Raw genomic sequence first — 47,250 nt, 5'->3', positions numbered from 1 at the left:
GTAGACGGCTACGCTGGCGATCCCGGCGTCCCGGCAGGCTCGGGCAACGCGGACAGCGATTTCGCCACGGTTGGCGATGAGCACCTTGCGCACGATGGCTCCCTCCTTGAAAACAAGCTGAGTTTAGGGAAGCCGTACACCGACTCACGACCCGTCCCCTGTGGTGAGCTTGCCCACACGGAGTGTGATCCGGGGCTCGCTCGTGTCACGAAATCCCTTGTCGCACCACGGTACGCCGGGTCCCTGTCCGGCACATTAGCGTTCCGGTGTGGTCAAGGTCTCTGTCCGCCCGGCCAGCGGGCGGCTCACATTCTTTGTGGAGTCCCTACGAATGGCCGAATGATTCTTTGCGAGTGAAAGGTCCCGTTCGAGGTCGCGTCGGGACCCTTGCCCATGGGTTTACCCGTTAGTAGCGTTCGCGATGTCAGACGTACTACCGGTAACAGGGGCACGTTGCAGGAAGCAGGGGGTGGTGCGCCCATGGCGCGCAGACCGGTGGCCGTGGTGGCCGCGATCGTTCTCTTGGGCGAAGCCCTCGGCATCGTGCTGATCAACTGGTTCCTCGGCCGGGTCGTCCATCAGCAGAACATGTCCCTCGGCGGCGTCTCCTCGGACACGATGAAGAACAGCACGTACGCCATGGGCGGCGTCTTCGGGTTCTATCTCGCCGCGTGCGGGGTGGTCATGCTGCTCATCGGCCTGCGCGACCGGGCGCCGGGGCGCTTCGGCCGGATCCTGCTGATCAGCTGCGCGGTGGTGCACGGCGTGCTCGGCGCGCTGACGGTCGGCCTGGTGGGCTGGACCGCGTTCGCCTTCATGATGGTCGTGCTGGCCCTGATCGTGCTCGTCCTGATGATGTACGCGGCGCCGGCGGAGCCGGAGGACGGGGAACCGGCGGAGATCCCGACGGAGAACGGCACCCCGCCCAGCCCTGCGACCGCGTAGCGCTCCGCGGGTGCGGTCGTTTCGGCTGCGGACCGTGCTGGGTTGCTCGCGCGGTTCCCCGCGCCCCTCAAGGCACGCGGTACCGCGCCGGACCGCCGCTACGCCCAGAGGTCCGTGATGCCGATTCCCAGTTCCGCGAGCAGCTTGCGCAGCAGGGGCAGGGAGAGGCCGATGACGTTGCCCGGGTCGCCGTCGATGCCGTCCACGAACGGGGCCGAGCGGCCGTCCAGGGTGAACGCGCCCGCCACGTGCAGGGGTTCGCCGCTCGCCACGTACGCGGCGATCTCCGCGTCGCTCGGTTCGCCGAAGCGGACCGTGGTGGAGGCGGTGGCCGAGGCGCGGGCCCCGGTCGCGGTGTCGATCACGCAGTGGCCGGTGCGCAGCACGCCCGCGCGGCCGCGCATGGACTTCCAGCGGGCCGTGGCCTCCTCGGCGTCGGCGGGCTTGCCCAGCGCCTCGCCGTCCAGCTCCAGGACCGAGTCGCAGCCGATCAGCAGGGCCCCGGCGGCCTCGGGGCGGGCGGCCACCGCGTCGGCCTTCGCCTCGGCCAGCACGAGGGCCAGCTCGCCGGGCGTGGGCGCGGTGAGGGCGTCCTCGTCGACCCCGCTGACGATCACCTCGGGCGCGAGCCCGGCCTGACGCAGCAGACCGAGCCGGGCGGGCGAGGCGGAGGCGAGGACGAGACGGCGTGCGGCGGAAGTCATACCGGCCATCGTAGACAGCCGTGGACAGCGCCCCGGCCCGGCCCCGAGGGGGTACGGCGTCCCCGCACGTCAGCCGTCAGTGCACGCTCAGCACCAGCATCGCGAACATCATCAGCAGCGCCAGCACCAGCCCCGCGCGGCGCATCTTCGCCTGTGCCTCGCGCAGTTCCTTCGGCGGCTCGTTCTTCGGGTCGGACCACAGCATGCCTTCGATACTGCGGCCGGAACCGGCCGGGGCGCCTGAGTACCCGTACTCAGGCGCCCCGCGACGAAGCGCCTAGGCGGGCCAGTACGTGCGGGCCCACGCGCGCGGACCCGGTCTCGGGACCGGGTGGCGGGCGATGCGGGCGGGGGTGGACCACTCCTCCGGGGGCAGCGGCGCGCCGGACGACACCGACGCCGTCGCCGCGGCGCGCGCCCGGACCACCGCCAGTGCGGCGGCCAGCTCCTCCGGGGTCGGATTGCCCCGTACGACCTTGATCATGAGGCTCCTCGGGGCCTAGAGGGGAATGTTGCCGTGCTTCTTCGGGGGAAGGCTTTCCCGCTTCGTACGCAGCTGACGCAGCCCCCGCACGATGTGCGCCCGGGTGTCGGACGGCATGATCACCGCGTCGACGTAGCCGCGCTCGGCCGCGATGTACGGGTTGAGGAGCGTGTCCTCGTAGTCCGCGATCAGCTCGGCGCGGGTCGCCTCTGCTTCTTCAGGGTCCGTGGCGGCCGCGATCGTGCGGCGGTGCAGGATGTTGACCGCGCCCTGCGCGCCCATCACCGCGATCTGCGCGGTCGGCCAGGCGAGGTTGAGGTCGGCGCCCAGGTGCTTGGAGCCCATGACGTCGTACGCCCCGCCGAACGCCTTGCGGGTGATGACCGTGATCAGCGGGACCGTGGCCTCGGCGTACGCGTAGATCAGCTTGGCGCCGCGCCGGATGATGCCGCCGTACTCCTGGTCGACGCCGGGCAGGAAGCCGGGCACGTCGACGAAGGTGAGGACGGGGACGTTGAACGCGTCGCAGGTGCGCACGAACCGCGCGGCCTTCTCGGACGCGTCGATGTCCAGGCAGCCCGCGAACTGCATCGGCTGGTTGGCGACGATGCCGACCGGGTAGCCCTCGACGCGCCCGAAGCCGGTGAGGATGTTCGGCGCGAACAGGGCCTGGGTCTCCAGGAACTCGCCGTCGTCCAGGACGTGCTCGATAGCCGTGTGCATGTCGTACGGCTGGTTCGCCGAGTCCGGGATGAGGGTGTCCAACTCCCGGTCGGTGTCCGACACTTCGAGGTCGGCCTCCTCGGGGAACGCCGGGGCCTCGCTCAGGTTGTTCGACGGCAGGTAGGACAGCAGCGACTTGACGTATTCGATGGCGTCCTTCTCGTCGCCCGCCATGTGGTGCGCCACGCCCGAGGTGGTGTTGTGGGTGCGGGCGCCGCCCAGCTCCTCGAAGCCGACGTCCTCGCCGGTGACCGTCTTGATGACGTCCGGGCCGGTGATGAACATGTGCGAGGTCTGGTCGACCATCACCGTGAAGTCGGTGATGGCCGGCGAGTACACCGCGCCGCCCGCGCACGGGCCGACGATCAGCGAGATCTGCGGCACCACGCCCGACGCGTGCACGTTGCGGCGGAAGATCTCGGCGAACAGGCCGAGCGCGACCACGCCTTCCTGGATCCGGGCGCCGCCGCCGTCGTTGATGCCGATGACCGGGCAGCCGGTCTTCAGCGCGAAGTCCATGACCTTGACGATCTTCTCGCCGTAGACCTCGCCGAGCGAGCCGCCGAAGATGGTGAAGTCCTGGGAGTAGACGCAGACGGGACGGCCGTCGACGGTTCCGTAACCGGTGACGACACCGTCGCCGTACGGGCGGTTCTTCTCGATCCCGAAGTTGGTCGAGCGGTGCCGGGCGAACTCGTCGAGCTCGACGAACGAGCCCTCGTCGAGGAGCAGGTCGACCCGCTCACGGGCGGTCAACTTGCCCTTCGCGTGCTGCTTTTCCACAGCGCGTTCGGAGCCGGCGTGCGTTGCCTCGCCGATCCGGCGCTGCAGATCCGCGAGCTTGCCCGCGGTGGTGTGGATGTCGGTCTTTTCCGGCTCGGACATCGGGATGCGGCTCCCTGCCTGGTCACGGGTTCGGCTGGCTACTGACTCGTAGGGTAGTGGCGCGGATACCGTTCGGCAGTGCGTCGTTGGCCACACCGGCGCGCGCTTGCGCAGGTGCGCCCGAACCGGTTCTTCTCCCGCCTAACCTGGCTTCATGACGCCCTCGGACGCACCCGACAGCCGCTGGACCGACCTCGACCGGCCGCCTCTCAACGCCGCCGCCCTGCGCCACGCGCTGGTGCGGCCCGGCGCCCTGTGGACCTCCTTGGAGGTGGTCCAGGAGACCGGCTCCACCAACTCCGACCTCGCGGCCAAGGCGGCCTCGCTTCCCGAGGGGGCGGTCCTGGTCGCCGAGGAGCAGACGGCGGGCCGGGGCCGCCTCGACCGCAGCTGGACCGCGCCCGCGCGCTCGGGTCTGTTCTTCTCCGTCCTGCTCAAGCCCGGCCCGGGCGTCCCGGTGGACCGCTGGGGCTGGCTGCCGCTGCTCACCGGGGTCGCGGCGGCCACCGGTCTGTCCCGCGCGGCGGGCGTCGACACCGCGCTGAAGTGGCCCAACGACCTGCTGGTCACGGTCGGCGGCGAGGAGCGCAAGGCGGGCGGGATCCTGGCCGAGCGCGCGGGCGACGACGCGGTGGTGGTCGGCATCGGCCTCAACGTGTCGCTGCGCGCCGACGAACTCCCGGTGCCCGCCGCCGGTTCCCTGGCGCTGGCCGGCGCGGTCTCCACCGACCGCGACACGCTGCTGCGGGCGGTGCTGCGCGGCCTGGAGCAGTGGTACGTGGACTGGCGCGAGGCGGGCGGCGACCCGGCGGCGTCCCGGTTGCAGGAAACGTATACGGCGGGTTGCGCGACGCTCGGCCGCAGCGTGCGCGCGGAGCTGCCGGGCGACCGCTCCCTGACCGGCGAGGCGGTCGCGGTCGACGGCGACGGGCGGCTGGTCCTGGCCACGCAGGACGGCGTACGGGAGCCTGTGGCGGCGGGCGACATCGTCCACCTGCGCCCCGCCGGGAGCTGACGCGCCGGGCCGACGGGTGGCGGGAGCACCACCCTGGCGGAGAGTCGACAGGGCGCGGGGACGTGAGCTACGGCACACCTGCCGTATCGTGGAGCCCGATCCAGCGACAGATCGGCAGGGAATGCGCAGGGAACGGGCAGGAGGCGGCTGGTGACCGTCGACGACAAGCAGTCCGGCGAGGGGGGCCGCCCTCCGTCGGAACCGGCACCCAGCTCCGCGTACCCGACCCCGCACCACGCCGTGGACCACACCGCCGAGCCGACCCACGACCCGCTCGCCATCCGGCTGGAGCAGCTGATCCTCGGCGCCGACCGCCGCTACACGCCGTTCCAGGCGGCCCGTACGGCCGGCGTCTCCATGGAGCTGGCCTCGCGGTTCTGGCGGGCCATGGGGTTCGCCGACATCGGGCAGGCCAAGGCGCTCACCGAGGCGGACGTGCTCGCGCTGCGGCGGCTCGCCGGTCTGGTCGAGGCGGGGCTGCTCAGCGAGCCGATGGCCGTCCAGGTGGCGCGCTCCACCGGGCAGACCACCGCCCGGCTGGCGGAGTGGCAGATCGATTCCTTCCTGGAGGGCCTGACCGAGCCGCCCGAGCCCGGTATGACCCGTACGGAAGTCACGTATCCGCTGGTCGAGCTGTTGCTGCCGGAGCTGGAGGAGTTCCTGGTCTATGTGTGGCGGCGCCAGCTCGCCGCCGCGACCGGGCGGGTGGTGCAGGCCGCCGACGACGAGGAGATGGTCGACCGGCGGCTCGCCGTCGGCTTCGCCGACCTCGTCGGGTTCACCCGGCTGACCCGGCGCCTTGAGGAGGAGGAGCTGGGCGAGCTGGTCGAGGCGTTCGAGACGACCGCGGCCGACCTGGTCGCGGCGCACGGCGGCCGGCTCATCAAGACGCTCGGCGACGAGGTCCTGTTCGCGGCCGACGACGCCGGGACCGCCGCCGAGATATCGCTCCGGCTGATCGAGACCATGAGCCATGACGAGACGATGCCGGCGCTGCGCGTCGGCATCGCGTTCGGCACGGTCACCACCCGGATGGGCGATGTCTTCGGCACGACCGTGAACCTCGCCAGCAGGCTCACCTCGATAGCGCCGAAGGACTCGGTGCTGGTCGACGGCGCCTTCGCGGAGGAGCTGACCCGGTCCGGGGACGCTCCGGCCTCGGAGGCGCAGGCGGCCGAGGAGGCCGCGGCGGCGGAGAAGGAGGGCGAGGAGCCCCCCAAGTACCGCTTCGCCCTCCAGCCGATGTGGCAGCGGCCGGTCCGTGGGCTCGGCGTGGTGGAGCCCTGGATGCTGCACAGGCGTGGAGCCTAGGATCTCCCGACGTAACGTTCGTTAACGTCGTCGGGAGGGTCTGATGGGTACGGATGAGCAGCGGTACGGGGAGTTCGTGGCCGTGCGGCGGCATGAGCATGTCGCCGAGCTGGTTCTGGACCGGCCCAAGGCGATGAACGCCGTCTCGTCCGAGATGGCCCGCTCGATCGCGGCCGCCTGCGACGCGCTCGCGGCCGACGCGCAGGTGCGCGCGACCGTGCTGACCTCGACGCACGAGCGGGCGTTCTGCGTGGGCGCGGACCTGAAGGAACGTAACTCCTTCACCGACGCCGAGCTCGTGCGCCAGCGCCCGACCGCGCGTGCCTGCTACACCGGCGTGCTCGATCTGCCGATGCCGACGATCGCGGCCGTGCACGGCTTCGCGCTCGGCGGCGGCTTCGAGCTGGCGCTGGCCTGCGATCTGATCGTGGCGGACGCGACGGCCGTCGTCGGGCTGCCCGAGGTGTCGGTCGGCGTCATTCCCGGCGGCGGCGGTACGCAGCTGCTGCCCCGGCGGGTGGGGGCGGCCCGGGCGGCCGAACTGGTCTTCACCGCGCGGCGGGTGGAGTCGGCCGAGGCGCGTGAGCTCGGCCTGGTCGACGTGCTCGTCGGCGCGGGCGAGGACCGCACCGAGGCGCTGGCGCTCGCCGCGCGGATCGCCGCGAACTCGCCGGTCGGGCTGCGGGCGGCCAAGCGGGCGATGCGGCTCGGCCACGGCCTCGACCTGCGGGCGGGCCTGGAGGTCGAGGATGCGGCCTGGCGGTCGGTGGCCTTCTCCGGGGACCGGGCGGAGGGCGTGGCGGCGTTCAACGAGAAGCGGAAGCCGCAGTGGCCCGGGGAGTAGCGGGCACGCGGGCCGACGGGGAGGAACGGCTGGCCCGGCCAGCGGGTCAAAACGGGGCAAACCTCCCTAAGCTGTAGGGATGCGCGGTGAGGGTGAGGGTGTGGGCGGGGCCGAGGACGTACGGCTGAAGGCCGTGGTGTCGCTGGCGCAGGCCATGGCGGCGGCCCACACCCCGCGCGAGTCCTGGCGGGCGGCGGCGCTCGGCGCGCGCGACGCGCTCGGCGGGAACTTCGCCGCGCTCTCCACCTGGGAGCGGGAGCTGGGGCGGCTGCGGGTGCTGGTGAACGCGGGCGAACGGGCCGAGGGGGAGGAGGAGTTCCCGGAGGACGAGACGTATCCGGTGCACCAGTTCCCCGAGATCACCGAGTTCCTGCACGAGCGGTGGGCTGGCGGGGGCGAGCCCAACGCGTGGGTGGAGACGGCGGCCGGGCCCGGGGACTCGGCGGGCTACTGCCACGAGCGGGTGACGGCCCTGCGCCGGCGCGGGCGCGGCTGCTGCGTGGTCGCGCCGATCGTGTTGCACGGGCGGGCGTGGGGCGAGTTGTATGTGGCCCGCCCGCTGGGCGAGCCCGTCTTCGACGCCAAGGACGCCGACTTCGCGACGGTCCTCGCCTCCGTGGCGGCGGCGGGGATCGCCCAGACGGAACGCCTGGAGGAGGTCCGCCGCCTCGCCTTCACCGACCCGCTGACGGGTCTGGCCAACCGCCGCGCGGTGGACGTACGTCTCGACGAGGCGATCGAGGCGCACCGGCGGGACGGGGTGGTGGTGAGCCTGGTCGTCTGCGACCTGAACGGCCTCAAGCGGGTGAACGACACACGGGGTCACGCGGTGGGCGACCGGCTGCTTGAGCGCTTCGGCTCGGTGCTCTCCCTGTGCGGTGCGATGCTCCCGGGCGCGCTCGCCGCGCGCCTGGGCGGCGACGAGTTCTGCCTCCTGACGCTGGGTCCGACGGCGCAGGAGGTGGTCCGGGTGGCGGACGAACTGTGTCTGCGGGCAGGCGAGTTGGAGCTGGGTGAGGGCGTGGCGTGCGGGGTGGCCTCCACGGGCGACCCGATCGGCCCGGTCCGCTCGGCCCGCCGGCTGTTCCGCCTGGCGGACGCGGCCCAGTACCGGGCGAAGGCGGCCCGGTCGCCGAAGCCGGTGGTGGCGGGCCGGGACGACGCGGTGGTCCCGCTGGCGGACGCGCCGGTTCCGGAGCGGGCGGAACGCAGGCGGTTCCGGGGCCGGGGATGAGCGGGGCGGCGCGTAGGGCGGTCGCGGACGGCCGACCGGGGTCGTAAGGGGTCCTGCCCCCGCCCACTAGTGACAGGCGTCGATTCAATCCGTACGCTGCTGAATATGGATATGCACACTGTCGTGGTGGGGACGTCCGGGACGACCCCCGAGGATGTCGTCGCCGTCGCTCGCCACAACGCCAGGGTCGAGCTCTCGGCCGACGCCCTCGACGCCCTCGCCAAGGCCCGCGAGATCGTCGACGCCCTCGCGGCGAAGCCGGAGCCGGTGTACGGCGTCTCCACCGGCTTCGGCGCCCTCGCCACCCGGCACATCAGCCCCGACCTGCGCGCCCAGCTCCAGCGCAACATCGTGCGCTCGCACGCCGCGGGCATGGGCCCGCGCGTGGAGCGCGAGGTCGTGCGCGCGCTGATGTTCCTGCGGCTGAAGACCGTCGCCTCGGGCCACACCGGCGTACGCCCGTCCGTCGCGCAGACCATGGCGGACATCCTGAACGCCGGGATCACCCCCGTCGTCCACGAGTACGGTTCGCTCGGCTGCTCCGGCGACCTCGCGCCGCTCTCGCACTGCGCGATGACGCTGATGGGCGAGGGCGACGCGGAGGGCCCCGACGGCACCGTCCGCCCGGCCGGCGAACTGCTCGCCGAGGCCGGCATCGAGCCCGTCGTGTTGCGCGAGAAGGAGGGCCTGGCCCTGCTCAACGGCACCGACGGCATGCTCGGCATGCTGGTCATGGCCATCGCGGACCTGAAGAAGCTCTACACCTCCGCCGACATCACCGCGGCCCTCTCCCTCGAAGCGCTCCTCGGCACCGCCAAGGTCCTCGCGCCCGAGCTGCACGCCATCCGCCCGCACCCGGGCCAGGGCGCCTCGGCCGCCAACATGCTGTCCGTGCTGAAGGGTTCGGGCCTGACCGGGCACTTCCAGCAGGACGAGGCCCCGCGCGTCCAGGACGCCTACTCGGTGCGCTGCGCGCCCCAGGTCGCGGGCGCAGGCCGCGACACCATCGCGTACGCCCTGACCGTCGCCGAGCGCGAGCTCGCCTCGGCCGTCGACAACCCGGTCGTCCTGCCGGACGGACGCGTGGAGTCCAACGGCAACTTCCACGGCGCCCCCGTCGCGTACGTCCTGGACTTCCTCGCCATCGCCGCCGCCGACCTCGGCTCGATCGCCGAGCGCCGCACCGACCGGCTGCTCGACAAGAACCGGTCGCACGGCCTGCCGCCGTTCCTCGCGGACGACGCCGGTGTCGACTCCGGCCTGATGATCGCCCAGTACACCCAGGCCGCCCTGGTCAGCGAGATGAAGCGGCTGGCCGTCCCGGCGTCCGCCGACTCGATCCCGTCCTCCGCCATGCAGGAGGACCACGTCTCCATGGGCTGGTCGGCCGCCCGCAAGCTGCGGACCGCGATCGACAACCTGACCCGGATCATCGCCGTCGAGCTGTACGCGGCGACCCGCGGCATCGAGCTGCGCCACGGTCTGACCCCCGCGCCCGCCTCGCAGGCCGCCATCACGGCCGCCCGCGCGGCCGGTGTCGGCGGCCCCGGCCCGGACCGCTTCCTGGCGCCCGACCTGGCCGCCGCCGACGCGTTCGTCCGCAGCGGTCAGCTGGTCGCCGCCGTGGAGCCGGTGACGGGCCCGCTGGCCTGATCCGTACGTACGGCAAAGGGCGCCCCGGATTCCGGGGCGCCCTTTGCCGTACGGTCTCCCGCGCGCTCAGTACTGCCGGCGCGCCCGCCGGACCGAGAACGCGACGAACCCGGCGCCCACGCCCAGGAACAGCGTGCCGCCGAAGAGGTACGGGGACGTGTCCACGCTGCCCGTGTCGGCGAGGGCGAGGTCCGACTCCGGACCGGACGCGGCCGCCGACGAGTGGGCCGGGGCCGACTGCGGCTTGCCGGGCGCGTCCGTGGCGTTGGCGGACGGCACGAACCACAGGGCGCAGAGCAGCGAGCCCGCCGCGGTGGCGGTGAGCAGCGGCCGACGAGCGATGGGCACCTGGTCGATCCCCCTTGTGGATACGGCGAATTGGTGGTGTGTGCCGATGCTAGTGAAAGCAGCGGGTCGCAGGAAAGTCGCGGCGGCCGCCGGCCCTACGCTCCGTCGCATGACCACTGAAGAGACACCACGTTATGTCCGCCTCCGGGTTGATTTGATCCTGGAGATCGACGACACGGAGGCGCTGACGGGCGCGGCCCTGGAGCGCATCACGGCGGACGAACTCCTTCCGGACCTGGAACGCGCGCATGCCGAGTCGGCGGTGCGGGAAGACGAGGCGGAGGCTCTGGCGTACCTGGTCGATCCGTTCGACCTGATCGCCGAGGTGCCGGGGGTGGAGCTCGCCCAGGCCTCGTGGAGCAGCGAGGAGATCGAGTACGACCCCGACGACGAGGACTGGGACCTCGACGAGGAAGATGAGAGTGACGAGGAGGACGGGGCGGACGGCGCGGACGGGGACGACAGCCCGAGGCCGTAGCGTCCGCGGAGCCGCAGGGCCGGGGTCACCCGGCCCGGGTGGCGCTGCCGGGTGGGCTTTCCCACATCTCCTCCGGAAAAGGAACCACAGCCTCAGTGGCTATGTTGTTCAGTCGATGGCTTGGGGGACCGGCAACGATGGAGAAGCGTGTGATAACGGAGAGCAAGCGGCGCAAGGGCCTTGTGGTCGTGTCCGCCGTCGTCGGCGGCGTACTGGTGCTGTCGGCCTGCAACGACAGTGCCAAGGACAAGGGCGGCGCCGACACCTCGAAGACGTCACAGTCCCAGGTCGACAAGGCGGCCGAGAAGGACACCTCCGACGCGAAGATCACCATCACGCCCAAGAACGGCGCCGACAACGTCGGCATCAACAACGGCACCAAGGTCACCGTCGCCGACGGCAAGCTGACCTCGGTGACCATGACCTCGGCCGACGGCACCGCGGTCACGGGCAAGATCTCGGCGGACGGCGCGAGCTGGGCGCCGGACAAGCAGCTGAAGCGCTCCGCCAAGTACAAGATCATGGCGACCGCCAAGGACGCGAAGGGCCGCGAGGCCCACGAGAACGCCTCCTTCTCGACGGTCTCGCCCAGCAACAGCTTCATCGGCAACTTCACGCCGGAGGACGGCTCGACGGTCGGCGTGGGCATGCCGGTCTCGGTCAACTTCGACAAGGCGATCACCAACAAGAAGGACGTCCAGTCCCACATCACGGTGACGTCCAGCAGCGGCCAGGAGGTCGTCGGCCACTGGTTCGGCGCGCAGCGCCTGGACTTCCGGCCGCAGGACTACTGGAAGTCCGGCTCGACCGTGACGATCAAGCTCAACCTGGACGGCGTCGAGGCGTCCAACGGCATCACCGGCGTCCAGGAGAAGACGGTCACCTTCAAGATCGGCCGCAACCAGGTCTCGACGGTCGACGCCAACACGCACCAGATGACCGTCACCCAGGACGGCAAGACGGTCAAGACCATCCCGATCTCGGCCGGCGCGCCCGACCACAAGACGTACAACGGCACGATGGTGATCTCCGAGAAGTTCAAGGAGACCCGGATGAACGGCGCCACGGTCGGCTTCACCGACGGTGACGGCAAGGGCGAGTACGACATCAAGGACGTCCCGCACGCCATGCGGCTCTCCGCCTCCGGCACGTTCATCCACGGCAACTACTGGGGCGACAAGTCCATCTTCGGCAGCGTCAACACCAGCCACGGCTGCGTCGGCCTGTCCGACACCAAGGGCGCCAACGACTCGGGCACCGCGGGTGCCTGGTTCTACGAGCACTCCATCGTCGGTGACGTGGTCGTCGTCAAGAACACCGGCGACAAGACCATCGCGCCCGACAACGGCTTCAGCGACTGGAACATGAGCTGGTCGGCCTGGCAGGCCGGCTCGGCCGCCTGAGCCCCTTCGGTCCGTACGACAGCGGCCGCGCCCGGTTTCCGGTGCGCGGCCGCTGCCGTACGTCCGTGCGCCGGGTCCCCACCGAGGGTTCTCATGGCGCTCTCATCGCGGCCTTAACTCCCCATCACTCCTCGCGCCTACCTTCGCGCCCATGTTCTTCACCTATCTCCGGCGCGAGCTGCGCCGCCGCAGAAAAGCGGCGCTCGTCGTCGCGTCGGGGCTCGCTCTGGGCATCGCGCTGGTGATCGTGGTCAGCTCGGTGTCGGCCGGGATGACCCGGGCGCAGGGAAAGGTCCTGCAGTCGCTCTACGGCCTCGGCACCGACATGACCGTCACCAAGGCCGCGCCCCCGCCCGGCTCTTCGGACGGCGGCCGTCCGCACTTCAGGTTCGACGCCAAGGGAAGCGGCGGCAGCGGCGACCAGAGCGGCGACCGGGTGATGGTGCAGGGCTTCCAGACCCTCGTGTCGTCGACGGTGGGTCAGGTGGACAGGCAGGACGGCGTCGCGGACGCGGTCGGCGGCCTCAACCTCACCGTCCTGAAGGTCAACGGCCAGTTCACGCCCGGCCAGTTCAAGCAGTACCGCCAGCAGCAGAAGGCCCGGCGCGGCTCGGGCGGCGGCGGCCCGCAGGGCGAGGTCCAGGGCGGCGGCGCCTCCTTCGACGTCAACTCCTTCACCGTGTACGGCACGGACGTCACCAAGCAGCAGCTCGGCCCGCTGACCTCCTCCAGGATCACCTCGGGCCGTACCTTCCGCGGCGACGAGGGCGCCGGCAAGGTCGCGGTCGTCGACAGCGCGTACGCCAAGGAGAAGCAGCTGGCCACCGGCGGCAGCGTCACCATCTCCGACACCAAGTACACGATCATCGGCCTGGCCACCGCCGACAGCGGGAACGCCGCCGCCAACGTCTATCTGCCGCTCGGCGAGGCGCAGACGCTCGCGGGCGCCAAGGACAAGATCACCACGGTGTACGTCAAGGCCGCCGACTCGCAGCGGATCGCCGGGGTGAAGTCGGCGATCCAGAAGAACGTCCCGGGCACGACGGTCACCACCTCCGCCGACCTCGCCGACACCGTCTCCGGCTCGCTGTCCACCGCCTCCAGCCTCGCCTCCAACGTCGGCAAGTGGCTCTCGGTCGCCGTGCTCGTCGCCGCCTTCCTGGTGGCCGGGCTGCTCACCTCGTCGGCGGTCAGCCGCCGGGTGCGGGAGTTCGGCACGCTCAAGGCGCTCGGCTGGAAGAGCGGCCGGGTCACCCGCCAGGTCGTCGGAGAAGCCCTGGTCAACGGGTTGCTGGGCGGTGCCCTCGGCATCGGTCTCGGCCTCGCGGGCGCGTACGCGGTCACCGCGATCAGCCCGACGCTCACCGCCCAGCTCGGTGGCGGGGGCGGTAACAGCGGAGGTGGCGCAGGCGGTGGCTTCGGTGGGGGCGGCTTCGGTGGTGGCGGCGGCTTCGCGCGCCGGGCCGCGGCCAGGACCGTCGACATCGCGCTGACCGCGCCGGTCTCCCTCACCACCATCGGCCTCGCCGTGGCCCTCGCGGTCGCGGGCGGTCTCGTCGCGGGCGGCTTCGGCGGCTGGCGCGCCTCCCGGCTGCGCCCGGCGGACGCCCTGCGCCGCGTCGAGTAGCCGTCCGCGCATCGCCCGACTCACGTACGTACGAAAGGAACCGACCCCGGGTCATGTATGAACTCAGCGGCGTCACCAAGCGGTACCGGCGGGGCAAGGACACCATCGACGCGCTCGACGGAGTCGATCTGACCATCGAGGACGGCGGGCGCCTGGTCATCCAGGGGCCCACCGGCGGCGGCAAGTCCACCCTGCTCCAGATGCTGGGCGGGCTCGACCGGCCTACCGAGGGCAGCGTCGTCCTCGACGGCGTCGACCTCGGCCGGCTGCCCGAGGCCCGGCTCACCAAGGTGCGGGCCGAGTCCATCGGCTTCGTCTTCCAGAGCTTCAACCTGATCCCGACGCTCACCGCCCAGGAGAACGTCGAGACCGCGCTCGTCCCGCTCGGCCTCAAGGCCGCCGACCGCCGTGAGCGCGCGGCCGAGGCGCTGGCCTCGGTGGGCCTGGGCGAGCGGCTCACGCATCTGCCCGGCGAGATGTCCGGCGGTCAGCAGCAGCGCGTCGCCATCGCCCGCGCGGTCGTCAAGCGCCCCAAGGTGCTGCTCGCCGACGAGCCCACCGGCAACCTCGACGAGGGCATGCGCGACGAGATCATGGAGGTGCTGGAAGGGCTCTGGAAGGAGCACCAGCTGACCTTCGTCATGGTCACCCACGACACGGCCCTGGCCCGCCGCGCCCCGCGCCTCGCGGTCATCCGCAAGGGCCGGGTGACGATCACGGAGAACGCGTCGGCGGCGTGACGGGTGTCGGGCGGTCCCCGGGCAGGGTCTCGGGGGCCGCCGCCCAGCTCGCGAGCAGCCGCAGCGAGTCGGCCGCGGCCGAACCGGGCTCCGCGTAGTACGTCACCAGCGACAGATCGTGCTCGTCGGGCATCTTCAGCGTCTCGTACGAGAGCGTCAGCTCACCCACCACCGGGTGGTGCAGCCGCTTGCTCCCGTGGCCCTTCTGGCGCACGGTGTGGGCGGCCCAGAGCGTACGGAACTCGTCGCTCTTGACCGACAGCTCGCCGACCAGCGCCGTGAGCAGCGGGTCGTCCGGGTAGCAGCCCGCGCACAGCCGCAGCACGCCGACCACCTCGGCTGCCTTGTCGTCCCACTCCAGGTACCGCTCGCGGGCGGTCGGGTCGAGGAAGATGTGCCGGGCGAGGTTGCGCTCCTCCGGCGGAAGCTCGACGAAATCGCCGATCAGGGCGGCCGCCATCCGGTTCCAGGCCAGCAGGTCGAGCCGGCGGCCCAGCAGGTACGCCGGAACCGACTCCATCGAGTCCAGCAGATGCTGGAGCTCCGGCCGCACCCGCTGCTGGCGGGCCATCGCCGCCCGCTTCTTCTTCGCCGTCGGCTTGGCGAGGTGGGTCAGATGCTGCTGCTCGGCGTCGGTCAGCCGCAGCGCCCGGGCGATCGCGTCCAGCACCTCGGCCGACACGTTCTGCCCGTTCCCCTGCTCAAGGCGGGTGTAGTACGCGACCGACACCCCGGCCAGCTGTGCCAGCTCCTCCCGGCGCAGCCCCGGCACCCGCCGGTGCCGCCCGAAGTCGGGCAGCCCCACGTCCCCGGGCTTGAGCCGGGCCCGGCGGGAGCGGAGGAATTCGCTGAGTTCGGAACGCTGGTCCATGACATCCCAGTATCCGCCGTCGTACGACCGGGAGCCTGACCCTGCCAGTAGTACGCACGCCGGTGGTACGCACGGCGTACGTACGCAGACCAGGGGGCTGGGTGACAGGCCCCGGACACGGCACCGTGGTGGACGTATCCGAGATCTTGAGGAGAAGGCAATGACCACCGTCGCCGCCTACGCCGCCCCCGCCGCCAAGGCACCGCTGGAGCGCACCACCATCGAGCGCCGCCCCGTCGGCGCGCACGACATCCTGATCGAGATCAAGTTCGCGGGCATCTGCCACTCCGACATCCACCAGGCCCGCGAGGGATGGGGCGAGGCCATCTTCCCGATGGTGCCCGGCCACGAGATCGCGGGCGTGGTCGCCGAGACCGGCTCGGCCGTGACCAAGTACGCGGTCGGCGACCGGGTCGGCGTCGGCTGCTTCGTCGACTCCTGCGGCGAGTGCGAGCAGTGCCGGGCCGGGCAGGAGCAGTTCTGCGCCCAGGGCGTCGGCACCTACAACGCCATCGGCCGCGACGGCGAGCCCACCTACGGCGGCTACTCCACCCACGTCGTCGTCGACGAGCGCTTCGCCCTGCGCATCCCCGACAGCCTCTCCCTGGACGTGGCGGCGCCGCTGCTGTGCGCCGGGATCACGCTGTACTCGCCGCTGCGCCGCTGGCAGGCGGGGCCCGGCAAGAAGGTCGCGATCCTCGGGCTCGGCGGCCTCGGCCACATGGGCGTCAAGATCGCGCACGCGCTCGGCGCCGAGGTGACCGTGCTCAGCCAGACGCTGCGCAAGCAGGAGGACGGCCTGAAGCTCGGCGCGGACCACTTCCACGCGACGAGCGACCCGGAGACCTTCGAGAAGCTCGCGGGCTCGCTCGACCTGATCGTCTCCACGGTCTCGGCCCCGCTGGACCTCGGCGCCTACCTCTCGCTGCTGAAGCCCGGCGGCGCGCTGGTGAACGTCGGCGCCCCCGAGGAGCCGAACGCGCTCAACATGTTCGGCCTCATCGGCGGCAACAAGATCCTCGCCGGTTCGATGATCGGCGGCATCGCGGAGACCCAGGAGATGCTGGACTTCTGCGCGGAGCACGGCCTGGGCGCGGAGATCGAGCTGATCCGCGCGGAGCAGGTCAACGAGGCGTACGAGCGGGTGCTGGCGAGCGACGTCCGGTACCGGTTCGTGATCGACGCGGCGACGATCTGACGGTCTGTCCTGCGTGCGGCGGTCTGCCTTACGCCAGAGGTAATCGACCGTGCGGCGGTGCCCCGGCAGGATCGGGGCATCGCCGCACCGGGCCGTCCGGGCGTCGACCGCCGAACGAGGAGACCACCGCCATGACCGCGTACGCCATCGCCAACCTGCGCCCGACCGCGACCGTGGCCGAGGACGTCTTCGTCTACATGGAGACCATCCAGTCCACCCTCGACCCCTTCGACGGCCGCTTCCTGGTCCACGGCGCGACCCTGGAAGTCCGCGAGGGCACCTGGCCGAACGCCCTGGTGATCGTCGCCTTCCCCGACATGACGGCGGCCCGGGCGTGGTATCACTCCCCGGCGTACCAGTCCCTGATCCCCCTGCGCACGGACCACATAGAGGGGGACCTGGTGCTGGTGGAGGGAGTGGGCGAGGGCTACGACCCGGCGAGCACGGCAGCGGCACTGCGGGCGCAGGCGGCGTAGCGGGGCGCCGGGCGCCCTACAGGGGCGCGAGGCTGTGACATGTGCGGCTGCGCCGCGATGGGGGTCCCCCTGTTCGAGCGGAGCCGAGAACTTGGGGGAGTGAGCAGGCGCCCACAACCCGCACCGGGAATCCGCCCCGCCGTGCGCCTAGCACTTCCCGCCCCGAGGCCACCGATAGGGCGAGTCGAGCCGATACTCCCCGGCCCGAGGCACGGTGAGCCGGACGAACTCCCCCTCGCGCGACACACACGCCCCCCCACTCGCCCGCAACCACGGCGAATAGGCGATCCGCACAGTCGCCGACCCGGCACGCGGCATCCGCACGACGAGCGTCGCGTCATCGCCCCCCACAGCCGCCCCCGGCGCGGAAACCAACGGCACGGCGTCCCGCACCCGGTACACCGTCCAGTGCGCGTCCCGCCACACATGCTCCAGCCACGGCGGCCGGTCCCGAACGAGCGCGGCCTCGGCAGTGGCGGGCCCGTCCGGCAGCCCGTCGTGCACGGCGACGTACCCGACGGCCCACCGATCGAGCCAGGCCCGGTACCGCGCCGACGTGAACGACCCGTCGTAGAACAGCCGCCCGCGCTCCACGTCCAGCTGCCGGTTCCAGCCGCGCGCGTCATTGACGTCCGCGGCGAGCACCGCGGCCTCGCGGTGGTTGCGCGCCGGGACGACCTCGACCCGCGTCCGGTCCGCGCCGAGCCGCCGCAACTCACCGACCAGCCCGTCCGTGTGCGCCGCCCACGCGGGCGTGACGGTGGAGACCCGTATGTCGTCGAGCGTCTTGTCGCGCAGCCAGTTGACGGAGACGACCAGCGTCACGGCCAGCACGATCCGCCGCGTCCTGGTGAGGCCGGGCGCGAGGAGCGCCGCGAGCAGAACGGGCGGCCCCGCGAGCCCGACGAGCCGTTCCACGTTCGACCCGACGGGCGAGGCGACGAGGAACGTGAGCACCACACCGACCGCGTACACGGCGGCCCCTATCCGTACCACCTTCCACGTACGGGCGGCGGGCGCGGCGAGCAGCAGCGCGGCGCAGACGGCCAGCGGCATCCACACCTTGCGCAGCGCCATGGGCTGTTCGCCCTCGAAGGGGAAGAGCAGCGTGGTGGCGGCGACGACCGCGCACGGCGCCGCGATCAGCGCGGCGGCCTTCGCCCACTGCCGGTCGAGCCCGTAGGCGGCGCCGACGACGAGCAGGAAGAGCCCGGCGACGGGGCTGGCCATGGTGGCGAGAGCAGTGCTCGCACACGCGAGCACCAGCCGCGCTCCGGGTCCGCCCCGCTGCACGAACAGACAGGCGACCAGGGCGAACGACACCCCCACCGCGAAGGTGGTCCGCCCCGAGACGACATTGCACCAGAGCGCGGCCGCCGCGAGCAGCGCGGGCCACAGCCCCCGCCAGGGCCCGTCGCCGCCCCGCTCGTCCCGCGCGCCCGCCGCCCGTACGAACAGCAGGGCCATCAGCCACGTACCCGAAAGCCCTGCCGCCACCGACACCGCCCGCACTCCGAAGGCGGCCATCAACCAGGGCGTGAGCAGGCTGTAGTTGGCGGTGTGCGCGCCGCCGTACCAGGAGAGGTTGTACGCGGAGACCGGATGCCGGGCCGCGAAACCCGCCCAGGCGAACTGGGCCGCGAGGTCGCCGCCGCCGCTCGCGAGGAGCAGCGCCCACACCACGTACAGCGGAACGGCCAGCGCGGTCACGACGGCGGGCACGCGCCATTCGGGCCGCGGCCGTCCGCCCCGCGACGGCGAGCCGGCCCCGCCCCCGACCGGATCGGTCCCGTCGGTCCTGTCAGTCCTCCCGGCCTTGTCGGCCCTGTCGATCCGCAGGACTTGGCTGATGCCCACCTCGCCAACCCTACGGTCCCGCACTGACACACCCAGTGATGGTTTTCCCGCGCCGCTCGACGGCCTCGTCCACCGCCTCGTCCACGGCCTCGCCTCGGAGGGCGATTGTCAGACCCGATCCCTACCCTCGAAGACATGATCAGCACGCTCGCCGTCGAGAACTACCGCTCACTGAGGCACCTGGTCGTACGCCTCGACCGCCTCAACGTGGTGACAGGCGCCAACGGGACCGGGAAGTCGTCCCTGTACCGTGCCCTGCGGCTGCTCGCCGACTCCGCGCGCGGGGGCGCGGTCGCGGCCCTCGCGCGCGAGGGCGGGCTGCCGTCGACGCTGTGGGCGGGCCCGGAGAAGACCGGCCGCTCGGTGCGCGAGGGCCGCAGCCCGCTCCAGGGCACGGTGCGCACCGAACCGGTCAGCCTCCGCCTCGGATTCGCGGGGGACGACTTCGGTTACGCGGTCGACTTCGGCCACCCCGGCGGCGCGGCGGGCCACCCCGGCTCGCTCTTCATGCTCGACCCGGAGATCAAACGCGAGTCGATCTGGAGCGGCCCGGTGCTGCGCCCGGCGACCGTGCTCTCCGAGCGGGCCGGTCAGGCGGTGAAGGTGCGCTCGGCCGACGGCACTTGGCAGCGTTCGGCGGGCGAGATCCGTCCGTACGACTCGATGCTGGGCGAACTCGCCGACCCGCAGCGGGCCCCCGACGTGCTGGCGGTGCGCGAACGCGTCCGCGCGTGGCGCTTCTACGACCACGTACGCACCGACGCGCACGCGCCCGCCCGTGGCACCCACGTCGGCACCCGTACGCCGGTCCTGAGCGGCGACGGCGCCGACCTCGCCGCCGCGCTCCAGACGATCCGGGAGACCGGCGACCGCGAGGGGCTGGACGAGGCGGTGGACGCGGCGTTCCCGGGCAGCCGCGTCGAGATCGACGTGGTCGGCGGCCGCTTCGAACTCCACCTGCGCCAGCACGGCCTGCTCCGCCCCCTGACCGCGGCGGAACTCTCCGACGGCACCCTGCGCTACCTGCTGTGGGTCGCGGCCCTGCTCACCCCGCGCCCACCGGCCCTGATGGTCCTGAACGAGCCGGAGACCAGCCTCCACCCCGACCTGCTCCCACCCCTGGCCGCCCTGATCCACAAGGCGACCACCCACACCCAACTACTGGTGGTCACCCACGCCCGCCCCCTGGCCGACCTGCTGTCGCGCCGGGCCAACGTCATAGAACTGGTCAAGGAGTTCGGCCAGACGGCGGTGCGGGGCCAAGGGGTACTGGACGAGCCGCTTTGGCATTGGCCCAAGCGGTGACGCTGTCACCGGTGCACGCGTGACATCGCCGTACGGCCTCCCGTCCCTCTAGCCCTCGCTGGGAGCGGGAGCGATACCCGTCGGGCACGACGCTCCCCAGTTGGTCTCGAAGGGCTCGCTCAGCTTGACTCCCGTCCCGCCTATCCCGCAGTACCCGTCCGGGTTCTTGTCGAGGTACTGCTGGTGGTACGGCTCCGCCGGGTAGAACGTGCGGCCCTCGGCCGGGAGGATTTCCGTGGTGATCTCGCGATGGCCCGCCGCCGTCAGGACCTGCTGGTACGCCTCGCGGGACGCCGCCGCCACCGTGGCCTGCTCCGGGGTGTGGGTGTAGATCGCGGAGCGGTACTGGGTGCCCACGTCGTTGCCCTGGCGGAAGCCCTGGGTCGGGTTGTGGGACTCCCAGAAGAGCTTCACCAGAGACGCGTACGAGACGATCTTCGGGTCGAAGACCACGCGGACCACCTCCGTGTGGCCCGTCAGGCCCGAGCAGACCTCTTCGTACGCGGGGTTCTGGGTGGCGCCGCCCTGGTAGCCGACCAGGGTCGTCCACACGCCCTCGGTCTGCCAGAACTTGCGCTCGGCGCCCCAGAAGCAGCCGAGGCCGAAGTCCGCTACCTCCAGGCCCTCGGGGTACGGGCCGAGCAGCGGGTTGCCGAGGACCGTGTGGCGGGACGGAACGGTGAATTCCGGCTCGGGGCGGCCCTTGAGGGCCTCCTCGGGGGTGGGGAGTACGGGCGTACGGTTCAGGAACATCGCGGGGGCTCCTCCGCCAGGCGGGTCGTGTCGGCTGCGGTCCGGCCGCGGTCGATTCGGTCGGCTGCAACCCGTTCAACGTTTCGGGGGTGCGGGGGATTCCGGACCCCGGCCGCGGGCCCGGCTGCGGCTCCCGGCCCCGGCTCCCGGCCGCGGGCCCGGCTACCTCGGCAGGGTCGCCGGGTTCCCCCCGTTCGCCTCGTACCCCGCCACCGCCAGCGCGCGGTATATCGCGTACTGCCCCGCCGGGTCCTCGGACAGCGTCCACGGGAGCGCGCCCACATAGCCGTCGAGGTGGACGAACTGGTCCATCGACTCGGACCAGCGCTGGGCGCCGACCAGGAAGAAGGCGAGCAGGTGGCGCACGTGCGCGAGGACCGGGTCGTCGGGGCGGGCCGCGTGGACCGCGTGCAGCGCGCCCTCCATCGCACGGCTCACCACCGCCGTGCGGTGGAAGTCGTTGACCAGGACGATGTCGCCCATGTGCTCGTACACCGCGAACAGCGGCAGCGCGGACAGCAGCGAGCCGCGCGGGGCCCGCGCCGCCGCCGACGTCGCGAACTCGTCCGCCAGCTCGCGCGAGCCGTGCCACTTCTCGCACCAGTAGTGCAGCGCCGACAGATGCGCCCCCATGTGCTGCGGCGCGCGGTCGATCACCTTGGCCCACAGCTGCTCGAACTCCGCGTGCGGATACGCCAGTCCGCGCGCCACCGCCAGCTCCGTGATGTACGGGACCGGGTCGCCCGGGGCCAGCAGCGCGGCCTCGGCGCAGACCGTGCGCGCCTCCTCCAGGATGATCCGGAAGTCGTCCTTGCCGGCCGACGACGAGCGCCATGCCTGCTGCACCAGGAACTCCGCGTGCACCTGCGCCGCGCCCGCGTCCTTGGGCGCCTCCGAGCGCCACTTGCGCAGCCACGCGCCGCCCACGCCGGGGCGCTGCGCCAGCTCCAGGGACGCCGCGCCCGCGAAGGCCTGCACGCGCTGCCAGCGCAGCTCGCCCTCCTTGGACGTGCCCGCGAGCAGCTGGGACGCGGCCCGCCACTCCTGGGTCTGCTGCACCACGTCCAGTACGTCCAGGAGGTCCTGGTCCGGGCCCGGCAGCCGCACGTCCAGCTCCTCCTGGCGCGCGAAGCCGTACGCCGCCGGGTCCGCCGCGTCGGGCGCGCCGGGCTCGGCCAGCTGGATGCCGGCCCCGCGGCCGCGGCGGCGCATCATCCATGAGCCGACCATGGCCAGCATGCACGCGGCGATCAGGATCCAGAGAATCTCCATGCCTCAAGCGAACCAGACCCCATGGACATCTGGCCAACCCGCGCCCCGCCCTGTGGATAACCCGGCACCGACCCGGGCGGCCGACCCGCGTCGGACCCGGCGCCGCCGACGCCCCGCTCCGGCCCAGGTCGGCCCCGCCCGCCGCCCGCCCCGTCTCATCCTGCGCCGCCCCGTGTCTCAGCTACCGGCGACCACCCCCAATGTCGCCATCGGGCCAACTAGGCTCTGGCCTCATGAGCCACGAGCACCTCGACAAGAGCTTCGAGACCATCGCGATCCATGCCGGAAACACCGCGGATCCGCTGACCGGTGCGGTCGTACCCCCGATCTACCAGGTCTCCACCTACAAGCAGGACGGTGTGGGCGGGCTGCGCGGCGGTTACGAGTACAGCCGCAGCGCCAACCCGACCCGTACGGCCCTGGAAGAGAACCTGGCCGCCCTTGAGGGCGGCGTCCGCGGGCTCGCCTTCGCGTCCGGCCTGGCGGCCGAGGACTGCCTGCTGCGTACGCTGCTGGCCCCCGGCGACCACGTCGTCATCCCCAATGACGCGTACGGCGGTACGTTCCGCCTCTTCGCCAAGGTCGTCTCGCGGTGGGGTGTGGAGTGGTCGGTCGCCGACACCTCCGACCCGGCGTCCGTACGGGCCGCCGTCACCGACCGTACGAAGGCCATCTGGGTCGAGACGCCCTCGAACCCGCTGCTCGGCATCACCGACATCGCGGCCGTGGCCGCGGTCGCCAAGGACGCCGGCGCGAAGCTGGTCGTCGACAACACCTTCGCGAGCCCCTACCTCCAGCAGCCGCTCGCGCTCGGCGCGGACGTCGTCGTGCACTCCCTGACGAAGTACATGGGCGGCCACTCGGACGTCGTCGGCGGCGCCCTGGTCACCAACTCGGCCGAGCTGGGCGAGGAGTTGGCGTACCACCAGAACGCGATGGGCGCGGTCGCCGGGCCGTTCGACTCCTGGCTGGTGCTGCGCGGCATCAAGACGCTGCCGGTGCGCATGGACCGGCACAGCGAGAACGCCGGGAAGATCGCGGAGATGCTGACCCGCCACCCCAAGGTGTCGCAGGTGCTCTACCCGGGGCTGCCCGAGCACCCCGGCCACGAGGTCGCGGCCAAGCAGATGCGCGCCTTCGGCGGCATGGTGTCGTTCCGGGTCACGGGCGGCGAGCAGGAGGCGGTCGACCTGTGCGCCCGCACCAAGATCTTCACCCTGGGCGAGTCCCTGGGCGGCGTCGAGTCGCTGATCGAGCACCCGGGCCGGATGACGCACGCCAGCGTCGCCGGGTCCGCGCTTGAGGTGCCGGGCGACCTGGTGCGCCTTTCGGTCGGCATCGAGAACGTGGACGACCTGCTGGCCGACCTCCAGCAGGCGCTGGGCTGACGGCTCCACCACCCCCGTAGGGGGTCCTGGGGCTCTTTGCGCCCCGGGACCCTCACTGCGTAGGCGTGACTATGCAGGCGTACGTTCAGAAGCCGTCCACCGGCGGCGCCACCGTGGACGGCGGCGCGGTCCACGGGTGGACCCGTGCCGCCCATACCGCGAAGACGACCGCCGCCGCCACGATCGCCAGCCACATCAGCCGCCGCGCGGCCTGCCGTCGGTGCAGTATCCGCAGGCCCAACTCGGCCGCCTGTGCGGCGAGTTCGGTCGGAACCGGCGGATGCGGGCTCTCCAGGAGGCGGCGGACCTCGGCCTCCTTGCGGTCGGGCAGGCTCAACGGGCGCCCCTTTCCCGGCGGTCGGCCGCGTTCACCGCGCCCCCTCCGCTGTCGCCTGCGGACGCGGGCGACGGGTGCCCGCCGGGGCGCTGCGCATCGTCGCGATCGCGCGCGTGCAGATCACCCGGACCCGGTCCACCGGCAGCCCGATCAGGGCGGCGACCTGCTCCTCCGCGACCCCTTCGTACAGCCGCAGGACCAGGATCAGCCGCTCCTGCGGGGTGAGCCGGGCCAGCACGCCCGCCCGGCGGTCGCGGTGCAGGTGGTGGCGCCAGGCCGTGGCGGCGAACCTGGCCGCCAGCTCCTGGCGGGTGCGCACGTACGGGTCGTCGCCGCGCAGTGGGTCCCAGCGCGCGTACGTCCGGGCGAGGGCGGCCGTCAGCAGACGGCGGGCCCGTTCGTTGTGCTCGGGGGGCTCGGCCGTCAGCAGGGTGGCGGCATGCAGCAGCCTGCCGCCCGCGCCCGCCACGAACGCCTCGAACTCGCGGGCGCTGCGGCGCCGCAGTTCCGCCTGGCGCGCGCGCATGGCCTCATCTGAAGGCAGCGCGCGCAGCAGGTCAAGAGGTCGGCGCCGCCGGTTCCTGGGTCGCCGACTGGCGCGCTGAGAGAGCTGAGTTGAAGCGGGTCAGGAGAGTGCAGAAGGACTCGCGTTCGTCCTCGGTCCAGCCGTCCGTCACCCGGGCCATCAGCTCGCGCCGCGAGGAGCGCACCTCTTCGAGGCGGGCCTGGCCGCGCGGGGAGAGCTGGAGGACGACGGCGCGGCCGTCCTCGGGGTGCGAAGTCCGCTTCACCAGGCCCGTGTCGACGAGCGGCGCGACCTGGCGGGTGACGGTCGAGGAGTCGATGCCCATGCCCGCGGCGAGCGCCTTGACGCCCATCGGGCCTTCCTGGTCGAGCCTGTTGAGCAGCAGATAGGCGGCGCGGTCCATCGAGTTGCGGACCTGGCCGACGCCGCCGAGACGGGTCTGCTCCGCGCGGCGCGCGAAGATGGCCACCTGGTGCTGGAGGGCATCGAGGAGACCTGGGTCGAGATGGGAAGTCATGTCCTGAGTAGTGGGCATGGCCGGGGCTCTCTCGTGCGGCGGTCGGTGTGGTGGGGGACAGAGTACGCGGCCCGACCCGTACGCGTACCGGCCCTGAGCAAAGCTGTGGACAACTGCTCGGCGGATCCGGACCGCAGCGGCCCCGGGGCCGATGAGCTGCGAGACTTGACGTCATGAGCTTCAGCACGCCTGACCCCTTGCGTCCCCTCATCCTCGACGACGTCCGGGGCGCGCAGAAGATGCTCGCGGGCGTCGCGCGGATGACCGCGATGGAGGGTTCGCGGCATCTGACGCAGCTGGTCGGCGCCCCGGTCCACCTCAAGTGCGAGAACCTCCAGCGGACCGGTTCGTTCAAGCTGCGCGGCGCCTATGTGCGCATCGCGGGGCTGCGGCCGGAGGAGCGGGCGGCCGGGGTGGTGGCCGCGAGCGCGGGCAACCACGCGCAGGGCGTGGCGCTCGCCTCCTCGCTCCTGGGCGTGCGCTCCACCGTGTTCATGCCGGTCGGCGCGCCCCTGCCGAAGGTCGCCGCGACCCGTGAGTACGGCGCGGAGGTGGTGCTGCACGGCACCGTCGTCGACGAGACGCTGGCGGCCGCCGAGGAGTACGCGCGCGAGACGGGCGCCGTCTTCATCCACCCCTTCGACCACCCGGACATCATCGCCGGCCAGGGCACGGTCGGCCTGGAGATCCTGGAGCAGTGCCCGGAGGTGCGCACGATCGTCGTCGGGATCGGCGGCGGCGGGCTGGCCGCGGGCATCGCGGTCGCGGTGAAGGCGGTCCGCCCCGATGTGAAGGTGATCGGCGTGCAGGCGGCGGCGTCCGCCGCGTATCCGCCCTCGCTCGCGGCCGGGCACCCGGTGGCGATCGACCCGGCGCCGACGATGGCCGACGGGATCAAGGTGGGCCGGCCCGGGGACGTGCCGTTCGCGCTGATCAGGGAGCTCGTGGACGACATCGTCACGGTCTCCGAGGACGCCCTGTCGTCCGCGCTGCTGCTCTGCCTGGAGCGGGCCAAGCTGGTCGTGGAGCCCGCCGGGGCGAGCCCGGTGGCGGCGCTCCTGAGCGATCCCGGGGCGTTCCGGGGACCGGTGGTGGCGGTGCTGTCGGGCGGCAACGTGGACCCGGTGCTGCTGCAGCGGATCCTGCGGCACGGCATGGCGGCGGCCGGGCGCTATCTGAGCCTGCGGGTGCGGATCACGGACCGGCCGGGGGTGCTCGCCGAGCTTCTCAGGGCGTTGTCAGTGGTCGACGCTAACGTCCTTGATGTGGGCCACGTACGGACCGATCCGCGGCTCGGACTCACGGAAGTGGAGGTGGAGTTGCACCTGGAGACGAAGGGGCCGGAGCACTGCCTGGAGGTCTCGGCGGCGCTGCGGGAGGCGGGCTACCAGATCATCTCCTGACGCCCGCGCCAGCCGCCGAAAACCCCTTGAGAAAACGCGATACATCGCGTTAGTCTGTGTCCTGCGCCACAGCTCCACCGGGCATCACATGTCCGGCAAACCTAGGATTTATGGACAAACGACACCCAACTCTGGGGGTACCTATGCCAGGCGCCATCTATGCCGAAGGCCTGGTGAAGACGTTCGGCGACGTAAAGGCTCTGGACGGCGTGGACCTCGATGTCCCCGAGGGCACGGTCCTGGGCCTGCTCGGCCCCAACGGCGCCGGCAAGACCACCACCGTGCGCGTCCTGACCACCCTGCTCCAGCCCGACAGCGGCCGCGCCACCGTCGCGGGCATCGACGTGCTGAAGCATCCCAACGAGGTGCGCCGCGCGATCGGCCTGTCCGGCCAGTTCGCGGCCGTCGACGAGTACCTGACCGGCCGCGAGAACCTTCACATGGTCGGCCAGCTCTACCAGATGAAGTCCAAGCAGGCGAAGGCCAGGGCGGGCGAGCTGCTTGAGAAGTTCAACCTCGCCGACGCGGCCGACCGCCCCGCCAAGACCTACTCCGGCGGCATGCGCCGCAGGCTCGACCTCGCCGCCGCCCTGGTCGTCTCGCCGCCCGTGATGTTCATGGACGAGCCGACGACCGGCCTCGACCCGCGCAACCGGCAGCAGCTGTGGGAGGTCATCCAGGAGCTCGTCGCGGGCGGCACCACCCTGCTGCTCACCACGCAGTACCTGGAGGAGGCCGACCACCTCGCGCACGACATCTGCGTCGTCGACCACGGCCGCGTCATCGAGCGCGGCACCGCCGACCAGCTCAAGGCCCGCACCGGCGGCGAGCGCGTCGAGGTCGTGGTGCACGAGCACGACGAGCTGGGCCCGGCCCGGGCCGTGCTCGCCGGGTTCGGCAAGGGCGAGGTCACCGTCGCCGAGCACACCCGCAAGCTCACGGTCCCGGTCACCGGCGGCGCCAAGCTGCTCGCCGAGGTCATCCGCGAGCTCGACAACCGGGGTGTGGAGATCGACGACATCGGGCTGCGCCGCCCCACCCTCGACGACGTGTTCATCTCGCTGACCGGCCACGCGGCCGAGCTCAAGGAGGAGAACGGCGAGGCGCAGGACCCCAAGTCCCGTAAGCGCGGCAAGAACCAGACCGAGCAGGAGGTCTCCTCGTGACCGCCGTCATCGATGCCCCGCGCCTCGTCGCTCCGCAGCCGCGTGGCGGCGTGGTCCAGTCGATCAACGATTCGCTGGTCGTCGCCAAGCGCAACCTCATACGGATGATGCGCATCCCGGAGATGATCATTTTCGGGCTGATCCAGCCCATCATGTTCGTGGTGCTGTTCAGCTACGTCTTCGGCGGCTCGGTCGCCGTCGGCGGCTCGCTGGAGCCCGGCCGCTACCGCGAGTTCCTGATGGCCGGGATCTTCGCCCAGACCGTCACCTTCGCCACGGCGGGCGCGGGCGCCGGCATCGCCGACGACATGCACAAGGGGCTCATCGACCGGTTCCGGTCGCTGCCCATGGCTCGGGGCGCGGTCCTCACCGGCCGTACGCTGGCCGACCTGGTGCAGACGGCGCTGACCGTCGTGGTGCTCGCCGTCGTCGGCCTGCTGGTCGGCTGGCGCGTCCACCACGGCATACCGAAGGCGCTCGGCGCGTTCGCGCTGCTGCTTCTGCTGGGGTACGCGTTCTCCTGGATCGGCGCCCTGATCGGCCTCACGGTGCGTACGCCCGAGGCGGCCACGTCGGGCGGGCTGATCTGGCTCTTCCCGGTGACGTTCGTGTCCAACGCGTTCGTGTCCACCGATGGGATGACGCCGTGGCTGCGGCACATCGCGGAGTGGAACCCGTTCAGCGCGACCGTGCAGGCGTGCCGGGACCTGTTCGGGAACCCGGGCGTGGTGCACTCCACCGCGTGGCCGATGCAGCACCCGGTGTACGCGTCGCTGCTCTGGTCGCTGGTGATCATCGTCCTGTTCCGCACGCTGGCGGTACGCAAGTACCGCTCGGCGACGGCCTGATGGGCAACGGGCAGCGGTAGCGCACACGACGAAGCCCCCGGCGCCTGGCCGGGGGCTTCGTGCGGTCGGTGTGCGTGGCTCAGCCCGTGTACGGCGTGGCCGCGAGGATCTTGACCGAGGCCTTCTTGCCGTTCGGCAGTTCGTACTCGGCGTCCTCGCCGATCTTCTTGCCGTTCACGCCCGAGCCGAGCGGGGACTGCGGGGAGTACGTCTCGATCTCGGTCGACGCGTACTCACGGGAGGCGAGCAGGAACTCCAGCGTGTCGTCCTCGTCGCCGTCGAAGGCGATCGTGACGAGCATGCCGGGGGCCACCACGCCGTCGGCGGCGGGGGCCTCGCCGACCTTGGCGTGCTCAAGGAGCTGGGTCAGCTGACGGACCCGGAGCTCCATCTTGCCCTGCTCCTCCTTGGCCGCGTGGTACCCGCCGTTCTCCCGGAGGTCACCCTCCTCACGGGCCGCCGCGATCTTTACGGCGATCTCCGTGCGCGCGGGACCAGACAGGTACTCCAGCTCGGCCTTGAGCTGGTTGTACGCCTCCTGGGTCAGCCAGGTGACGTTGTCGCTGGTCTGGGTCACAGGTGCTCCTCGTCGGTACTGGGAATACAAGCGCATCGCCCTACCCAGAAGGATGTTCCCTCTCGGGTGGGCGAAACCACGAGCCTAACAATTCAGGGCGCGAAGGGGGAGGACGGAAACCGTATGGGAATCGTCGCCGCAGGTCAGCGCCGTGGGAGCGGAGGCGTCTACGGCCCGGCCCGGCCGGGTCGGGTTGACCGGGTGCGGTCGGCCGGGTGCGAGCGGTCAGGCCGACTTGCAGCCGACCAGGTCGACGGCCGTGGCCCGCGACGTGGTCTGGACCCTGATCACCTGGTCGATCCGGCCCGAGCGCTGCTCGAAGCGGACGTCCTTGCGGCCCACCTCGTCGCCGTCGGCCTCCAGCGCGCGCAGGGTGCAGACACCGGTCTCGCCGCTGTCCTTGCGCACTTCCAGATGGACGTCGACGGCCTTGGAGGAAACCACCTGGAACGTGATGACCTGGGCGGAAACCGACTTTCCGGATACATAGTCGTAGCCGATCCAGCCGATCACGACGACCAGCACCGCGCCGAGAACAGCACCGATGATCTTGAGCTTGCGGTCGGCGCGCTGGTCCGCGGTGCGTCCGTAGCGCCCCTCCGGGAGCGGTTGGCTTGCCGCGGCCATGATCGTCCTCCTGCTGCTGGGGGTGCCGGAATTTTCCGTCCCCCGATTCGGTCACTATAGAAGCCGCCCATCGCGCCGGATCACAGAGGGCAACACAGAGGGCGCCGAAATCACTGAGGATCTTGTCTTGACTGAGCAGCTGCGACTGATGGCCGTGCACGCCCACCCCGACGACGAGTCGAGCAAGGGCGCGGCCACCATGGCGAAGTACGTGTCCGAGGGGGTGGACGTGCTGGTGGTGACCTGCACGGGCGGCGAGCGCGGCTCCATCCTCAACCCGAAGCTCCAGGGCGACAAGTACATCGAGGACCACATCCACGAGGTGCGCAAGAAGGAGATGGACGAGGCCCGCGAGATCCTCGGGGTCAAGCAGGAGTGGCTGGGCTTCGTCGACTCGGGGCTGCCCGAGGGCGACCCGCTGCCGCCGCTGCCGGAGGGCTGCTTCGCCCTGGAGGACGTCGACAAGGCGGCCGGCGAGCTGGTGAAGCAGATCCGCTCGTTCCGTCCCCAGGTGATCACGACGTACGACGAGAACGGCGGCTACCCGCACCCCGACCACATCATGACCCACAAGATCTCGATGGTGGCGTTCGAGGGCGCGGCGGACCCGGAGAAGTTCCCGGAGGCCGAGTTCGGCCCGGTGTACCAGCCGCAGAAGCTCTACTACAACCAGGGCTTCAACAAGCCGCGCACGCTGGCGCTGCACCACGCGCTCCTGGACCGCGGCATGGAGTCCCCGTACGCCGAGTGGCTGGAGCGCTGGAAGGAGTTCGAGCGGGTCGAGCGCACGCTGACCACGCACGTTCCGTGCGCGGAGTTCTTCGAGATCCGCGACAAGGCGCTGATCGCGCACGCCACGCAGATCGACCCCGACGGCGGCTGGTTCCGGGTCCCGATGGAGATCCAGAAGGAGGTCTGGCCGACGGAGGAGTACGAGCTGGCGAAGTCGCTCGTGGACACTTCCCTCCCCGAGGACGACCTCTTCGCGGGCGTACGCGAGAATGCCTGATATGAGCGCAAGCCTCGCACTGACACACCTCGTCCCTCTGGCCAAGGAGGTCGACGACAACAAGGTGACGCCCGGCGTCCTCGGCTTCATCGTCTTCGCGGCGCTCGCCGCGGGCGTGTGGATGCTGATGAAGTCGATGAACCGCCACATGCGCAAGGTCGACTTCGAGGAGACGCCGGACGCCCCGGGCGCGGCGGAGCCGACCCCGGCCGCCGCCTCGGGCAAGGGCGCCCCCAAGAAGGCCTGACCAGGGCCTGGCATCGGACCTCGGTCGCGCGCGCCTCAGCGCGCGTGGCCGAGGTCCGGCGCCCGCCCGGGAAACAGCGCCCGATCCGGTGGCAGCGGGCGCGGCTCCCGGCTTACCGCGTCGCCCCCACCGGCACCCCCATGACCTCCCGGGAATGCCGGGTCGGGACCATGCCGAGCAGCCATGCCTGCCAGCCGTCCTCCAGCTCGACGCCGCGTTCCAGCATCAGCGCGTACGCCTCCGCGCAGTCCTCCAGTTTGCTGTCGCGGGTGGCGTGGTGGGCGCGGACCAGCTGGGAGAGCTCTTCCTGGGCCACCGCCGCGCCGATCTCCGAGCCGCCCGCCGAGGCGTACGGCAGGAGGGTGCAGCGCAGGAAGCGGGCCCAGTCACCGCCGCGCAGGTCGCCGTAGGAGGCGAACAGCTCGACCGCCTCGTCGCACAGCGCGAGCGCCTGCGGGGCGCGGTTGTTGCCCGCGTCGATCAGGGCGAGTTCCAGGCACGTCCAGGCCTCGCCGTGGGCCACGCCGATGCGGTGGAAGTCGGCGCGGGCGTCGACCAGGAGCTGGCGGGCGAAGCCGGAGTTGCGCAGGTTGCCGGTCTGGGCGGCGCGCTGGTCGCGGGTGACGCGGCCCGAGTGGTGGCGGGCGCAGGCCAGCCCGTACACGTCCCGCATGCGCGAGAACATGGTGCGGGCGCGTTCCAGTTCGCGTACCGACTGGTCGCGGTCGCCGCGCTCCTCCAGGGCCTGGCCCAGGTAGTAGAGCGTCCACGCCTCGCCGCGCGCGTCCTCCTGCTCGCGGTGGCGCGAGAGCGCCTGGCGCAGCTGGTCGACGGCCACCGACGGGTCGCCGTCGACCAGGCGGGCGCGGGCCAGCTGGGTGAGCGCCCAGGCCACGCCCCGGCCGTCGCGGGTGCGCCCGTACTGGTCGAGGGCCGTGCGCAACTCGTCCTCCGCGCGCGGGACGTCGCCCATCCGCAGACAGACCTGGCCCAGCTGGAAGTGGGTCCAGGCCTCGCCGTGCAGCGACTCGCCCTCGCGGTGCAGGGCGAGCGCGGTGTCCAGGAGGGTGAGGGCCTGCGCCAGGTCGGCGCGGTCGCGCTCGACCGCCGCAAGGGCGTGCAGCGACCAGGCGCGGTCCTCGTCCTGCTCGGGCGCGGACTGCAGGGCGATGGCCTCGCGCAGCTTCGCCGCGGCCTCGGTGAGGTTGCCCTGGTGGTGCAGCGTGATGCCGAGCGAGCAGAGGGCGAGCGCCGCGCCCGCGTCGTTCTGCGCCTCGCGGTAGAGGCCGACGACGGACGACAGCGTCGTACGGGCCTTGTCGAGCTCGCCCAGCTGGCGGGCCGCGATGCCGGTGCGCCAGCGCACCGAGCGTTCGAGCAGGCCCTGGTCGACGGCCTGGGACAGTTCGCTGATCTCGCCCAGGCGGTAGAGGTCGCCGCGCAGCAGGCAGTAGTCGCACAGCGCGCCGAGCAGGCCGAGGACCGCCTGCTGGTCGACGCCCTCCACCCCGCGCAGCGCCGCCGTGATGAAGCTCGACTCGTCGTCGAGCCAGCGCAGGGCCGCGTCGAGCGAGGTGAAGCCGTGGCTGCCGAACTGCCCGGCCCGGGTGGAGAGTTTGCCGTCGACCATACGGATCACCGCGTCGGCGAGTTCCGCGTAGTTCCGGATCAGCCGCTCCTGCGCGGCCGTGCGCTCGGCGGGCTCCTCCTCGTCCAGAAGCCTGGCCTGCGCGAACGCCCGTACGGTGTCGTGCAGGCGGAAGCGGTCGGCGCGGACCCGGTCGATCAGGCCCGTCTCGGCCAGCGCGGACAGGAGCTGGCCCGCCTCCGCCTCGCTGGTGGCGAGCAGGGCCGCGGCCGCCGCCGCGCCGAGCGAGGCCCGCCCGGCGAGCGCGAGCCGCCGCAGCAGCCTGCGGGAGGTCTCGCCCTGGTCGGTGTAGCGCAGCCACAGCGCGCGCTCGACGGGCGCGACCGGGCCGTACGCCCCGAGGTCGGCGGCGAGCGCCCGCGCGTCCCGGGGGCCGAGCGAGGAGCCCGCGATCCGCAGCGCGAGCGGCAGTCCACCGCACAACTCCCGTACGAGAAGGGCGGCTTCGCGGTCGTACGGTTCCTTCGGCTCCTTGGGCTCGTGCTGTGCCGCCTCCCGCAGCAGCTCCTCGGCGCCCGCCTCGTCCAGCGGCTCGACGGGCAGCTGGTGCACCCAGGCGGGGAAGTCGGCGGGCAGTTCGAGGGGCCCGGCGGCGGTCACCAGGACCAGGCTGTCGGACCGCTCGGGCACCAGTGTGCGCACCTGCTCGGCGTCCGAGGCGTCGTCCAGGACGACCGTGACCGGAAGGCCCGTCAGATGCTGGTGGTAGAGCTCGGCGAGGCGGCGCACCTGCTGGTCGGCCGAGGAGCGCTCGCGGAACAGCAGCTGTTCGCGGGGTGCGCCCAACCGGTTGAGCAGATGCAGCAGCGCGTCCCGGGTGGGCAGCGGCGCCTCGCCGCCCCCGCCGCCGCGCAGATCGACCAGGCACGCGCCCCGGAACTGGTCCCTCAGCTCGTGCGTCGCCCGTACGGCGAGCGTGGTGCGGCCCGCGCCCGCCGGGCCGTGCAGCACCACGACCACCGGCCGGGTCTCGGTCGCGGCGCGCGCCGAGTGCACCCACTGGGCGATCCGGGTGATCTCCGCACGGCGGCCCGCGAACGGCCCCTGCGGCTCGGGGAGATGGGTGAACGACTGCTCCAGGACCGAGCGGCGCCGGGCCGCCGCGCTCTTGTCCGTGCCGCGCAGCTGCGTCGGTACGGCGGCGGTCGTCTTCTTGCCGGTCCGGGTCGTCGGCGTCACCATCCGCTGCTGGTCCAGGAACGGCCGGATGCCCCGCACGTCAAGGGCCGTCAGCCACTGCAACCGCAGCTGCTCGGCGCCGCCGGGGCGGCCGAGCTCGCCGGCCCGCCGGTGCGCGGCCGGCCAGTGCGCGGCGGTCACCCGGACGACGGTGGTCGCGGCCCCGGCGACGGCCACGGCGCCCGCGGTGCCGACGGCGGGCCCCGCACCTGAGCCCAGCGCCGTGTCGGCCAGAGCGGCGGCGACGGCCGCGACCCCGGTCGCCCAGAAGGCCGTTGCCGCCTTCTCCTTCGCGAATCGCGCGCCCAGTGTCAGCTGCCCGGCTTCCGCTTCGTCGAGCGCCGCGGTGTACGCGGCGTACTCCTCGGCGGCGCTCTCCGCCAGCGCGTCCAGCGCGGCCCGGCCCCGTGTGAGCAGCGCGTTGGCGTCCGCTCTGCCGCCGGAGCGCCGTACTTCCTCCTCGACGGCGCGTACCAACAGCCGCTCGGCCTCCGCCCGATGGCCGTCCCGCATATGGGTCCCCCTCCGAGAGCGATCGTGTGCTGGTCGAGTCCGTGTCGCGGCTCAAGTGTCCTGCCTGGCGCGCGTCGGCGCGAGGGAGTCGGCGGATCAGTCACCGGGTGGGGGATTATGTGCCCCTGCGGGACCGCCTGGTCCGGGAGGCGTCACCGTCGGGCGGCAGGGCGGGGTGAGGGCGGTGCTCGGCGGCTGCCCCCAGCAGGCTCCGTCGTCCGGCCCAGCGGCCTCCGCCGTCCGGCCCAGCGGCCGCCGCCTCCCGGTCCCACCGTCCTGAGCTGGCATGGAGCCACTCCCGGGGCCGCTTCGGGGGGGCGCGTAAGCTGCGCGCTCGATGAGCGGGCCGGCGTACCGGGCGGCCCGCCGGGCTCTTGTGGAGGACGGCCGTGAAGGCGTGGATCGGTGCGCACCGGCGCTGGGTGCTGGGCGGTGGTGCCGCGGTGGCCGCGGTGGCCGTGGCGGGGATCGTGGTGGCGGTGACGGACGGCTCGGACGGCGGCGCGGATGTCCCGCCCACCCGGGCGCGCGCCTACACCGAGCAGCAGGCCTGCCTGCTCACCCCCGAACGCGGGCTCGCGGACGCCTCGGTGGGCCCGGTGTGGGCCGGGATGCAGGATGCGTCGGTGAAGACGCATGCCAAGGTGAGCTACCTCGCGGTGGCGGGGGAGCAGAGCGCGGGCAACGCCGCGCCGTATCTGGCGACCCTGGCGAGCCGCAAGTGCACGGTGGTGCTGACGGTGGGCGCGGCGCCTCGGGGTGCGGTCGCCCTCGACGGGCCGAAGTTCCCCAAGACGCGGTTTCTGGTCGTCGAGGGAACGGGTGGCGCAAAGTCGGCCGGTGCGAATGTGAAGGTGCTCGCGTCCACCGGTGACAGCGGCGTCCGGGGCGAGGTCGCGTCGGCGGTCGAGAGCGCGCTCCAGGGGTAGCGACGAGGCCCGGGGACCGGCCCGGCGGTCGACGCGGGACGAGTACGCGCCCCGGCGCCCGGTCCCAGAGACCACCCTTTCGTCAGATGGCCGTGCCCCGGCCCCGGTTCGCCGACTCCGCCTCTTTGGCTGGATCTTGTGCGGCGTTGGCTTATAACCGATCACGAGTCCTCACAGCTACCTCATAGGTATAGACCAGGGCCGGGGTTGGCAAAGAATGCGGCAGGCCTAAAACGGAATGAAAGGTGTGAGGTGCACGGCTTTCAATCGGTACGCTAAATCCCTGGTCAAGAGCCTATGTGGAGGGCTTCTCACGGCGTAACCGGAACGGCAGGATCGGCGCGTTTTGTGTGTCGATCTTGTTGGGGGTCTGTGCCGTGCGCACTCGCCGTTTCCGCCGTAACCCTCGGTGGACAGCTCTGCGTCGGCGGTGGCTGCGCGCCACCGCGATGGTGGCGTTCGTCGCCATGGCACTGCTCTTGACGACGGAACAGGCCGCCGCCGACGGCGCCACGCTGCCCGCGCTGTCCATGCCGCGCCTGTCCTGGTCGGGCCTCGCCGCCTGGTTCAAGGACCCGACGTGGGGGCACCTACCCCGTCAGCAGGGCGGCAGCGCGGCCGGGTTGAGCCACCGGGCGAGCGCCGCGTCCACCCGGGCCGGCAAGGGCGCGGGGCACGCGCCCGGCAAGGGCAAGGGCGAGCTCGACGCGTACCACCCGTACGCGAAGGCGTCGAAGGCCGGGCCGAGCGCCTCGGCGGGCAGCTTCTCCGCGAAGACCAGCAGGCGCAACGCCGCCAAGTCCACCGCCACCGACAGCGTCTTCGACAACGCGGACGGCACCACCACCCGCAAGATCGCCAAGACGCCGGTCAACTACCGTGACGCGAACGGCGACTGGCAGCCCATCGACACCCGGGTCAAGGCCGGCGGCGACGGTCGCCTGCACGAGAGCGCCAACTCGCGCGGTGTCGACTTCGCGCCCCGCAGCACCGACTCCGCCGTCGTCTCCTTCAGCACCGACGACGACCACGTGCTGTCGTACGGGCTCCAAGGCGCGGCCCCGGTCGCGGGCAAGGCCGACGGCTCCGAGGTCACCTACGCCGGCACCCTGCCCGGCACCGACCTGGTGGTCGCCCCCACCGCCACCGGTGTCAAGGAAGCCGTCGTCCTGCACTCCGCGCGGGCCGCCAACTCCTGGACCTTCCCGCTCACCCTCAAGGGCCTGACCGCTGTCCAGGCCAAGGACGGCTCCATCGACCTGCGGGACGCGAACGGCAAGGTCACCGAGCGGATCCCGGCCGCGTACGCCTACGACTCCAAGGTCGACCCGCACTCCGGCGACCCGGCGACGACGCACGCGGTGACGTACCAGCTGGCCGGCGAGGCGGGCCACCAGGTCCTCAAGGTCACCCTGGACGCGGCCTGGCTGCACGACGCGGCGCGCGTCTTCCCGGTCACCGTCGACCCGACCATCACCGACGGCTGGACCACCACCTACGCCGAGTCCGGCGCCCCCGGTGACCACTCCTTCGAGCAGACGGTCAAGATCGGCTCGTATGACTCCGGTCCGCACTCCGCGGCCGCCTACGTCAACCACTGGTACAGCGGCTGGGACGGCTCCAAGGTCACCGTGACCGCCGCCGACCTGCACCTCTTCGACACCTGGGCCGCCACCTGCACCGCCGAGCGGTTCGATGTCGCCCAGGTCACCAGCGCCTGGACGCCGACCGGCGTCACCGCATACCCGGGGCCCTCCTACGGCGCCTCCATCGGCAACGCCACCCCGTCCGTCCCGCACGCCTGCGCCAACACCGGCGCCGACCGCAGCGTCGGCGACTGGGTGGACGTTCCGCTGACCACCGCCTCCATCCAGGGCTGGATGAACGGCACCACCCCCGACTACGGCCTCGCGGTCTACGCGGCCACCAACGACGGGCTGCACTGGAAGCAGTTCGGCTCGTTCAACGACCCGTCGCTCGGCCCGTACCTGTCGGTCACCTACACCGGCACCACGCCGCCGCAGGTCTACCAGCAGTACCCGAACAACAACGCCACCGCGTACACCACCACCCCCGAGCTCACCGCGTGGTCCGGTGGTGCCAACGCGCAGGCCAACACCACCACCAAGTACCAGTTCCAGGTCTACGACAACACCAACACCAAAGTCGTCGACTCGGGTCTGCTCGCCACCGGCGACTACGTCGTCCCGGCCGGCAAGCTCAAGTGGGGCCAGAGCTACTCGTGGACCGTGCAGTCCTACGACGCCGGCCTGTACTCCGGTGCCACCTGGTACGCCCTGAACATCCAGGTCCCGCAGCCGCTGGTCACCTCGGGCCTTTCGCAGAACAGCAGCGAGCACGGCTTCGACCCGCCGATCGGCAACTACACGACCGAGGACACCGACGCCACCGTCTCCACGGTCGGCCCGTCCCTGGACGTCAGCCGCGACTACAACTCCCGTGACCCGCGCTGGACGGGCGCGTTCGGCGCCGGCTGGTCCTCGATCTTCGACTCCCGCGCCACCGAGCAGTACAACGCGGCGGGCGCCGTGGTGTCCGCGGTCGTGAGCTATCCGGACGGCTCGCAGGTCGGCTACGGAAAGAACGGAGACGGCAGCTTCTCGCCGCCGGCCGGCCGCTTCGCCACCTTCAAGGCCGTCACCGGCGGCTACACGCTGACCGACAAGAACGACACCACCTACACGTTCACCCAGTCACTGGGCTCCGGCGGTTACGGACTCACCTCGGTCACCGACGCCAACGGCCGTGCCATCACGCTGAGCTGGACCGGCGGCCAGGTCACCAGGATGAGCTCGGCAACCTCCGGCCGCTCGCTCACCCTGACCTGGTCCACCCCGTCCGGCGCGAGCGCCGCGCACGTGGCCACCGTCCTCACGGACTACGCCGACCCGGCCGACAACACCAGCGCGCAGACCTGGACGTACGGCTACAGCGGCGACCAGCTCACCTCGGTGTGCGCGCCGCTGACCACCACGCAGTGCACCACCTACACCTACACCTCGGGCTCGCAGTACCAGAACGCCTCGCTCGACCTCGGCCCGCACGCGTTGTGGCCGATGGGCGAGGCCTCCGGCACCACCGCCAAGGACGCCGTCCTCGCCAACCAGGGCACCACCAACGCCACGTACAGCAATGTCACGCTCGGTCAGGCGGGCCCGATGGCCGGCGGCTCGGGCACGGCGGCCGGCTTCAACGGCACCAGCTCGTACGCGACCCTGCCGTTCGACATGGGCAACAACACCGACTCCGGTGCGCTGTCCCTGTGGTTCAAGACCTCGGCCGGGCCCGGCGTCCTGTACTCCTACGCCTCCCAGCCCGTCACCGCCGGCAACTCGCCCGGCGCGTACACCCCGACGATCTACGTCGGCACCGACGGCAAGCTGAAGGCCGAGTTCTGGAACAGCGCCGGCATCGCGCCGATCACCACCAGTGGCGCGGTCACCGACGGCAGGTGGCACCACGTGGTGCTGTCGGCGGCTGGTAACACCCAGTCCCTCTACCTGGACAGCGCCAAGGTCGGCTCGCTCTCGGGCACTGTCTCCATCCAGCCGGGCGTCGCCTTCGGCAAGAACCAGCAGTACAACACGCTCGGTGCCGGTTTCCTCGGCGGCAACTGGCCCGACGAGCCGCACCAGTCCAGCACCGACAAGACCGGCTACGCCACCTACTTCAACGGCTCCATCGCGGATGCCGCCTGGTACGACAGGCCGCTGGTCGCCGCCGACGTGGCCGCGCTCTACAACTACGGCACCCACGCCGCCAGCGTGCTCTCGTCGATCACCCGGCCGTCCGGCAAGACCCACTCGGCGATGACGTACGACCCGGCGACGACCACCCTCACCCAGCTCACCGACGAGAACGGCGGGGTGTGGCAGCTCGGCGCGCCCACCGTCGCCGGCTCCAGCCAGACCTACCGGGGCGCGGTCCTCGGCGGCGCGCCCGCCACGTACTTCCGCCTCGGCGAGGCGGCGGGCGCCACCACCGCCCTGGACGAGACGCGGGGTGGCACCGGCACGTACAACGCGGTGACGCTCGGCGCGGCCGGCCCCTTCGGCGACCAGAAGGCCGCGGCCTTCAACGGCACCAGCTCGTATGTGACCGTCCCGGACGTCCAGAGTGGGGACACCTCCGCGTCGGCCGAACTGTGGTTCACCACCACACACGGCACCGCGATCCTGATGAACGCGCAGAACGCGCCCATCGGTGCTTCCCCCACCAGCACGGCTCCCCAGCTGTGGATCGGCAGCGACAACAAGCTGTACGGCGGCTTCTACACCAGCTCCGGCTCGGTGCAGATGGGCACCACCTCCACCGTCACCGACGGCAAGTGGCACCACGTCCTGCTCAGCGCCTCGCCCACCAGCCAGACCCTGTACCTGGACGGTGTGCAGGCCGCCACCAAGACCGGCACCGCCGCCCTCAACTCCGCCACCCGCACCACGGACTACCTCGGCGCGGGCACCACAGGACCCGGCTGGACCGGCCTGACCAACGGCACGGTCGCGTACTTCAACGGCTCGCTCGCCGAGGCCGCCACCTACCGCACCGCGCTGACCGCGCAGGACGCCGCCGCGCACTTCCGCGCGGGCCTGAACTCCACCGGCCTGCTGCCGGTGGAGACCGTCAAGGTCACCTCCCCGGCGAACGCGGTCTCCACGTACACGTACGACCTCGGCAACAACATGCGCAAGCTGTCCGAGACCGACGGCCTGGGCAACACCCATTCCTTCGGCTACGACACCGGCGGCTTCGAGCACACCGTCACCGACCCCAACGGCGCCATGACCGTCACGGGTCACGACGTGCGAGGCAACATCGTCTCCTCCACCACCTGCCAGAACCAGGCCGCGAACGTCTGCTCCACGGAGTACTTCACGTACTACCCCGACGACACGACCGCGCAGCTCACCACCGCCGACCCGCGCAACGACCTGGTGCTGACCCACCGCGACGGCCGGTCCGCCTCGGACACCGACCCGACGTACCTGACCTCGTACACCTACGACGCCTCGGGTGACGAGACCGCCGTCACCGGGCCGCCGGTGGCCGGATTCCCGTCCGGACGGACCTCGGCCACCACCTTCAGCGACGGCACCTACGCCTTCCCGGCGGCCGATTCCGGCACCGTGCCCAAGGGCCTGCCGGTGCGGACGACGTCACCGGCCGGCGCCGTCGACTCCGTCTCCTACCTGCACAACGGCGACATCGCCTCGACCACGGACGTGGCCGGACTGGTCACGACGTACGGCTACGACGGGCTCGGCCGGGTCACGTCGAAGAAGGTCGTCTCGGACACCTATCCGAACGGACTGACCACGTCGTACGCGTACGACAAGGCCGGGCAGATCGTCGAGGAGGACGACCCGCAGCTCGTGGACCGGGTCACCGGCGCCACCCACGCGGCCGCCACCACCACCGTCTTCGACATCGACGGCAACATCACCGCGCAGACCGTCAAGGACACCAGCGGCGGCGACTCCTCGCGCACCGAGACCCAGACGTACGACGCGTACGACCACGTCGCCACCCGGACCGACGCCAACGCGAACGCGGGCGGCACCAACGGCGGCACCACCACGTACACGTACGACAGCTCCGGCAACAAGATCCAGGAAGTGTCGAAGTCGGGCACGACCACCAAGTACACCTACGACGACAACGGCCATCTGCTGACCCAGTCGCTGATGTACACCGGCGACCCGGTCAGCCCGCACTCCGCCACCGAACTCGTAGAGTCCTCCCGGGCGTACGACCCGGCCGGCCGCCTCGCCTCGGTCACCGACTCGATGGGCTCGACCACCTCGTACACGTACACCGACAACGGTCTCGCGGCCACCGCCACCAAGAAGAGCGCCGACGGCGCCTCCTCGACGCTGCTCAGGTCCACCACCTACGACGCGGCGGGCAACCGCCTGTCGCAGACCACGGACAACGGGCAGACCGTCACGAACTTCACGGTGGACGCGGCCTCCCGGACCACCAGCACCACCGTCGACCCGACCGGTGTCGACCGGGTCACCTCCGTCTCCTACACCCCCGACGACAAGGTCGCCACCCGCAACGAGCACGACTCCTCGGGCTGGGACCGCACCACGTCGTCCACCTATGACGCGGCCGGCAACCCGCTGAGCGAGACCCTGTACGGCGACGCCTCGGGCCACCCGTCCGGCTGGTGGAAGCTGAACCAGAGCTCGGGCACGAACGTCACCGACAGCTCCGGCAGCGGCTACACCGCCAACGCCACCGGCGCGACCTGGGGCAACGACGCGGCGACCTTCGCCGGCACCAGCGGCCAGCAGGTCGCCACCAACGGCCCGGTGCTCGACACCAGCGCCTCCTACACCGTCTCCGCGTGGGTCAACATGGCCTCGCTGCCGACCCACAACGCGACGGTCGTCGCCCAGAACGGCACCAACGCCAGCTCCTTCTACCTCCAGTACAACTACGCGCACACCAATGCCCCGCTGTGGAGCATGGAGCAGACCAACGGCGACACCGCCGCGCCGTCCTTCCCCTCCGCGTACTCCACCGCCGTTCCGACGGCCGGCACCTGGACCCACCTGGTCGGCGTCTACAACGTCGCCACCGGCACCAGCCAGATCTACGTCAACGGCACCCTGTCCGGCACCGGAACCAACACCACCCCGTGGAACGCGTCCGGTCCGCTGACGATCGGCGCCGCCAAGTACGCGGGCACCGCCACGGACTTCCTGGCCGGATCGGTCTCCAACGTCCAGGTCTATCCGAGGGCGCTGACCGGTACGGAGGTCAACACCCTCTACGGGAACGGCCGCACGGGCGGCACGGTCGGCTCCTCCAGCCAGCGGACCACCAGCTACACCTACGACAAGCGCGGCCTGCCGACGTCGATGACCGACGCCAACGGCAACACCACCGGCTACTCCTACGACGAGGCCGGCAACCTCGCGGTCACCACCGCGCCCGCCGTCCAGGTCGAGACGGCCGGCGGCACGCCCGTCACCCAGCGCCCGGTCACCACCAGCGGGTTCAACACCTTCGGTGAGGCCGTCGAGGAGGTCGACCCGAACGGCAACCAGACCACCACGGTCTACGACGCCAACGGGAACAAGGTCTCCCAGACGCTGCCGGCCTACACCCCGGCCGGCTCCACCGCCTCCGTCACGGCGCCCTCCGTATGGACGTACGACAGCGACGGCAACCAGCTCACCGCCACCACACCGGGCGGCCAGAGCACCAGCTACCTGTACGACCAGCTCGGCGAGGTCGCCCAGGTGACCGAGCCGGACGGGACGACGCTCCACTCCACCTACGACACCAACGGCGAACGCCTGTCGCAGACGGACGGCACCGGCGCCACCACCCAGGCCACCTACGACTACCTGGGCCGCCAGCTCACCTCGACCCGGCTGGAGCGCTACCCCAGTACCCGGACGCTGACCACCACCAACTCCTACGCGGTCACCGCCGGCAACCCGTACGGCGCGAACCTGGCCTCCACCACCACGCCGGGCGGAGTCACCACGACCTACGGCTACGACCGGGCGAGCGAGCTCACCTCGGTCACCGACGCCTCGGGCAACACCACCGCGTACACCTACGACTTCATGGGCCACCGGCAGAAGACCGTCCTGCCCGACAACACCTGGAGCCAGACCGACTACGACGCCTCCGGCAACCCCACCCGTACCACGCAGTACGACGCGGCGGGCACCCAGCTCAGGCAGTACAACGAGGTGTACGACGGGGTGGGCAACGTGGTCGCGTCGACCGACGCGAACGGCAACACCCGTCACTTCACCTACGACGCGGCGGGCACCGTCACCCAGGAGATCCAGCCCGTCACCGCGACGACGTCGATCACCACGTCGTTCGGGTACGACGCGGCCGGTCACCGCACCCGGTTCACCGACGGGCGGGCCAACTCCTGGCTGTACACCTACACCCCGTGGGGGCAGCAGGAGACGGTGACGCAGCCGGCCACCGCCCAGTACACCTCGGCGGCCGACTCCACGACCACCAACTCCTACGACGCCAACGGCCAGTTGGTCGCCACCACGCAGCCCGGCGGGGTCACCACCGCGATGACCTACGACAAGGTCGGCAACCTGCTGACCGCGTCCGGTCAGGGAGCCGACGCGGCGAGCGCCACCCGAAGCTTCGCCTACGACCGCAACGGCCGGGTGCTGACCGCGGACACCGCCGAGGCGGGCACGGCGGGTGCGAAGGACCACCAGGCGGCCACCCACGAGTCGTTCTCCTACGACGACCGGGGCAACCTGCTCTCCGCCTCGGGCGCGGCCGGCTCCTCCAGCTTCACCTACAACGAGGACTCGTCCCCGCTGACCCGCACCGACGCCGCCGGGACCACGTCCTACGGCTATGACACGGCGGGCCGCCTGTCGACCCTCAACGACGCGGCGTCCGGAAACGCTCTCACGTACAGCTACGGCAAGCTCAACGAGCTCACTTCCATCAAGTACGGCAGCAGCGGCCAGCTGCGCTCCTTCAGCTACAACAGCGCGCACGACCTGTCCGGCGACACGCTGATGCAGGGCGCGACGACGCTGGCCTCGATCGCCTACGGCTACGACAAGAACGGCAACGTCACCTCGAAGAACACCAGCGGGGTGACCGGGGCCTCCAGCAACACCTACACCTACGACCAGGCGGACCGCCTGACCTCGTGGAACAACGGCAGCGCCAGTACCGCCTACGGCTACGACGCCTCGGGCAACCGCACCCAGGTCGGCGCCAACGTCTACACCTACGACGCCCGCGACCAGCTCACCTCGGACGGCGTGCACACCTACGCCTACTCCGCGCGCGGCACGATGACCTCCGACACCTCGGCGGCCAACGGCCAGGTCGCCTACAGCGCCGATGCGTTCGGCAACCAGATCACCGCCGGGCAGCACTCCTACACGCTGGACGCGGGCGGGCGGAACATCACCGACGCGGTCGCCGCGAACCAGTCCACGCGTACCTTCCAGTACTCGGGCGCCGGAAACACGATCGCCTCCGACGGCGAGTACACCTACTCCTACGACCCGACGGGCTCGCTGATCGGCATCAACGGCGGCACCTCACCGGGTGCGGGCGTGCTGGCGATGACCGACTCCCACAACGACGTGGTCGGCACCTTCACGCCGGGCGCGGGCGCCCTCGCCGGATCGGCGACCTACGACCCGATGGGCAATGTCACCGCGGGCCAGGGTCTGATCGGCCACCTCGGCTTCCAGTCCGGCTGGACCGAGCTCGACACCGGCAAGGTCGGCACCGCGTCCCGCTGGTACAACCCGGCGACGGGGACGTTCCTGAACAAGGACTCGGTGAACCTGGATCCGGTGCCGAACGAGGCGGCGGCCAACCCGTTCGCGTACGTCGGCGACAACCCGCTGGCCGGCACGGACCCGTCCGGGCACTGGGGGTTCGGCTCCCTCTGGCACAAGGCCACCTCCGCCGTCTCCAGCGGCTGGGACTCGGTCACCTCGTACGCCTCCAGCAGCTGGAACTCGGCCACCTCCTACTTCTCCAGCGGCTGGAACTCCTTCAGCTCCTGGGCGTCGGACTCGTACTACCACTACGTGGCGCCGGTGGTGCACCAGGTGGTGCACGCCGTGAAGCACGTCGCCCGTCGTGTGGTGCACCGCATCCGCGACTACTACCGCGCCACCGTCCGCTACACCCGGCGCGTCTACCACTACGCGGCCCGGCACGTACGCCGTTACTACCGGGCGGCCGTGCACGCGGTGCACTCGGCGTACCACGCGGTGAAACGCGTGGCGAAACGAGTGGTGCACGCGGTGAAGAAGGCCGCCCACGCGGTGGCCCGTGCGACCAGGACGGCCTACCACGCCACGGTGAAGGCCGTGAAGACGGCGGCCACGTACGTCAAGCACCACGCGGCGGCGATCACTTCGTTCGTCGTGTCCACGGCGGTGTTCATGGGCTGTGAGGCGGTGACCGCGGGCGTCGGCACGATCGGCTGCGCGGCCGCGGCGGGCGCCGCGGGCTCGCTGGTCGAACAGGGCTTCAAGTGCGCCGAACACGGCGGATCCAGTTGCAGCGTCGGCGCGTTCGCCGGCTCGGCGGCGGAGGGCGCGGTCTCGGGTGCGGTCGGCGGTGCCCTCGGCTCCCTCGGCGGCAAGCTCCTGAGCAAGTTCGCCCCCAAGGCGATGGAGGCCGTGGGCGGCCTCTTCGGCAAGGGAGCGAGCGACGCGGGGGAGACGGCGGCGAAGGACGCGACGGAGTCGGCGTCCTCGCGGGCCCAGTCGAACGAGGCGGGGTCCAGCAGTGAGGGCGGCAGCTGCCGCATCGGCGGCCCGCACAGCTTCACCGGCAAGACCCGCGTCCTGATGGCCGACGGCACGTCGAAGGCCATCGACCAGATCAAGGTCGGCGACACGGTGGCCAACGCGGTCCCGGGCGCGACGGGCACGCAGGCCCACAAGGTCACGGCGGTCATCGTGACCAAGACGGACCACGACTTCGTGGACGTGGCCGTGAAGGCGCGGGCCAAGGCGGCGGCTTCGGCCAAGGCCCTCGGGAAGAAGGCGACCCGGAAGGCGGCGCTGGGCCTGGCGTCCGCAGCGGCCCTGTTCGCGGTGGCGTCCCCGGCCCAGGCGGCGGACCAGCCGACGGCGACGTCGGCCTCGTCGTCGGTCGCGGTTACGGCGTCGGCTTCGGCGTCGGCTTCGGCCTCGGAGGTGACCGCGAAGGGCGACCACCTCACGACCACCTTCCACCACCCGTTCTACGACGAGACGCGGTCGGCCTTCGTCGAGGCGAAGGACCTGCACGAGGGTGACGTCCTCCAGACCCCGACCGGCACGGCCGAGGTCACGGACGTACGGCTGTTCCACGCGAACACCACGACCTACGACCTCACCGTCGGGGACCTCCACACGTACTACGTCGTCGCGGGTGGCACGCCGGTTCTGGTGCACAACTGCGGTGGCGCCAACCCCGAGCACTCACCTACCTGTGACTGCGCGAACGGAAGCCAGCCGAGGCTGCGCAACGGAAGAATGGCGACCGACCCCAACCGGGCGCAGCCTGGTCAGTTGAATGCCAACGGGAAGCTCCAGGGCACCAATGACCCCGGGTATGTCACCAGTCGGCCTAATTTCAGGACGGGAACCGTAAATGACCTGTGGGCGAATGCCGAGCCAGGTCCCAGCGGTGGGGCCATGTGTGCCCGGCAGGGTCCGAACTGCGTGGGTGAAGTATTCCGAAACGCTGTCGGTGATCAGCCGAAGGCCGATATAGGTCACTACCCGACCTCGTGGTCCAATCGGGAGTTCGCCCCGAATGTCACGCGTGAAGAAGTGCTCGACAACAACCAAACGGGCTTGCGTATAGAATGCATTCCCTGCAACAGAGGTGCAGGGAACAGGGAAGACGGGTAGCCGGTGTGAGCGTTGTCCTAGGTCATCTTGAGGCGCGGCTGGGGCGGATGCGCGGAGGTTGGTCGGTCAACCTCGGAGATCCCGCGCAGAAGCTGACGGTCTGCATGTTCGAAGGCGGGAACATTCCCGGGGTCACTTCCTTCGCGACCCTCGGTCTCAGTGAATTCGCCCTAAAAGCCCCTGAAGGTGACCAGGACTATTACCTGGAGCTGGTGGGTTGTCAGTACGCGCCTGACGGTGGGTACGGTCCATTTCCGGGAGCGCTGGAAGGCGTTGCGTCCCAGGCGGTCGCGGAAGGCCGCCTGATCAGGCGCGGGGATGTCATCGGTCTCCCGGGGCCGATGGCTCCCGGGAGCGAGATGGTGGCGCTCTATGCCGCCCTTCCGGTGTATTTCGATGACGGATTCTCATCGGTCCACCGGGAGGACGGGCGCGGAGTCGCCATTGTCTGGATGATTCCCATTGGTGCTGCCGAGGCCGACTATGTCAGGGCTCACGGGTGGGCTGAATTCGAAGCGCAACTGATCGCAAAGGACCCTGACTTGCTCGACCTGGGTCGGCCGCAAGTCCTTTGAGCGACGAGAGAAACCGCTACATCGCCTGGGGCGTCGCCGGTGCCGCCGTCCGTGGCGCCCGGGACTCCCACGTGATGCCGACGGGGCGGACAGGCCGCGCGTCGGCGCGAGGGAGTCGGCGGATCATTCACTGAGCATTTTCAGCGTTGACGCTCCAGGGTGAGGATTGCGGCGGCGATGGCGGTCATGCGGTTGGGGCTGCAGCGGGCCCGGCGGAAGATTCG

The 47,250-nt window shown here is 71.4% G+C and carries 38 protein-coding genes and 1 pseudogene; 22 read left to right on the top strand and 17 right to left on the bottom strand.

Going from position 1 to position 47,250, the window contains the following annotated elements; all coding sequences use genetic code 11:
• Positions 1-93: biotin carboxylase N-terminal domain-containing protein (locus ACGFRG_RS35990; protein ID WP_280842533.1), on the bottom strand; the 93-nt coding region annotated here is incomplete at its 3' end.
• A gap of 387 nt (positions 94-480) precedes the next feature.
• Between ACGFRG_RS35990 and ACGFRG_RS35985 the strand changes: the two genes are divergently transcribed.
• Positions 481-945, top strand: a complete 465-nt coding sequence (locus tag ACGFRG_RS35985) for a hypothetical protein (protein WP_393270909.1) — start codon at positions 481-483, stop codon at positions 943-945.
• Positions 946-1,043: 98 nt separating this feature from the next.
• Here ACGFRG_RS35985 and ACGFRG_RS35980 read toward each other — a convergent pair whose 3' ends face one another.
• The 4 genes from ACGFRG_RS35980 to ACGFRG_RS35965 all read right to left on the bottom strand — a co-directional run bounded on the left by ACGFRG_RS35980 (position 1,044) and on the right by ACGFRG_RS35965 (position 3,741).
• Positions 1,044-1,649: a nucleoside triphosphate pyrophosphatase gene (locus ACGFRG_RS35980; RefSeq protein WP_361432034.1), complete on the bottom strand. Its 606-nt coding sequence runs from the start codon at positions 1,647-1,649 to the stop codon at positions 1,044-1,046.
• Between the two features lie 76 nt (positions 1,650-1,725).
• Positions 1,726-1,854, bottom strand: coding sequence for a morphogenic membrane protein MmpB (mmpB, locus tag ACGFRG_RS35975; protein WP_361432031.1), 129 nt, complete (start codon positions 1,852-1,854; stop codon positions 1,726-1,728).
• Positions 1,855-1,926: 72 nt separating this feature from the next.
• Positions 1,927-2,133, bottom strand: a complete 207-nt coding sequence (locus ACGFRG_RS35970) for an acyl-CoA carboxylase epsilon subunit (protein WP_188276217.1) — start codon at positions 2,131-2,133, stop codon at positions 1,927-1,929.
• 15 nt (positions 2,134-2,148) lie between these two features.
• Positions 2,149-3,741, bottom strand: coding sequence for an acyl-CoA carboxylase subunit beta (locus ACGFRG_RS35965; protein WP_361432028.1), 1,593 nt, complete (start codon positions 3,739-3,741; stop codon positions 2,149-2,151).
• A 154-nt stretch (positions 3,742-3,895) separates the two neighbouring features.
• Here ACGFRG_RS35965 and ACGFRG_RS35960 point away from each other — a divergent pair, with 154 nt between their 5' ends.
• From ACGFRG_RS35960 to hutH, 5 genes are all read left to right on the top strand, one after another.
• Positions 3,896-4,756: a biotin--[acetyl-CoA-carboxylase] ligase gene (locus ACGFRG_RS35960; RefSeq protein ID WP_393270903.1), complete on the top strand. Its 861-nt coding sequence runs from the start codon at positions 3,896-3,898 to the stop codon at positions 4,754-4,756.
• Between the two features lie 150 nt (positions 4,757-4,906).
• The gene (locus ACGFRG_RS35955) at positions 4,907-6,067 is read left to right on the top strand and encodes an adenylate/guanylate cyclase domain-containing protein (RefSeq protein WP_361432022.1); all 1,161 of its coding nucleotides are present in this window, start codon (positions 4,907-4,909) and stop codon (positions 6,065-6,067) included.
• Positions 6,068-6,107: 40 nt separating this feature from the next.
• Positions 6,108-6,911 carry an enoyl-CoA hydratase-related protein gene (locus ACGFRG_RS35950; RefSeq protein WP_361432047.1) on the top strand — a complete coding sequence of 268 codons (804 nt, stop codon included), beginning with the start codon at positions 6,108-6,110 and terminating at the stop codon, positions 6,909-6,911.
• Between the two features lie 79 nt (positions 6,912-6,990).
• A complete protein-coding gene (locus ACGFRG_RS35945; RefSeq protein WP_393270900.1) occupies positions 6,991-8,145 on the top strand; it encodes a diguanylate cyclase domain-containing protein in 1,155 nt (384 codons plus the stop codon).
• A 111-nt stretch (positions 8,146-8,256) separates the two neighbouring features.
• Positions 8,257-9,798 carry a histidine ammonia-lyase gene (gene hutH, locus ACGFRG_RS35940; protein ID WP_361432044.1) on the top strand — a complete coding sequence of 514 codons (1,542 nt, stop codon included), beginning with the start codon at positions 8,257-8,259 and terminating at the stop codon, positions 9,796-9,798.
• A 66-nt stretch (positions 9,799-9,864) separates the two neighbouring features.
• Here the strand turns inward: hutH and ACGFRG_RS35935 are convergent, their stop codons facing one another.
• Positions 9,865-10,146, bottom strand: a complete 282-nt coding sequence (locus tag ACGFRG_RS35935) for a hypothetical protein (protein ID WP_361432018.1) — start codon at positions 10,144-10,146, stop codon at positions 9,865-9,867.
• 109 nt (positions 10,147-10,255) lie between these two features.
• Between ACGFRG_RS35935 and ACGFRG_RS35930 the strand changes: the two genes are divergently transcribed.
• The 4 genes from ACGFRG_RS35930 to ACGFRG_RS35915 all read left to right on the top strand — a co-directional run bounded on the left by ACGFRG_RS35930 (position 10,256) and on the right by ACGFRG_RS35915 (position 14,394).
• Entirely contained in the window at positions 10,256-10,624 is a 369-nt protein-coding gene (locus tag ACGFRG_RS35930) for a hypothetical protein (protein ID WP_361432015.1), read from the top strand.
• 137 nt (positions 10,625-10,761) lie between these two features.
• Positions 10,762-12,027, top strand: a complete 1,266-nt coding sequence (locus ACGFRG_RS35925) for an Ig-like domain-containing protein (protein ID WP_393270895.1) — start codon at positions 10,762-10,764, stop codon at positions 12,025-12,027.
• Positions 12,028-12,178: 151 nt separating this feature from the next.
• Positions 12,179-13,654, top strand: a complete 1,476-nt coding sequence (locus ACGFRG_RS35920; RefSeq protein WP_393270892.1) for an ABC transporter permease — start codon at positions 12,179-12,181, stop codon at positions 13,652-13,654.
• Between the two features lie 53 nt (positions 13,655-13,707).
• On the top strand, positions 13,708-14,394 hold the full coding sequence (locus ACGFRG_RS35915) for an ABC transporter ATP-binding protein (RefSeq protein WP_361432008.1): 687 nt from the start codon (positions 13,708-13,710) through the stop codon (positions 14,392-14,394).
• Here the strand turns inward: ACGFRG_RS35915 and ACGFRG_RS35910 are convergent.
• The gene (locus ACGFRG_RS35910) at positions 14,369-15,265 is read right to left on the bottom strand and encodes a helix-turn-helix transcriptional regulator (protein ID WP_361432006.1); all 897 of its coding nucleotides are present in this window, start codon (positions 15,263-15,265) and stop codon (positions 14,369-14,371) included. The two genes, ACGFRG_RS35915 and ACGFRG_RS35910, sit on opposite strands and share 26 nt — an antisense overlap.
• Before the next feature lie 160 nt (positions 15,266-15,425).
• On the opposite strand from ACGFRG_RS35910, the gene ACGFRG_RS35905 reads away from it, so the two are divergent.
• Positions 15,426-16,463, top strand: coding sequence for an NAD(P)-dependent alcohol dehydrogenase (locus ACGFRG_RS35905; RefSeq protein WP_393270889.1), 1,038 nt, complete (start codon positions 15,426-15,428; stop codon positions 16,461-16,463).
• Between the two features lie 131 nt (positions 16,464-16,594).
• Positions 16,595-16,939 (top strand): DUF1330 domain-containing protein, encoded by a 345-nt coding sequence (locus tag ACGFRG_RS35900; RefSeq protein ID WP_393270887.1) that lies wholly within the window; start codon positions 16,595-16,597, stop codon positions 16,937-16,939.
• Positions 16,940-17,086: 147 nt separating this feature from the next.
• On the opposite strand, the gene ACGFRG_RS35895 is transcribed toward ACGFRG_RS35900, so the two are convergent.
• On the bottom strand, positions 17,087-18,661 hold the full coding sequence (locus ACGFRG_RS35895; RefSeq protein WP_393270912.1) for a hypothetical protein: 1,575 nt from the start codon (positions 18,659-18,661) through the stop codon (positions 17,087-17,089).
• 270 nt (positions 18,662-18,931) lie between these two features.
• Here ACGFRG_RS35895 and ACGFRG_RS35890 point away from each other — a divergent pair, with 270 nt between their 5' ends.
• The gene (locus tag ACGFRG_RS35890) at positions 18,932-20,101 is read left to right on the top strand and encodes an AAA family ATPase (RefSeq protein ID WP_393270884.1); all 1,170 of its coding nucleotides are present in this window, start codon (positions 18,932-18,934) and stop codon (positions 20,099-20,101) included.
• 48 nt (positions 20,102-20,149) lie between these two features.
• Here ACGFRG_RS35890 and msrA read toward each other — a convergent pair whose 3' ends face one another.
• Together msrA and ACGFRG_RS35880 are read right to left on the bottom strand one after the other, a co-directional pair.
• Positions 20,150-20,854: a peptide-methionine (S)-S-oxide reductase MsrA gene (msrA, locus tag ACGFRG_RS35885; RefSeq protein WP_361431997.1), complete on the bottom strand. Its 705-nt coding sequence runs from the start codon at positions 20,852-20,854 to the stop codon at positions 20,150-20,152.
• Between the two features lie 162 nt (positions 20,855-21,016).
• A complete protein-coding gene (locus ACGFRG_RS35880) occupies positions 21,017-22,126 on the bottom strand; it encodes a hypothetical protein (protein ID WP_361431994.1) in 1,110 nt (369 codons plus the stop codon).
• Positions 22,127-22,359: 233 nt separating this feature from the next.
• Here ACGFRG_RS35880 and ACGFRG_RS35875 point away from each other — a divergent pair, with 233 nt between their 5' ends.
• Positions 22,360-23,514, top strand: a complete 1,155-nt coding sequence (locus ACGFRG_RS35875) for a cystathionine gamma-synthase (protein ID WP_393270880.1) — start codon at positions 22,360-22,362, stop codon at positions 23,512-23,514.
• Positions 23,515-23,599: 85 nt separating this feature from the next.
• Here ACGFRG_RS35875 and ACGFRG_RS35870 read toward each other — a convergent pair whose 3' ends face one another.
• Genes ACGFRG_RS35870 through ACGFRG_RS35860 form a run of 3 tightly spaced genes read right to left on the bottom strand, consistent with a single transcriptional unit; the run spans position 23,600 to position 24,912 of the window.
• Positions 23,600-23,851 carry a hypothetical protein gene (locus tag ACGFRG_RS35870; RefSeq protein ID WP_393270877.1) on the bottom strand — a complete coding sequence of 84 codons (252 nt, stop codon included), beginning with the start codon at positions 23,849-23,851 and terminating at the stop codon, positions 23,600-23,602.
• Between the two features lie 31 nt (positions 23,852-23,882).
• Positions 23,883-24,377: a sigma factor-like helix-turn-helix DNA-binding protein gene (locus ACGFRG_RS35865; RefSeq protein ID WP_393270874.1), complete on the bottom strand. Its 495-nt coding sequence runs from the start codon at positions 24,375-24,377 to the stop codon at positions 23,883-23,885.
• A 31-nt stretch (positions 24,378-24,408) separates the two neighbouring features.
• Positions 24,409-24,912 (bottom strand): MarR family winged helix-turn-helix transcriptional regulator, encoded by a 504-nt coding sequence (locus ACGFRG_RS35860; RefSeq protein ID WP_188276194.1) that lies wholly within the window; start codon positions 24,910-24,912, stop codon positions 24,409-24,411.
• A gap of 155 nt (positions 24,913-25,067) precedes the next feature.
• Here ACGFRG_RS35860 and ilvA point away from each other — a divergent pair, with 155 nt between their 5' ends.
• From ilvA to ACGFRG_RS35845, 3 genes are all read left to right on the top strand, one after another.
• Positions 25,068-26,297 carry a threonine ammonia-lyase gene (gene ilvA, locus ACGFRG_RS35855; RefSeq protein ID WP_393270871.1) on the top strand — a complete coding sequence of 410 codons (1,230 nt, stop codon included), beginning with the start codon at positions 25,068-25,070 and terminating at the stop codon, positions 26,295-26,297.
• A 143-nt stretch (positions 26,298-26,440) separates the two neighbouring features.
• Positions 26,441-27,463 (top strand): ATP-binding cassette domain-containing protein, encoded by a 1,023-nt coding sequence (locus ACGFRG_RS35850; RefSeq protein WP_393270869.1) that lies wholly within the window; start codon positions 26,441-26,443, stop codon positions 27,461-27,463.
• A complete protein-coding gene (locus tag ACGFRG_RS35845) occupies positions 27,460-28,311 on the top strand; it encodes an ABC transporter permease (RefSeq protein ID WP_361431980.1) in 852 nt (283 codons plus the stop codon). Before ACGFRG_RS35850 ends, ACGFRG_RS35845 begins: the two co-directional genes overlap by 4 nt.
• Positions 28,312-28,390: 79 nt before the next feature.
• Here ACGFRG_RS35845 and greA read toward each other — a convergent pair whose 3' ends face one another.
• Together greA and ACGFRG_RS35835 are read right to left on the bottom strand one after the other, a co-directional pair.
• Complete coding sequence (gene greA / locus ACGFRG_RS35840; protein ID WP_361385040.1) at positions 28,391-28,888, bottom strand: transcription elongation factor GreA; 498 nt, start codon at positions 28,886-28,888, stop codon at positions 28,391-28,393.
• Positions 28,889-29,113: 225 nt separating this feature from the next.
• Positions 29,114-29,515 carry a DUF4307 domain-containing protein gene (locus ACGFRG_RS35835; protein WP_361431977.1) on the bottom strand — a complete coding sequence of 134 codons (402 nt, stop codon included), beginning with the start codon at positions 29,513-29,515 and terminating at the stop codon, positions 29,114-29,116.
• Between the two features lie 127 nt (positions 29,516-29,642).
• Here ACGFRG_RS35835 and mca point away from each other — a divergent pair, with 127 nt between their 5' ends.
• Both mca and ACGFRG_RS35825 read left to right on the top strand, forming a co-directional pair.
• A complete protein-coding gene (mca, locus tag ACGFRG_RS35830) occupies positions 29,643-30,524 on the top strand; it encodes a mycothiol conjugate amidase Mca (RefSeq protein ID WP_361431975.1) in 882 nt (293 codons plus the stop codon).
• Entirely contained in the window at positions 30,517-30,771 is a 255-nt protein-coding gene (locus tag ACGFRG_RS35825; protein WP_393270863.1) for a hypothetical protein, read from the top strand. Before mca ends, ACGFRG_RS35825 begins: the two co-directional genes overlap by 8 nt.
• A gap of 112 nt (positions 30,772-30,883) precedes the next feature.
• Here ACGFRG_RS35825 and ACGFRG_RS35820 read toward each other — a convergent pair whose 3' ends face one another.
• The gene (locus tag ACGFRG_RS35820) at positions 30,884-34,111 is read right to left on the bottom strand and encodes a tetratricopeptide repeat protein (protein WP_361431970.1); all 3,228 of its coding nucleotides are present in this window, start codon (positions 34,109-34,111) and stop codon (positions 30,884-30,886) included.
• A gap of 389 nt (positions 34,112-34,500) precedes the next feature.
• Between ACGFRG_RS35820 and ACGFRG_RS35815 the strand changes: the two genes are divergently transcribed.
• The 3 genes from ACGFRG_RS35815 to ACGFRG_RS35805 all read left to right on the top strand — a co-directional run bounded on the left by ACGFRG_RS35815 (position 34,501) and on the right by ACGFRG_RS35805 (position 47,026).
• Complete coding sequence (locus ACGFRG_RS35815; RefSeq protein WP_393270860.1) at positions 34,501-35,040, top strand: BMP family ABC transporter substrate-binding protein; 540 nt, start codon at positions 34,501-34,503, stop codon at positions 35,038-35,040.
• Positions 35,041-35,507: 467 nt separating this feature from the next.
• Positions 35,508-46,451, top strand: coding sequence for a LamG-like jellyroll fold domain-containing protein (locus tag ACGFRG_RS35810; RefSeq protein WP_393270856.1), 10,944 nt, complete (start codon positions 35,508-35,510; stop codon positions 46,449-46,451).
• Between the two features lie 5 nt (positions 46,452-46,456).
• The gene (locus tag ACGFRG_RS35805; protein WP_393270854.1) at positions 46,457-47,026 is read left to right on the top strand and encodes a suppressor of fused domain protein; all 570 of its coding nucleotides are present in this window, start codon (positions 46,457-46,459) and stop codon (positions 47,024-47,026) included.
• Positions 47,027-47,166: 140 nt separating this feature from the next.
• Here ACGFRG_RS35805 and ACGFRG_RS35800 read toward each other — a convergent pair.
• A pseudogene (locus ACGFRG_RS35800) lies at positions 47,167-47,250 on the bottom strand (IS5/IS1182 family transposase); the annotation flags it as partial.

It is taken from the genome of Streptomyces sp. NPDC048696, assembly GCF_043198895.1.
Taxonomy (GTDB): Bacteria; Actinomycetota; Actinomycetes; order Streptomycetales; family Streptomycetaceae; genus Streptomyces.
This window is presented reverse-complemented; position numbering and strand designations above follow the sequence as displayed.

Excerpts from the sequence above, each read along its gene's own strand:
- ACGFRG_RS35900 (WP_393270887.1), top strand. The coding sequence starts at position 16,595 with ATGACCGCGTACGCCATCGCCAACCTGCGCCCGACCGCGACCGTGGCC.
- ACGFRG_RS35925 (WP_393270895.1), top strand. The coding sequence starts at position 10,762 with ATGGAGAAGCGTGTGATAACGGAGAGCAAGCGGCGCAAGGGCCTTGTG.
- ACGFRG_RS35860 (WP_188276194.1), bottom strand. The coding sequence starts at position 24,912 with ATGCCCACTACTCAGGACATGACTTCCCATCTCGACCCAGGTCTCCTC.
- ACGFRG_RS35810 (WP_393270856.1), top strand. The coding sequence starts at position 35,508 with ATGGCACTGCTCTTGACGACGGAACAGGCCGCCGCCGACGGCGCCACG.
- ACGFRG_RS35920 (WP_393270892.1), top strand. The coding sequence starts at position 12,179 with ATGTTCTTCACCTATCTCCGGCGCGAGCTGCGCCGCCGCAGAAAAGCG.
- msrA (WP_361431997.1), bottom strand. The coding sequence starts at position 20,854 with ATGTTCCTGAACCGTACGCCCGTACTCCCCACCCCCGAGGAGGCCCTC.
- ACGFRG_RS35960 (WP_393270903.1), top strand. The coding sequence starts at position 3,896 with ATGACGCCCTCGGACGCACCCGACAGCCGCTGGACCGACCTCGACCGG.
- ACGFRG_RS35910 (WP_361432006.1), bottom strand. The coding sequence starts at position 15,265 with ATGGACCAGCGTTCCGAACTCAGCGAATTCCTCCGCTCCCGCCGGGCC.
- hutH (WP_361432044.1), top strand. The coding sequence starts at position 8,257 with ATGCACACTGTCGTGGTGGGGACGTCCGGGACGACCCCCGAGGATGTC.
- mmpB (WP_361432031.1), bottom strand. The coding sequence starts at position 1,854 with ATGCTGTGGTCCGACCCGAAGAACGAGCCGCCGAAGGAACTGCGCGAG.
- ACGFRG_RS35985 (WP_393270909.1), top strand. The coding sequence starts at position 481 with ATGGCGCGCAGACCGGTGGCCGTGGTGGCCGCGATCGTTCTCTTGGGC.
- ACGFRG_RS35965 (WP_361432028.1), bottom strand. The coding sequence starts at position 3,741 with ATGTCCGAGCCGGAAAAGACCGACATCCACACCACCGCGGGCAAGCTC.
- ACGFRG_RS35905 (WP_393270889.1), top strand. The coding sequence starts at position 15,426 with ATGACCACCGTCGCCGCCTACGCCGCCCCCGCCGCCAAGGCACCGCTG.
- ACGFRG_RS35970 (WP_188276217.1), bottom strand. The coding sequence starts at position 2,133 with ATGATCAAGGTCGTACGGGGCAATCCGACCCCGGAGGAGCTGGCCGCC.
- ACGFRG_RS35865 (WP_393270874.1), bottom strand. The coding sequence starts at position 24,377 with ATGCGCGCGCGCCAGGCGGAACTGCGGCGCCGCAGCGCCCGCGAGTTC.
- ACGFRG_RS35820 (WP_361431970.1), bottom strand. The coding sequence starts at position 34,111 with ATGCGGGACGGCCATCGGGCGGAGGCCGAGCGGCTGTTGGTACGCGCC.
- ACGFRG_RS35945 (WP_393270900.1), top strand. The coding sequence starts at position 6,991 with ATGCGCGGTGAGGGTGAGGGTGTGGGCGGGGCCGAGGACGTACGGCTG.
- ACGFRG_RS35880 (WP_361431994.1), bottom strand. The coding sequence starts at position 22,126 with ATGGAGATTCTCTGGATCCTGATCGCCGCGTGCATGCTGGCCATGGTC.
- ACGFRG_RS35930 (WP_361432015.1), top strand. The coding sequence starts at position 10,256 with ATGACCACTGAAGAGACACCACGTTATGTCCGCCTCCGGGTTGATTTG.
- ACGFRG_RS35915 (WP_361432008.1), top strand. The coding sequence starts at position 13,708 with ATGTATGAACTCAGCGGCGTCACCAAGCGGTACCGGCGGGGCAAGGAC.
- ACGFRG_RS35875 (WP_393270880.1), top strand. The coding sequence starts at position 22,360 with ATGAGCCACGAGCACCTCGACAAGAGCTTCGAGACCATCGCGATCCAT.
- ACGFRG_RS35850 (WP_393270869.1), top strand. The coding sequence starts at position 26,441 with ATGCCAGGCGCCATCTATGCCGAAGGCCTGGTGAAGACGTTCGGCGAC.
- ACGFRG_RS35980 (WP_361432034.1), bottom strand. The coding sequence starts at position 1,649 with ATGACTTCCGCCGCACGCCGTCTCGTCCTCGCCTCCGCCTCGCCCGCC.
- ACGFRG_RS35825 (WP_393270863.1), top strand. The coding sequence starts at position 30,517 with ATGCCTGATATGAGCGCAAGCCTCGCACTGACACACCTCGTCCCTCTG.
- ACGFRG_RS35835 (WP_361431977.1), bottom strand. The coding sequence starts at position 29,515 with ATGGCCGCGGCAAGCCAACCGCTCCCGGAGGGGCGCTACGGACGCACC.
- ilvA (WP_393270871.1), top strand. The coding sequence starts at position 25,068 with ATGAGCTTCAGCACGCCTGACCCCTTGCGTCCCCTCATCCTCGACGAC.
- ACGFRG_RS35890 (WP_393270884.1), top strand. The coding sequence starts at position 18,932 with ATGATCAGCACGCTCGCCGTCGAGAACTACCGCTCACTGAGGCACCTG.